Here is a 49,911-nt window from a genome sequence, read left to right as displayed (position 1 = left end):
AGTTGTGGGTTCCCCACCGTTCAGACGGGTCAGGAACCCACAACACGATGGGTGAACCCACCGCGTGGGAGGCCGACACGGCCGACACGGCCGACACGACGTGGGCGTGCGCGTGGGCGTGGGTTCTTGACGCCGCCGGATATCCCGTGGCGTAGGAGTCATGCGGCCGGACTGCGCCGACTTCGCGGCCGGGCTCCGGCGCCTACTTCGCGGCCGGGCTCCGGCGCCTACTTCGCGGCCGGTCGAGGCGCGTGCCCGGGTCCAGTCGGGGCCGCCGTCAGTGCGACAGGGCGGCCTTGAGGCCGACGATTGCCAGGCCGAGGAAGAGGTTGACCATGCCGGTCGCGATCAGGCGGGGCCAGCCGGCGCCGGCCCGCGCGGCGACGTACAGCGCCCAGCCGAGCTGGGTTCCGACCGCCACCGCGAGGGCGAGCCAGGCAGCGCCGGCGTCCGTCAGGCCGCCGAGTGCGCCGAGGCCCGCCGCAGCCGCGGGTGGAACAGCGGCCTGCACGATCGGCCACTCCCGGCGTGCGGCCGCGCGCACGGTCCGCCACGGCGGGAAGGCCCGGGGCCATTGCTGTACGGCGAGGCGCGCGTACACATGCGCCATCCAGAACACCACACCGGTCGCGAGCAGCAGCGCGATCAACTGCACCGGATGCGGCGGCTCCCGGCCCGGACCGGTCCCGGCCACCACGGACGCCGCGAGCAAACAGCCGTAGACCGCGCCGGCCTCGTCGGGTGGCTCCCGCCGGTCCGTACCGGCGGTGGGGACCGTCGCCTCGTCGCCCATCCGGCCTCCTCCGCAGGGCCGTCGCACCGTTGTCCGTGATCCGCGGCAGTCTCTCGCGACGACCTCCGCGGACTCTTCACCCTGCCCGGATGACCGTCGCGCCGGCGGCAGCCGTACTGCGACCCCCGCCTGGATCGCGCGATCGATCATCCGGCGGTGGATCATCCGGCCGGGGTGATGCCGGCCGGCGCGATCGGGGCGATGGTCGGAACCGGGTGGGCCGGCGAGAGGGGGTACGACGATGTCCACAGGCTCCGAGGGGTCCGCCGAGGACCGGATTCCGGAGCCGACCCCTAGCTGGGCGCTTCCGCGTGGCGTCGTCGTCCTGCTTGGGACCGCGGGAGCGGTCCTGACAGTGATCGGGCTGCGCGGTTTCTCGCACATCGTCGGTCCCGTGTTCCTCGCGCTCGTGCTCACGATCGCCGCGAGTCCGCTGCGCCGGCTGCTCGTCCGGCACGGCGTGAAATTGTGGCTGGCGGTGCTGCTCTCGCTCGTCGCGGTGGTCGGGTTCCTGCTCGGGATGGCAGCCGCCCTGGCCTTTTCGCTCGCCCGGTTGGCGACCCTGCTGCCGGCGTACGAGGACAAGTTCACCGAGCTCGTCCAGGATGTCCGCGGCTGGCTCGCGGACCTCGGCGTCGGTGACGAGCAGTTGCGCGCCGCGCTCGACAAGATCGATCTCGGTCAGTTCTTCGACGTCCTGCAGAGCTGGCTGTCCGGGCTGCTCGGGGTTGTGACGAGTCTGGGTCTCGTGGTGGTCGTGCTGTTCTTCATGGCCATCGACTCGGCGCCGTTCGCGGACCGGATGCGGGAGGCCGGGCAGAGCCGTCCGGACGTGATCGGAGCGCTGGCCGGGTTTGCCCGCGACACCACGCGGTACCTCATCGTCTCCACCGTCTTCGGCTTGATCGTCGCGCTGTTCGACGTCGGAGTCCTGTATTTGCTGGACATTCCGTTGCCCTGGCTGTGGGGTCTGCTCGCGTTCGTCACCAACTACATCCCGAACGTCGGGTTCTTCATCGGAGTGTTGCCGCCCGCGCTGCTGGGTCTGCTGGACCAGGGCTGGGCGACGCTCGTCTGGGTGATCGTTGCCTACAGCATCATCAATTTCGTCATCCAGTCGATGATCCAGCCGAAGGTCGTCGGTGACGCCGTCGGGCTGTCCACCACGCTGACCTTCCTGTCCTTGATCTTCTGGGCCTGGATTCTCGGACCGGTCGGCGCGATCCTCGCGATCCCGCTGTCCCTGCTCGTCAAGGCCTTGCTGCTGGATGCCGACCCGTCCACCCGCTGGCTCAGCGGCCTGGTCTCCGGCGGCCGGTCCCCGGAAGAGATCCCGGCCGACGCGCCGGACGACGAACCCGACGAGTCGGCCGAGGTACCCGCGGACGAGGTCGTCGCGCACCAACCTGGATAGGAGCTGAGCATGCCGCCGTCCGTACCGTACGAGTTCCCCGATCAGATCCTGCCGATGTGCCACGGGTTGCCGGGCAGCCTCTCACCGGGATCGCCTGCCGCGGATCCGGCCGACGGCACCGTGGTGATTGGGCCGGCCCACAGTCTGCGCTACCGGCTCGACACACCGCTGGCCGATGTCGTCGGGATCAGCTGCCGGGTGCGGATCCGGCACCTGGTGCCGCCGGTCACCTCGTCGCTGCAGATCCTTCGGCTCGGGGATGCGTTCGGCCTGGGACTGGAGCCGCTGACGGCCTGGCGGGCGCTCGTCCGGGTCCGGTTGCAACGGGTCAGTCACGACCTCGGCCAGGTTCCGAATCTCGGAGCGCGGTTCATGGACCTGCAGTTCGACTGGCACATCAAGGGCAAGACCTACCTGCGCGTCGACGGGCGGCTGGTCGGGTACCACGACACGTTCGCGCGCGGCAGCCGACTCACCATCGAAGACATCACCTTCGGCCCGGACGTCGGGCTACCGGGCGCACTGCCGGCCGGGCTCCCTGGCGCACTCCCAGTGCAGCCCGCCACGCTTCGGCAGGATCCGGCCGGCACGCTCGTAGCGGATCGGGCGCAGAGCTACCAGCTGGACAGGTTCTCGGTCGGCGTCGTCCTCGGCCGGCCGCATCGCCCCCGCCGCCACCTGTCGGTCGTCCATCGTCCGTGACAGACCGCGGCGCCGTGTGCGGCCGCACGCGACGGGTGGGGTGCCCGCGGCGGGTGGGGTGCCCGCGGCGGGTGAGCTGTACGCGACGGGTGAGCTGCAGCCGGCGGGTCCGGGGCGGCATCAGCGGACGGAGGTGTGATGACCGAAGCCACGTTCGCGCTGCTCGCGGTGCTGGTCCTGGGCTGGGTGGTCACCTCGGAACTGCTCGCCCGGGTGAACGTCACCGGACCGCTGCTCTTCACTGTCGCCGGCTTCCTGCTCGGAAGTCATGACTGGAAGAACTTCACAGTGGAGGTGGACGCCCCCTCGGTCCATCTGGTCGCGGAGGTGACACTCACCCTGTTGCTGTTCTCCGACGCCGCCCGGGTGAACCTGTCCCGGCTGCGACGGGACGTCTCCCTACCCGGACGGCTGCTCGGTATCGGTCTGCCGCTGTCCGTCGTCCTCGGGTCGTTCCTGGCGGCGTGGCTGTTCGGCGACCTGACCTGGGCGCTTGCCGCGTTCGTCGGCGCGACCCTGGCGCCGACCGACGCCGCGTTGAGTGCACAGGTCATCAACGACCGGCGAATCCCGATGCGCCTGCGCCGGGCGTTGAACGTGGAGAGCGGCCTCAACGACGGCATCGTCACTCCGGTCGTCACGTTCGCACTGGCCGTTGCCGCCGGCCACCTCGGTACGGGGGAGGAAGAGCGGGCCTTCACACCCGGCGCCGCGCTGTTCGAACTGGCGGCCGGAGTGGCAGTCGGCGTGGTGATGGGACTCGGGAGTGCGCGGCTGCTGGGGGTCGGCCTGCGGCGCCAGTGGACGAGTACCGGAGCTCGCCGGCTGGGCGCGCTGGCGGCCGCGCTCGGCAGCCTCGCGATCGCGTTGACCTTCGGCGGCAACGGGTTCATCGCGGCGTTCGTGGCCGGGCTCGCCTTCCGCGGCGGTCCGGCCGACGAGCCGCTGGACGCCGACGAGGTCGTCGAGTTGCCGGAGTTGATCGGGGAGATCCTGGCGTTCGTCGTGTGGTTCCTGTTCGGGGCGGTTTTGGTGCCGATTGCCTTCGCACACTTCGACGTACGGCTGCTCGGGTACGCCGTACTGAGTCTGACTGTGGTGCGCATCGTGCCGGTCGTTGTCTCGCTGCTCGGCAACGGGCTCGACCGGACGACGGTGTTGTTCGTCGGATGGTTCGGGCCACGGGGGCTGGCATCGGTCGTGTTCGCGCTGCTGGCGATCGAAGAGCTGGGCATGGACGGACCGGTGGAGCTCGCCGTCGCAGCCGTGGCACTCACCGTGCTGCTGAGTGTCCTGCTGCACGGCATCTCGGCGGGCCCGTTCGGTCGCTGGTACGTCCGCCTCGAACAAGCGTCCGACGACACGGCTCCACCACCACGACCTCGCCGTCCCGCTCACCATCACCTACGCCCGAGCGGCGAAGCCGGCCGATGAGGGCGGGCACAGTCAGCTCCGAGTGAGCTCCGAGTCAGGCGCGAGTCAGGCGCGAGTCGGTTCAGTGTCGGTTCAGTGTTGGCGCACGCGGTGGCGGCGTTCGGCGAGGCGGGCGGCCAGGTGGCCGATCAGGGCTCCGATGGTGACGCCGACCAGGACGTCGCTGGGGTAGTGGACGCCGGTGTAGACGCGGGAGAACGCGACGACCGATGCGGCCGCCCGCAACGGCAGCCGCAGGGCGGGGAGCAGCCGGCCGACCGAAACGGCGAAGGCGGCCGCAGAGGCCGAGTGGCCGGACGGGAACGACCTTGACGTCGGCATCTTCACCCAGCGCTCGACGGGCACACCCAAAGCAGCGCGGTCGGGGCGTGAGCGCTCGCTGGTCAGCCGCTTCAACGGCTGGTTCACCAGCAAGGAGGTGGCGCCGATCGCGCTGAGACCGGTGACTGCGGCGCGTCGTTCCCGCGCGCCGCCGAACAGGACGAGCGCGCCGGCGGTCAGAAACCACGGTTTGGAGAAGTCGGCGAAGTCGGACGCCCGGCGCAGCGGTGCGTCCAGGGACGGTACGGACAGCCGCGCGACTGCTTCGAACAGCGCGCGGTCGTGTTCCTTCAGGCGCGGGATCACGGGGTGTGGTCCCGGCCCAAGGCGATCCGGACCAGGGTGGCCAGGCTGTCGCGGAGGCCTTCGGGAGCGGTCGCCGACGGCGACGACCCGGGGTGCTTGCGAGAGATGCGGACGCGGAGGACGCCGGGCCGGATCCGGAACTGCAGCGGTGCGTCGAGGACGAGCGCCTCTCCGTCGATGCCGGCCGGGAGTGGGCGGTCGGCGTCGATCTCGAACGTCGGAGCCGACCATTCGCGCCACGGTCGCTGAGCCCGGTGCTGACCCCCGTCGGGTGCACCGAGCACGGTGATGCCGAGCATTCCGTCGTCGATCCGCGGGCGCGTTCCGGAGCCGACGGCACGGCCGAGTCGGTACTTGTTGTTGGAGACCAGCACGGCCGCTCCGCCGCGGTGCCCATCGCCTCCCGGACCGGTCCAGCGCATGTCGAGCTCGCTGCCCGTGGGGCCGAGCGCGTCCGGCACGGTGTCGAGCAGCGTCCGGATCTTGGCCTCGCGATAACCGCTGCGCTGGACGGCTTCGGCGTACAGGCCGAGCGAGACGTTGTTGACGAACACCCGCCCGTTGACCTCGCCAAGGTCGACCAGCCGCTCGCCGCCGTCGACGAACGCGTCCAGAGCGCCGACGACGTCGTCGCGATCGACGCCGAGATCCAGCGCGAAGTGGTTGCGGGTTCCGGCGGGGATGCAGGCGTACGGCAACGAACGCTCGGCCGCGATCGCGGCGACGATCGCCTGCGAGCCGTCGCCACCGGCCATCGCGAGTGCGTCGGCCCCGCGGTCGACGGCACCGCGAACCAGGATCTCGAGGTCGTCGCCGGCGGTGAGTTCGATCGGCTCGATTCCGCGCCGGCGGGATTCCTCGGCGAGGTTGAACCGCTCCGCCTTGCCGCCGCCGGAGCGCGGATTGAAGAACAGCACCGGTCGGTGGGGCGGAGGGACCCGGGGCAGCTCGACCCGGGCGAAGAAGGCGACCCGCGCCGCCGCCAGCGTGACCAGAAGCCCACCGATGACGAGCAGGTCGGCGAGGAACGTACCGCCCACCACGACGAGGATCACCGCACCGAGCAGCGCCAGCCCGCCGATGTACAGCCCGGCCAGGCGGGCGACGCCGCGGCGCAGTACGCCGTACCCGGCCGCCAGTGCGGCGACCGCCAAACAGGCCGTGATGATGAGGCCACGCGGGAACTCCCGGATCGCGATCACCACGGCGAGGACAGCTGTCGCCGTCCCGACCACCAGCGCGACAATTGCCGCCACCCGTCTCCTCATGAGCTCACGCCACACCACCCGGAACGCCACGGCATCCCGCACCCAGGATGAATCGGGCCCGCTGACCGATGCATGGCTTGGCTTCTGCTCGAGGCGAGGTGGTCGCGGGCCGACGGGATGAGGGACGGGTGGGGTGATGAGGGACGGCGGGCGATCGGGGCGTGCGGCGATGGTGGCGTGGGGTTGTTGAAGCCGCCGTGTGTCATGTTGACAGGACGTCTCCCGGGCCAGGGGCCACCGCTGAGCGTGAATCAGACACCGAACACACCCGCCCTGCACCACACGAACTGTCGAGCGTGCACACCTGCCCACCCACATCACTCACGAGAGCCGATGAATCGCGACCACCACGACTGGCAGGAAGGTCGCGCCGGCCGGGCCCGATCGTCCATCAGGGGTGATGTGGACGGCGCCCGACCTGCTGAATCGTCGGCGCCGTACGCGGACAGCGATGCCGCGCACCCGGCGCGTCCTGCGTGCCGGGCGGTACAACGAGAGGGGCCGCGGGCCATGCGAGTGCATTACGAAACGCAGGAGGAGCGGCAGGCTCACGGGCTCGAGGCGCGCGCCCGGGTCCCGCTGGACAGCCACGCGGGCTGGGCGCCGGCCACGGACCGGCCTGACCCGGTGGCGGTCATCGAGGAGCAGAACGAGCGCCGCGACCCCGACCTGGTCCCGGTCCGGCACGGCCGGATGATGGCCTCGCCGTTCACGTTCTACCGCGGTGCCGCCAAGATCATGGCGCTCGACCTCGTCGACACCCCGGCGGCCGACCTGCGCGTGCAGCTGTGCGGCGACGCCCACCTGTCGAACTTCGGTGTCTACGCCTCGCCCGAGCGGACCTTGGTGTTCGACGTCAACGACTTCGACGAGACGCTGCCGGGCCCGTTCGAGTACGACGTCAAACGGCTGGCCGCGAGCTTCATGGTGGCGGCGCAGAACAACGGCTGCTCGGAAGCGGACGCCCGCACCATCACCAAGGGTTGCGTGGCCGCCTACCGCAAGGCGATGGCCGAGTTCGCCGCGATGAAGACCCTCGACGTCTGGTATGCGCACCTGGACGAGGCCCACATCGTGGAGGCGGTGAACGCCTTCTACGGCGCCGCCCACGGTGGCGCCAAGGCTGACAAGGGCGCCAAGAAGAGCAAGAAGAAGCGTACCGACGACGAGGACGCCGTCGCCTCGATGACGCAGAAGCAGGTCAAGGAGGCGCAGAAGCGGTTCCAGAAGAACGCACTGAAGACACATGCCCGCAACAGCGGTCAGGCGCTGTCCAAGCTCGGCGAGGAGGTCGACGGGCGCTACCGGATCGCCAGCGTGCCGCCGATCGTCGTCCCGGCCCGCGAGCTGCACACGACGTACGGCCGTGATCCCGAGGAGATCGAGAAGGCGGTGATCGCGCAGTTCCGGGGGTACCGCGCGAGTCTGCGACCCGATCTGCGCCGACTGCTGGAGCGCTTCGAGGTCGTCGACTGGGCCCGCAAGGTGGTCGGAGTCGGCAGCGTCGGGACGCGGGCGTTCATCGTGCTGCTGCAGGGCCGGGACCGCGACGACCCGCTGTTCCTCCAAATCAAGGAGGCCACCCGGTCCGTGCTCGAAGGACCGTTGCCGAAGAGTGCGTTCGCGCAGTCGGGCGAGCGCGTCGTGCACGGCCAGCGGCTGATGCAGGCCAGTAGCGACATCTTCCTCGGCTGGTCCGAGGGCGTCGAGGCCGACCGGTACTACTACTGGCGTCAGTTGCGCGACATGAAGGGCTCCGCGCTGGTGGAGATGCTGTCGCCGGCGGAGCTCGCGATGTACGCCCGCATGTGCGGATGGACCCTGGCCCGGGCCCATGCGCGTTCCGGCGATGCGGTCGCGATCGCGACGTACCTGGGCGAGAGCGACACGTTCGATCGGGCGATCGCCGATTTCTCCGAGCGGTACGCCGTCCAGAACGACCAGGATTTCGCGGACTTCGCCAAGGCGATCAGTTCGAACCGGATCGACGCGCTGCCGAACGTCTGACGTCGGCAGCCGCCCGCGTCGACCCGAGGGGAGGAAACCAGCGTGGGTGAGATCGGCATGGCCAAGACGTCGGAGACATCGACGACCGGCAACGGGCACGCGCCCTACGCGAAGGCGCCGTACGCGCTGCCCGCCACGGCGGTGGTCCGGGCGGCCGAATCGCACATCGACGCCGGCCTGACCCCGGGCGAGGCGGAGCGCCGGCTGTCGACGTACGGTCCGAACGAGATCCCGGCCGAGAAACCGCCCTCGATCTGGGTGGTCGCGGCGCAGCAGTTGCGCGACCCGATGAACATCATGCTGATCGGCGTCGTGGTCGTGAGCCTGGTGATCGGCGAACTGTCGACCGCGATCATGGTCGCCGTCCTGATCCTGCTGAACCTCGGCCTCGGCACCCGGCAGGAGCTGACGGCGCGGGCGAGTGTCGACGCCCTCGCCACCTTGCAGGTTCCGCAGGCGCGCGTCGTCCGGGACGGCGAGGTGACGATGGTCCCGGCCACCGAGGTGGTTCCGGGGGACATCGTCCAGGTCGAGGCGGGGGACATCGTGCCCGCCGACGGGCGCATCGTCCGGTCGGCGACGCTGGAGGCGCAGGAGGCCGCGCTGACCGGTGAGAGCGCGCCGATCGCCAAGAACGCGACCGCGCTGGCCCCCACCGACATCGGCCTCGGGGACCAGACCGACATGCTCTTCCAGGGCACGTCGGTGACCCGGGGTACCGGGACGATTGTGGTCACTGCCACCGGGTTGCAGACCCAGATGGGGCGGATCGCGACAATGCTCACATCCGTCAAGCGGACCCGATCGCCGCTGCAGCGTGAGCTGGATTCGCTGACGAAGGTCCTCGGGTTCATCGCCTGGGGAGCGGTCGCGATCATCGTCGTGGCCGGACTGATTCGCGGCCTGCCGGGCAAGGACGTGCTGCTGGTCGGCACCGCGATGGCGATCTCCGCGCTGCCGACCGGGATGCCGGCGTTCGTCTCCGCCCTGCTCTCGCTCGGTGCCCGCCAGTTGGCGGACGCGAAAGCCGTGGTGAAGAACCTGACCGACGTCGAGACGCTTGGTGCGACCAACGCGATCAACACCGACAAGACCGGGACGCTGACGCTGAACCAGATGATGGTCTCGACGCTGTACGCCGGCGGCTCCTGGTTCACGGTCGACGGTCAGGGGTACGACCTGCACGGGAAGATCCGCTCGGTGGCCGGTCAGCCGGTCCCGGACTTCACCCGGCTGGGTCTCGGGCTGGCGCTCGACACCGACGCGGTGGTCGACCAGGACGGCTCGGTGATCGGCGATCCGACCGAGGCGGCGCTCGTCGTGCTGGCCGGCAAGCTCGGCGTCGACGCGGAGGAGACCCGGCACCGGTACCCGCGGCTGGCGGAGGTGCCGTTCGACTCCGAGTACAAGTTCATGGCGACGTTCCACCAGGTCACTGTCGACGGTGTCGAGCACGTCATCGAACTGGTCAAGGGCGCACCGGACGTGGTCGTGGCCCGCTGCATCCAGGCCGGCGGCCCGCTCAGCGGTTCGCAGGTCCCGATCGCGCAGGCGCAGGCCGGCATCGACGAGGCCAACCTGCGGATGGGCCGCCAGGGCCTGCGGGTGCTCGCGTTCGCGGCCCGGCTGGTCGCGAACGACGAGCTCGAGACCATGAACAGGGGGCCGATGTCGCTGACCACGGGACTGTCGTTCGTCGCCTTGGCCGGCATCATCGACCCGCTGCGGGCCGAGGCCAAGGGCGCGGTCCGTACGGCGCTCGCGGCCGGTATCGACGTGCGAATGATCACCGGGGACCACGCGGTCACTGCCCAGGCGATCGGCAAGCAGCTCGGGCTCGGCCCCGGCGCGATCAGCGGCCCCGATCTGCCACCGCTGAACGACGAGCAACTGAAACATCGGCTGCCGCAGCTGCACGTGTTCGGCCGGGTCACTCCCGAGGACAAGCTGCGCCTGGCCCGGGTGATGCAGGAGGAGGGCATGATCGTCGCGATGACCGGCGACGCGGTCAACGACGCGGCCGCGCTCAAGCAGGCCGACATGGGTGTGGCGATGGGCAGCGGCAGCGAGGTGACCAAGCAGGCCGCGCGGATGGTGCTCACCGACGACAACTTCGGCACCCTCGTACACGCGGTGGAGATCGGCCGGCGCGTGTACGACAAGGTGGTTTCGTACATCCGGTACCAGATGACGCAGCTGCTCGCGCTGATCCTGCTGTTCCTCGCCGCGAGCGTGTTCGACATCAACGACGGGGTGGCGATGACGCCGTCGATGATCCTGTTCCTGCTGTTCTTCGCCACCGCGGTCGGGGTCGTGGTGATCGCGGTCGATCCCGGTGATCCGGACGTGATGCACCGTCCGCCGCGCGATCCCGCCGTACCGATCGCGAACCGGACGTCGGTGATCCGGTGGCTCGGCTACGCGGTCGTCCTGTTCCTGGCCGCCGGCGCGCCGCTGGTTGCCGGGCCGGACGATCCGAGTACGACGCAAGCCACGGTGTCGATGACGATGACCTTCGTCGTGATGGGTCTGGGTACCGCGTTCAACGCGATCGTCAACCGGCGCGCACCGACCAGCGGCGTGGAGCCACCGATCGTGAAGGCGCTGGCGATTGCGCTGATCACCGTCGCCGCGCTGGTGCTGGCGACCCAGTTGCCCACGCTGCAGAACGGCCTGCTGACTCTCGTCCTCAGCCCCCGGCAGTGGCTGGTCTGCTTCGGCCTGGCAGCACTGCTGCCGATCGTCGTCGAGCTGGACAAGTTCGTCACCCGGCGCAGGGGGCGGAAGGTGCCGCGGATTCGCGTGGAGGACGCGGTCGCACCGGCGCGCGTCCGGCACGGGGCAGGGGGAGACCAATGACCACTCGCGAGCAGCGGATCGCCGATTTCATCGCACCGTTCCGCGTCGAACCGGGGAAGAACGTCAAGCTGGGCAAGGATTTCGCGCCGGACTTCAAGGGGACGGTTCGATCGAAGAAACGCGGCCGCAAACTGCTTGTCCAGGGCACCGAACTGCTCTCGGAGTACCAGTCCCGGCTGTATGCGCAACACACGCACGGAGTGCTGGTCGTCCTGCAGGCATTGGATGCCGGCGGCAAGGACGGCACGATCCGGCACGTCATGACCGGGGTCAACCCGCAGGGCGTGTCGGTGCACAGCTTCAAGGTCCCGACCAACGAGGAACTCGACCACGACTACCTGTGGCGCTACGGGTTGCGTCTGCCGGCGCGTGGCGAGATCGGCATCTTCAACCGGTCGCACTACGAGGAGGTGCTCGTGGTCCGCGTGCACCCGGAGCTGCTCGACCGGCAGCGGCTTCCTGCCGAGGCGCAGAAAGGCCTGTGGAGCCGTCGCTACCGCGAGATCAACGAGTGGGAGCGGATGCTGTCCGACAACGGCTTCAAGATCGTGAAGCTCTTCCTGAACCTGTCCCGGGAGGAGCAGCGGATCCGGTTCCTGCGCCGGATCGACCTGCGCGACCACAACTGGAAGTTCTCGTCGGCCGACGTCCGGGAGCGCGAGTACTGGGACAGCTACCAGCAGGCGTTCTCGCGGATGCTGGCCAGGACGAGCACCGAGTGGGCGCCGTGGTACGTGATCCCTGCCGACCGCAAGTGGTACGCCCGGATCGCTGCCGCCGCCGTGATCGCGAACGCGCTGATCGACCTCGACCCGCGCTATCCGAAGGTTGACAAGAAGGCCCGCGCGGCGCTGCAGGAGATCAAGGCCACGCTCGAGAAGCAGGCGCCCAAGGGGGCGGCGGCCGATCCGTTCGCGGCGAGTATGCCGAGCGGCTGACGACGATGGCCGAGGGCTCACACCGGTCCACCGCCCGGCCGCCGCTGTGGCACCAGTACGTCCCCGCGGTGGATGTGATCACGTCGTACCGGAAGTCCTGGCTGCCGAAGGACATCGTCGCCGGACTCGTGCTGTCGGCCCTGCTGGTGCCGCAGGGGATGGCGTACGCCGAACTCGCGGGCCTGCCGCCCGTCACCGGTTTGTACACGTCGATCTTGTGCCTGCTCGGGTATGCCGTCTTCGGGCCGTCCAGGGTGCTGGTCCTCGGGCCGGACTCGTCGCTCGGGCCGATGATCGCGGCAACCATCGCGCCGCTGCTCCTGGCCGACGGCGATCCGGCCCGCGCGATCGCGCTCGCCTCCATGCTGGCCGTACTGGTTGGTGTGATCATGACTGTCGCGGGTGTGGCCAAGCTCGGGTTCGTGGCGGACCTGCTGTCCAAGCCGACCCAGATCGGCTACCTGAACGGACTCGCGCTGACGATCATCGTCGGGCAGCTCGACAAGCTCTTCGGCTTCTCGGTCGACGCGGACGGGTTACTGGCGGAGGCACGCGATTTCGTCACCGGGCTGGCCGACGGCGAGGCCAACGCTACTGCCGCGGCGCTCGGGATCGGTTCGCTGGCGGGGATCCTGCTGCTGAACCGGCTGCTCCCCAAGCTGCCGAGTGTGCTGATCGTCGTGGTCCTGGCCGCGATCGCGGTGAACGCCTTCGATCTCGAGAACCGCGACGTCGACACGGTCGGCGTGCTTCCGCAGGGCTTCCCGCCGTTCACGATTCCGGCGATCGGGTGGAGCGATCTGCCGCCGCTGCTGGCCGGCGCCGGCGCGATCGCCGTCGTCGCGCTGGCTGACACGATGTCCACGGCGTCGGCATTCGCCGCGCGCAAGGGCGATCGCGTCCGGGGCAACCAGGAGATGGTCGGCATTGGTGCGGCCAACATCGCGGCCGGCTTCTTCCAGGGATTCCCGGTCAGCACCAGCGGTTCCCGGACCGCGGTCGCCGAGCAGGCCGGCTCGAAGTCGCAGGTGACCGGTGTCGTCGGTGCGGTGGCGATCACCGTGGTCCTGGTTTTCGCCACGGCCCTGATGCAGAACGTTCCACAGCCGACGCTGGGCGCCATCGTCATCGCGGCCGCCTTGTCGCTGGCCGACATCTCCGGGACACGCCGGTTGTGGCACCAACGCCGGATGGAGTTCCTGCTGTCGATCATCGCGTTGCTCGGCGTGGCGCTGCTGGGCGTTCTGCCCGGCATCCTGATCGCCGTCGGGTTGTCGATCCTGAACGTGTTCCGCCGTACCTGGTGGCCGCATCAGGCGGAGCTCGGCCGGGTGGACGGCATCGCCGGCCTGCACGACACCGCGAGCTACCCCGCGGCGCAGCTGCTGCCCGGTCTGTTCGTGCTCCGGTACGACGCACCGCTGATCTTCGCGAACTCCCGGATGTTCGCCGACCGGGTCCGGGAGATCGCCAACGACCACCCGGACCTGCGCTGGATCGTGGTGGCCGCCGAGCCGGTCACGGACGTCGACACCACGGCCGCCGACATGCTGGAGGACCTCGACGAGTGGCTGAACGCCCGGGGTGTGTCGCTGGTGTTCGCAGAGCTGAAGGATCCGGTGCGGGAGAAGATCGAACGGTACGAGCTCACCCGCACCATCGACCCGGCGCACTTCCTGCCGACCGTCGACGACGCGGTCGCCGAGTACATCCGGCAGACCGGCGCCCACTGGCAGGACCCGCGGCCGGGGCAGCCGGAGGCGGACGACGAGAGCTCCCGCCGCTGAGCAGCACCTGCAGCTGCCACGGATGCGGCTCCCACGCGGGTCGTCCGGGCCCGGACATGGTTCGAGCAGGTCCGTGCAGGGACCTGCTCGAGTTGGGCCGGCAAGGAGCGATCGGGACATCCCCTCGCCGGCCGGCCGTGACGCGCCGGCAGTCCGTCAGCCCATCGGCGGCACGCGCTGCTGCTCGGCCGACGACGCCGGCCGGGCCGTGCCTTCATGGCCGTTGCCCTCGTGGCCGTTCCAGCCCACGTCCGGCGCTCCTTCGATCCGGTCCCGCGCCGTACTCCAGCCGGCCGTGAGCGCGTAAAGGACCACGGTGGCCAGCGCGATCATCAGCAGCGACCAGACCGGGTAGGCACCGAGCGCCAGGACCTGCAGTACGGCGTGCAGTCCCACGACGACGATCGCGGCGATCCTGGCCCACGTCTGCGCCGCGAGCAGACCGCACCCGACGGCCAGCAGCAGCACCCCGGAGATCAGCAGGACCCATCCCCACGCGGTGGTGTCGACGACGACGAGGTTGTCCGGCGTGATCACCAGACGCTCGTCGTCGAACAGCGCGATGAATCCTTCGAAGACGTTGACCAGCCCCGTGACCACGAGCAACACGCCCGCGAAGACGACCAGACCGGCCATGGCGGCCGGGGCCTGTTTCGCAGCCATTCGAATCCCCTCTCGTGCGTCGGGAACCGCCGGACCCGGCGATTCCTCAGCTGGATGCTGTCCCGGTCGCCGGACCTTCGCCTCATCCCACGCGGATGAGGCTCCGGCGGCCCGGGGCGCTTCATCCGCGTGGGGTGAGGATCGGACCTGCCGGTGGCAGCGACGATCGTTGTTCAGCCCGATGGGCTAGGGGGTGCAGCATGTCCGATCCGGACCTGACGGTGACCGATCCCAGGCCCGCTGTGGCTACGGCCGAACGGCCGTCCAGGGGGCGATCGGCGGCGGTGGTGATCTGCCTGCTGCTGGCGGCGTTGCTGACCACGCCGGCGATCGTCGCCTACTGGGGGCAACGGACCCTGAACGACACCACGCGCTACGTGAACACGGTCGGTCCCCTGGTGAACTCGCCCGAGGTGCAGGACGCCATCGCGACGAAGGTGACCGACACGATCCAGGAGCAGGTGGACATCGAGGCGCTGCTCAACGATGTCTTCGCGGGGGTCATCGACGATCGGCCGCGGCTGCAACGACTGGTCGGCCCGCTCTCGGCGGCGCTCAACGGCCTGATCGACCGGCAGGTCCGCGACTTCCTCGCCTCGGACGAGTTCGCCGACCTGTGGACCGCCGCCAACACCAGAGCTCAGCAGTCCCTGCAACGGTTGCTGAACGGCGACCAGTCGGGGGCCGTCGCGCTCCAAGGGGATCAAGTCGTCCTGAATCTCTCCGAGGTCATCGACCGGGTCAAGCAACGGCTCGTCGACCGCGGTCTCACGATCGTGCAGAACATCCCGGTGCCCGACATCGACAAGCAGATCGTGCTGATGGAGGCGCCGGAGTTGCGCAAGATCAAGACGGTCTACGCGTTCGCGAACCCGGTGGCCCAATGGCTGCTGGTGGCGGTGGCCGGTCTCTATCTGGTAGCGCTGGTGCTCGCCCGGCGACGGGCCCGAACGACCGTGATCATCGGCGCCGTCCTGGCGGCCAACGCGCTGCTGCTGGCGCTGGCTCTGTCGGTCGGACGTCAGCTGTTCATCGATGCGCTGGCCGGTACGTCGTTCGGTCCGGCGAGCCGGGTCTTCTATGACACCCTGCTCGTCTACCTGGACCGGGCTCGGAAGGTGCTGCTCTGGCTGGGCCTGATCCTCGTCGTCGCCGGCTGGTTCGCCGGGCCCAACCGGTACGGATCCGCGGTCCGTACGACGGTCAACGGCGGCCTGGAAACCCTCGGTGGCTCGCTCCCGGGCGGCCCGGTGAGCGAGGCCGGTCGTTGGGTGGCCGCGAACGCGCGGTGGCTGCGGGTGGTGGCAGGTCTGCTGGGTGCGGTCGTCCTGGTCTGGGGCAACGACCTGTCGGTGTCGCGGCTGTTCTGGTCGCTCGCCCTCGTGGTCGCGCTGCTGTGCATCATCCAGGTGCTGGTCGGTGCGGGCAGGTCCGAGACCCAAGCCCGGTCGCCGCTGCCCGGCGGCGCCGTACCTGGCACCGCCAAGTAGCTACGTGGGAGATCCGGGTCAGCCGGCGCGGCGGCGCGGATCGAGGTACGGCAGCGGGTTGCCCGATGCCCGCGCGCCGGCGGCGAGCCAGGCCGCGAGGCCGTCGGGGGAGCGGCGGTCGAGTTCGTCGAGGTACCGCTGGCGCTGCTCCACGACGACCAGTCGCTCGGCGGGCGTCCGCGCGGCCTCCAGCCGCCGGTAGCTTCGCCGCCAGGCCAGACACAAGGCCTCGTCGTCGAGTGCATCGAGCTCGGTCAACGGCTCGTCCGCAATCGCGAGAGACGCCGGCGGCTTCTGCGGTCCGGACGGCTCCGGCCGGGCGCCAGGATTGTCCTGCGGGTTGCGGATCGTCCTGAGGAACTCGGAGAGACCAGGCGCAGTCACCACCAGCGCCAGCACGACGCCGGCGCCGGCCAGACCGAGAACGGCGATCAGTCCGATCGCGGCCGGGACGGTCAGTCCGACACCGAAGCCGGCCCGGAGGATCCGCGGTACCGCTCGCCGGCCGTCGGCTCCCCACATCGACGCGGCGACGACGCCGCTCGCCGACGCCAGCACGATCACCCCGAGGACGATGCCGCCCACGCCGAAGCTGACGATCGCGCACAAGAGCCCGGTCGCTGTCGCGATCCGGACGCCCCAGGCCCACAGCGTCCGGTTGCCGGAGCGGTCGTGCTGCTGCCCACTTCCGGAGGACCGCATCGGATCGTTCATCGTCCCAGCCCTTCACCCCGTTGGCGATGTCCGCTGCGGCTGCCGGCTCTTGACGTCACCCACCCCTCAGAGAATGACGCCAAGAGCGACGCCGGTGGCCGGCCGCGGATCGATCCCACCAGCCGATCGCGCCGTCCACCTCTACCGACGAAGGTAGGTGCGGACGGTCCGCTCCGCTTCACCCGCGGCGGACGATCTGGCTCCGCGGCCGGTCGGCTGCCGTTCATCGGTTCAGCAGTCCGAGCTCGCGGGCGCGCCGTACGGCGTCCCGGCGGGTGGTCACGTCGAGCTTCTGGAAGATGCGCTTGAGATGCGCCTTCACCGTGTTCACCGAGACGAAGAGCTCGGCGGCGATCTCCGCGTTGGTCATCATCGTCGGCAGGTAGTTCAGGACCGTCAGCTCGCGCTCGGTCAACGGTTCGGCCGCTGGCGTGACCGGTGCACTCGGCCCGGTCTGGCGCGGTCCGCCGAGAAGTTCGCCCAGTACAGCGCTCGCGTCGGGGCCCCAGTTCGCGGCCCGGATCAGCAAGCGGGCCGGCTGATGCATCGGCGCGAACAGCAAGGTGCGCCGGACGCCCGTGCGCCGGGCCGCCTCCACCGCCCGGCCGAGAGCGTCGAGGACCCGGTCGGTGCGCCCCAGTTGGTCGGCCGCCAGCGCCGTCAGCAGCCAGGCTTCCACGGCGGACGTGGGGTCGTCCGCTTCCGCCGGCAGCGACGCCAGAATCTCCTCGGCACGCTGTGCATCCCCGCTCGCGAGGTGGGCCTCCGCGAGACAGGTCTGCTCCCGTTCGAAGGGCGGCTGATGGTGACTGGCCGGTGCACTCAATCTGGCGATGGCCGCGGCCGGGTCGTCGGCCGTGAGGTCGAGCTCGGCCTCGGTGATTGCCTGCCAGCGCCGGAGCAGGATCGGTGGTCGCCACCGCGCGAGCTCTCGATGGACTCGTGCCAACTCCCGGCGCGCCGCCTCCGATCGACCGAGGAATGCGTGCAGACGCGCCTTGCCGAGGCCGGCCGCGCACCTGGCCGCGGGCTCGGGGCGCGCGGCGTCGGCGCTGCGGACCAAGTGGCTCTGCGCCTCGTCGAGGTTGTTCCACCGAAGCTGGACGATCGACAACGCCAAGTGTGCGTTCGCCGCTTGCGGAAGGGGTTCCCAGCCGCGCGCCTCGACCACTTCGACCGCTTCGGCGGCGTACTCGAAGGCGCGCCGCAGCCAGCCGGACACGGCGGCAGCGAGCCCGAGGTGCGCGAGAACGTTGATCCGCGATGCGTCCAGCCGATGAGCGGTGGTGAGTTGGAGTCCTTCCTGCAGGCGCTCGTCGGCCTCGTCGAAGGCGGCGTACCACAGCAGCCCGGTGCCAAGGTTGCTCAGGGCAATCGCCCGGTACGGCTCCGCGGCCGGCAGCAACGCTCCCGGCCCGGACGTCTCGTCCAGCGCCGTCGCGGATTCGGCGATCAACGTGTCGATGTCGCCGTGCGTTCGCGAGACGGCGGCCGAGAACACCCGGATCGCGATCGAGGTCGCGACCCGCTCCTCAGGACCCGCCCGGTCCAGCTGTGCGCGGGCGCGTTCGAGGTGCGGACGCATCTCCCGGAACCGGCCGGAGTGCATGCGCAGCGCGGCCGCGCACACGGCCAGCTCGGGGGTTTCGGTGAGCCGGCCGCTCGGAACGCGGGTCAGCTGCGCGGCCACCGCGGACCGCTGGGCGGACACCATCAGCGGCGCGGCCTGCCGGACGAACAGGCGGCCGAGCAGGTGCCAGTCGGCCGCGTCGGCGCTGTGCCGCAGCGCCTCGATCGGCTGGCCGTTCGTCGCGTACCAGAGCGCCGCCCGCCGCTCCAGGTCGGGCACGATCTCCGGCTCGGCGAGGGCCAACTGGTGCCGCAGCATCTCGCGGAGCATCGGGTGATACCGGTACCACCGGCGGTCGGGATGCAGGCCGATCACGAACGCGTTGGATCGTTCCAGCCGCTCCAGGAAACGTTCTCCGCGGGGATCGCCGGTCAGCGCGTGGGCGAGTCCGCCACTCACTCGGTCGGCGACCGACGTCCGCAGCAGGAACCGCTGCAGTTCGGGAGGCTGACTGGTGAGCACCTCCTCCAGGAGGTAGTCGCTCACCGCCTGGTCGTCGCCCGCGAAGTCGGCCGCCGTGCGGCCCCCGCCCTTGAGGAAGTAGACCGCCAGCCGGAGCCCGGCCGGCCAGCCTTCGGTCCGGGCGAGCAGCAACCGGGCGTCGTCCGAACTGATCGCGAGGCCGTGCGCCGCGAACAGCGCGAGTGCCGCGGGGAGGTCGAAAGCCAGGTCCCGGGAGCGCAGCTCGGTGAGCTCGCCCCGAAGTTCGAGACGCCGCAGCGGCAGAGCGGGATCCACCCTGGTCAGCAGCATCAGGCGCAGCGGCGCGGGCGGGTGCCGCAACAGTTCCGCGATCCGGGCGAGCACCGCCGGTTCGCGGATCCCCTGGAAGTCGTCGAGGACGACGATCACCGGCTCCGGAAGCCGGGACAGCCCTTCGACCATCCGGCGGTGGCTGCCCGCCCCACCGCCGAGGCCCGGGGCGAGACCTGCCAGCGGGTTGTCGCGGGGAATGTCCACGGCGCTCCGGATCGCCGCCACGAAATAGGTCCAGAACGACCGCGGATGGTTGTCACTCTCGTCGAGCGAGAGCCACGCGACCGGGCCCGAAGCGCGCGCAGACGCAGCCCACGCCGCGGTCGCCAGCGTCTTTCCCCAGCCGGCGCCGGCGCTCACCACCGTCAACGCCTGCTGCGACCCCTGCTGAAGCAGTTCGGCGATCCGCGGTCGTTCGACGTACGTCGACGGCACGCGCGGCCGCGCCAGCTTCGTCGTCAGCAGATGGACGTCCAGTGCCTCCGTGGCACCGAGACGGAAGTGTTCGGCTTCAGCAGGTGACATCGCCCCGACCCCGTCGACTGCCCGCGCCAGGTGCCGAAGGCCAGTACGTCTGGACCACGGACAAGTGCGCGGATATCGAGCGCTGGTCCTGAGCAGCCCCGGATCACATCGCCCCCGCGACGAGGCACTCGGCTGTGTCGCCCCCCACGACCAGTCCTGTCCCGTCCGATGATACCCGTGCCCGACCGGCATTACCCGCGTCGGGTGATGCCGTCCTGATCCGGCGGAGTCACGGTAAGCCCCATGGGGGAGATCTACGGAACCGATCGGTCCGCGGAGCTCGAGGGGATGGGGGTCGTCGATCCTTTGTCGGCGGTCAGGTTCGGCATCCCGCGGCGTCCGCGGCGGTACGTCGATCGGTCGCGGCTGAACAAGCGTTTGCTGCGTGGGGTGGAGCAGCCGTTGACACTGGTCAGTGCGCCGGCCGGCAGTGGAAAGACCGCCCTGGTCGCTGCCTGGGCCGCGGCGCGCCGGACGGCGACGGGTGTCGGCGCGGCCTGGCTGACCCTGGAGGAGCGGGACGTTCCGCGGGCGATGTTCTGGACCGAGGTCCTCGAGGCGTTGCGCCGGCAAGGGGTCGTGCTGCCCGGAACCCGCGACGACACCGCGGACGCGCACGCCCAGATGCTCACCGAACTCGCGACGGTGCTGGCCGACCGGCCGCAACCGGTGACGCTGGTGCTGGACGGGTACGAGATCGCCGCCGCCGAGCAGTCCAGCGACCTCGACTTCCTCCTGCGGCACAGCGATCACGGCCTGCGTCTGGTCATCCTGACCCGGGTCGATCCCACGCTGCCACTGCGTCGTTACCGCCAGGCCGGGATCATCACCGAGATCCGGATGCCGGAGCTTGCCTTCACCGAGGACGAGACCGCACACCTGATGCAGCTGTCGGGGATCACCCTGCGCGGCGACTCGGTGTGCGCGCTGACCTCGCGAACCCGCGGCTGGGCGGTCGGCCTGCGCTTCGCGAGCATGTACCTGGAGCGCAGCGACGATCCGGACGAGGCAGTGGCCGACCTCGCCGGCGACAGCGGCAACATCGCGCAGTACCTGACGGCCGAGATGCTCCGGACACAGTCCGACGACGTGCGCTCGCTGCTGCTGCGCACCGGTGTCGTGGACGTCCTCCAGCCCAGCCTGGTCGAGCAGCTCGCCGGCCGCTCGGCGGGCCGGCTGCTCGAGTCACTTGCGGCTGGCAACGTTCTGGTCGAGCCGCTGCCGGATCACCCCGGCTGGTACCGCTATCACCCGTTCCTGCGGGAGCTGCTGCGGGCCGAGCTCGCGTACGAGGCGCCGCGGCTCCGGCGGATGCTGCTGAAGCGGGCGGCCGACTGGTTCGCCCAGGAGGGGCTGATCGAGTCCGCCGTCGGCCTCGCGTCCGAGGCCGGGGCGTGGCGCGACGCGGCGGCGTACGTCATCGACGGTCTTGCCATCGGCGACGTGCTGCTGCGTGACGACAGCAGCGGAGTGCATCTGATGCTCCGCAAACTGCCGCCCGATGTCGTCGATCCGGGTGCCGCGGTGATCAGGGCCGCGTTGGCGCTGGCCGACCGCGACACGGCTCGATGCGTCCACGAGTTGGAGCAGTTGTCGCCCAAGGAATCGCACGGCGCGCTCGGCCTGGCGGCGGACGTCGTACGGGCGATGTGCGCGTCACTGACCGGCGATCCGCGGACCGTGGCGTACGCCGACCGGGCCGCGCAACTGCTGGGCACGCAAGACTGGCGCGTGGTGGCAGCCCATCCGGAATTGGCACTGCTGATCCGGACGGTCAAGGCGCGGGCGCTGCTGCGTGACGGTCAATTGGCCCGCGCGCGCGACGTCCTGATAGCAGCGGTGCGGGCGAAGGCGCCGGGGTACGAGACGCTGACAGCCGACTGTCTCGGCTACCTCGCGCTGCTCGATTCCTTCGAGGGTTCGCTGCGCGGCGCCAGTGAGTGGGCGGAACAGTCGGCGGCCCTCGTGGAGCGCGCCGGACTGCTCGCGAACGATCCGCCGCCGGCTGCGGAGATCGCGCTGGCCGGCGTCAGCATCGAACGGCACGAACTTCGGGCCGGCGACGATCACGTCCGGGCGGCGATGCGGTCGTACGACGCCTGCGACGAGCCGGTGCTGCGGGCCCAGGCCGCGGTTGTCCAGGCACGGCTGCTCGAGGCGCGCGGAGCGCTCGACGAGGCGATGGCCCTCGTCGAGACGGCCGCCGGTTCCGCCGACGCCGGCGGGACCGGCTGGTCGGCGCATCCGCTGCGCGTCGAAGCGGCCAAGCTGAAGGTCGTCCAGGGCCGGCCCGACGAGGCGGAACGGTTGATCGATCCGTTCGACGGTGCCGCCGACGCGGCGCTGGTCCTCGGTCACGCGCACCTGCAGCGCGAGAACTGGAGCGGGGTCGCGGCCGCGGCCTCCCGGATTCTTGCTCAAGGCAACCAGCCGTTGCAGGCGCGGGTCGGCGCACGGTTGCTGGAGGCGGCGTACGAACTGCACCGTGGTGATCCCGAGCGCGCCCGGACCTCGGTCGCCGACGCAGTCCGCCTCGCTCGGCCGGAGGAACTGCGTCGGCCGTTCTGGGAGGCGCCGCCGGCGGTCCGCCACCTACTGGCCGCGGATCCCGAACTGGCCGGCCGGAACTCCTGGCTCAAGTCTGTTCTCGGTCCCCGGACCAGAGTGCTCCGGATTCGCACCTGTCCGGCGCCCGTGCTCGCGGAGGCCGAGCCGCTCGTCGAGCAGCTCACGCCGAAGGAACTCGAGGTCCTCGGCCACCTCTCCGAGCTGCTCACCACCGAGGAGATCGCGCTGACGATGTTCGTGTCGGTGAACACCGTGCGTACCCATATCCGCAACATCCTGCGCAAACTCGCCGTCTCCCGGCGGAACGAGGCCGTCCGACGTGCCCGGGCGCTGAGCCTGATCCCGGTCTGAGGCTGCCGGGCCGCGGGCCGGCGCCTGGGTACCCACTTGCTGTCAATGTCTTCGTGCAGGTTCGGCGGGGTCGGATCGTCCGGCGCGGGGGATGCCGGCCGGGTCGGTACGGCGCAGTGTCCGGGGCATCCAACCGACGAATGGAGGGGCCGACAATGGCTACCGATCGCGAAGGAATGTGGCCGGCCGGGATGGTCCTGTTCGCCGGCGCGATGCTGATGGTGACCGGGCTGGTCAACATCTTCCAAGGCTTCGTGGCACTGTTCGACGACGACAAGCTGGTACTGACCCCCGAGCATCTCCTCGTGGTGAACACCACTGGGTGGGGCTGGGTCCTGATGGGTTCGGGCCTGCTGCTGATGGCCGTCGGCGGCGGCCTGTTCACGACCAGCACCTGGGCGCGGATCGTCGCGATCATCGTGGTCGCGCTGCACGCGCTCTCGCAGTTCGCCTGGTTCGACGCCTACCCGATCTGGGCGATCATGATGTTCGCTCTGGACATCGCGATCCTGTGGGCGCTCACGGTCGGCTGGTCCGCGGCCCGGTCCCGGATCGAGGGCGACGAGCCGCCATGGCGCGCCGCCGAACCCGACGTACCCCGCCCGGACGTGACCCGGCCGGCCAAGTCGCCGGTCTCCGGTGACTCCGTCAGCCGGTAACGGGGCGGTCAGTCGATGCGGCGGCGGTTGTCGGCGACGTACGGAAGCGGGTCGCCGGAGGCGCGGGCGCCGGCAGCCAGCCAGGCGGCCACTCCGTGCGGCGAACGGCGCTGTAGTTCGTCGAGGTACCGCTGCCGCTGCTCGACCACTCGGAGGCGTTCGGCCGGCGTCGCGGCGGCCTCGAGCTGGAAGTAGCTTCGGCGCCAGGCGAGACACAGCGCCTGGTCGTCGAGCTGCTCGAGGCCGGTACGCCGCTGTCCTGCAGGCTCATCGTCGGAGTGCCTGCCCGACGCCTGCGCGACGTCCCCGGTCGACTGCTCGGTCGACTGCTCGGTCGACTGCTCGGTCGGCTGCGCGGGTGGCTGCTCGTCGTCGGTGGCGAACCAGTGTGTCCGCGCGAACCTGACGACTCCGGGTGAGGTGGCGGCCAGGGACAGGATGATCAGCAGCGCGGTGGTGCCGAAGACCGAGAACAGGCCGGCGGCTGCTGGGCCGAGGAGGGCACCGCAGAGCGTGGTGATGACGATCTTGCGGCCCGCGCGTTGCACGTACTCGCCCGACCAAATGTTGGCCGCGACGACGGCGGCCAGGAGCGCGCCGAACGCGACGAAGACGATCAGCGCCGCAACGCCCCAGCGATCGAGCATCGCGAGGGTGCCGAGTACGGCCGCCGCGACGAGGCACCACCACCACACCAGCCGGCCGATGCCCACTGGTGTGCCGCCCGATCGGCGGAATCGCCGTACCGTCCTGCTCACCCTCAGAAAGGCTGTCAGCTCGGCCCGGGACCTGCCTCATCCTCGCCGGATGAGGCAGCCGGAGGCCGCGGCGAGACAGTGTGGGAGCCGAGGATTCCACCGAAGGGGGAGACCGGCCATGTCGCAATCCACGTCGCAGCCCACGCCCCAGCAGACAGCCCAACAGACGGCACAGCAGACAGCACAGCAGACAGCACAGCAGGCACCGCCGCCGCGGACGACAACGCCGGAGCGCCCGGGGAGTGTTCAGGCCACCACGATGTCGGCCTGGGTGGGTTGGATCGCGTTCGCCGGCGTGATCATGGTGCTGCTCGGGGTCTTCCACGTGCTCGAGGGAATCGTCGCGCTGTTCAAGGACGACTACTTCCTGGTCGAGCGGGCCCGGCTCACGGTGTCGGTCGACTACACCGTGTGGGGCTGGGTGCACATCGCGGTCGGCGCGATCGTCGCCCTGGCCGGCTTCTTCGTGTTTGCCGGCAAGCTGTGGGCGCGCATCGTCGGTGTCCTGGTGGCGATGGTCAGCGCGATCGTGAACATCGGTTTCCTGGCCGCGCATCCGGTCTGGGCGGCCATCATGATCACGATGAACCTGTTGATCATCTGGGCCCTGACCGTCCACGGACGCGAGATCGCGGAGTAGCTTCCGGAACTGATCCGGGAACAGCTCCCCGTTGCCCGCGCCCGCGGACCGACCGTCACGACGTGGGGCGGTACGTCATGACCTCGGGCGGCCGCGGTGCAGGCCGGCGAGTTCCTTCAGGTAGTGCGCACTGGCCTTCGGGGTGCGCTGCTGGGTGTCGTAGTCGACGCGGACGATGCCGAACCGCTTGACGTACCCGTAGGCCCACTCGAAGTTGTCCATCAGCGACCACGCCAAGTAGCCGCGGATGTCGGCGCCTTGTGCGATGGCGTCGGCGACCGCTTCCAGGTGGGTGGTGAAGTACGCCGTCCGGTCGGTGTCCTCGACGTACCCGGTCTCGTCGGGTACGTCGTCGAACGCGGACCCGTTCTCGGTGATGACCATCGGCAGTCCGGGGTAGTCGCGGGCGATGCTGAGCAGCAGGTCGGTGAAGCCTTCGGGGACGATCTCCCAGTCCATCGCGGTCCGCGGCCGGCCGAGCGGCAGGGCACGGCTCACCGGGACGCCGTCGGCGTCAGCGGTACTGCCGTCCTCGGCGTACCCGGTGAACTTCTGGCTGAAGTAGTAGTTCACGCCGAGCACGTCGATCGGCGACGAGATGATCTCCAGGTCGCCGTCCTGGATCGGCAGCTCGGCGCCCTCGCGGGCGAGGTCCGCGACCACGTCGGCCGGGTACTGCCCGTGGACGAGCGGGTCGAGGTAGATCCGCCGGCCCATCCCGTCCGCGCGGCGGGCCGCGTCGACGTCCGGCTCCGCGTCCGAGGCCGGGTACGCCGTCGCGACGTTCAGCGTGATGCCGATGTCGATCGGGCGGGTCGCGGCCGCGCGCAGCTGCTGCGTGGCCAGGCCGTGCCCGAGCAGCAGGTGGTGGACCGCGTTGATCGCGGCCGGGTACTCGCGTCGCCCGGGCGCGTGCAGCCCGTACGCGTACCCGAGCATCGCCGAGCACCACGGCTCGTTCAGTGTGGTCCAGGTGCTGACCCGATCCTGCAGTGCGTCGAACACGAGCATCGCGTACTCGGCGAACCGGTACGCCGTGTCGCGCGCCGGCCAGCCGCCCGCGTCCTCGAGCTCCTGCGGCAGGTCCCAGTGGTACAGCGTCACCCACGGATCGATGCCCTGGGCAAGCAGCTCGTCGACCAGCCGGTCGTAGAAGCCGATCCCGGCCGCGTTGACCGGGCCCTTGCCGCGTGGCTGGATCCGTGGCCAGGCCACGGAGAACCGGTAGGTGTCCAGCCCGAGGTCCTTGATCAGCGCGACGTCGGCCGGCATCCGGTGGTAGTGGTCGCAGGCGATGTCCCCGGTGTCGCCGTTGTCGATCGCACCGGGGACCCGGCAGAAGGTGTCCCAGATCGACGGGGTTCGGCCGTCGACGCTGACCGCACCTTCGATCTGGTACGCCGAGGTCGCGACGCCCCAGCGGAAGCCGGCGGGCAGCCCCGCGACCAGATCGGCAGTACTCATGCTCATGTTCGCCTTTCTCGAGCTGTAGCTGGAGCCGTCACGACGCGGTCCGGCCGGGCAGCCAGCACGCGACGGATCGGGTGGGGTCGTTGCGCGCGGACGGGATCTCCAGGACCGGTACGTCGGTCGAGCAACGGTCGAACGCCTGCGGGCAGCGCGGGTGGAACGAACAGCCGGACGGCATCCCGCGCAGGTCGGGAGGCGAACCGGGGATCCCGGCCAGCTCACGCCGTTCGCCGCGGAGCGCCGGGAAGGATTTCAGCAGGCCCTCGCTGTAAGGGTGCAGCGAGTCCTTGTACAGATCGGCCGAGCGCGCCTCCTCGACGATCCGGCCGCCGTACATGATCGCGATCCGGTCCGAGAACTCGACCAGCAGCGACAGGTCGTGGGTGATGAACAGCACCGAGAACCCGAGCCGCTCGCGCAGCTCGACCAGCTGGGCGAGGATCTGCCGCTGCATCACCACGTCCAGCGCGGTGGTCGGCTCGTCCATGATCACCACCTGCGGCTCGAGCACGAGCGCCATCCCGATCATCACCCGCTGCCGCATCCCGCCGGACAGCTGGTGCGGGTACGCGTCCAGCCGGTCCGCGGAAATGCCGACGAGTTTGAGCATTTCCTGAGCGCGCCCGATCCGGGCCTGTGGGGACAGTTGCGGCTCGTGCGCCCGGATCACGTCGAGCATCTGGGTGGAGACCTTGTGCACCGGGTTGAGCGAGTTCATCGCACCCTGGAACACGATCGACGTCTCCGCCCACCGGAAAGCGCGCAGTTCCGCGTCGGTCAGCGCCAGCACGTCGTAGGGGTCGCCCGACGGCGGGTGGTAGGTGACCGAGCCGCCGCTGATCACACCGGGCGGCGGCAGCAGCCGCGTCACGCCGTACGCCAGCGTCGACTTGCCGCTGCCGCTCTCGCCGGCCAGGCCGAGGACCTCGCCGCGGTGCAGTGTCAGCGTGACGTCGCGGACCGCCTGGACGGCTTCGTCGCCGAGGCCGTAGTCGACGTGGAAGTTCTTGATCTCGAGGACCGGCTCCCTCATGCGACTTCCTCCTCCCGGGGACGGCGGAGCACCGGCGTGATCGGCTCGGCGGCCGCGCCGAGGACCGGGGTGAACCCGACCCGCATCCGCACCGAACGACCGTCCTTCGTACGTACCTTGGTGTGGCCGCTGCTGCGCAGCCGCGGGCTGACGAACTCGTCGATACCGAAGTTGATCAGCGACAGCGCGGTGCCGAGGATCGCGATCGCCAGCCCGGCCGGGACGAACCACCACCAGGCGCCCTGGGCCAGCGCCTGCTGGCTCTGCGCCCAGAACAGGATCGTGCCCCAGTTCCACTCCGAGATCGTCGAGATCCCGATGAAGGCCAGCGTGATCTCGGACATCACCGCGAAGATCACCGTGCCGACGAAGCCGGAGGCGATGATCGCGGTCAGGTTCGGCATGATCTCGAACGCGATCAGCCGCCAGGTGCTCTCACCGGCCGCCCGCGCGGCCTCGACGTAGTCCCGGCGTCGCAAGGACAACGTTTGCGCACGGAGCACCCGCGCACCCCAGGCCCAGGACGTCAACCCGATCACCAGGGCAACCATCAGGTCGCCGGCCGAGGGGATCGTGGACGCCACGATGATGATCAGCGGCAGCGCCGGAATCACCAGGAAAACGTTGGACAACACGGACAGGCTGTCGTCCGCGGCGCCGCCGAGGAAGCCCGCGCTGACACCGATCAGGATCGACAGCGCGGTCGCGACGATGCCGGCCAGCAGGCCGACGAACATCACGCCGCGGGTCCCGACGAGCACCTGGCTGAAGATGTCCTGACCGAGATGTGTCGTCCCGAACCAGTGCTTGCCGGACGGCGGCTGGATCAGGTCGCTGCTGCGCGCGGACGGGTCGTACGGCGCGATCCACGGGCCGATGATCGCGATCAGGCAGAAGAACCCGAGCACGACCAGCCCGGTGGCGGCCTTCGGGTTCGCGACGAAGCGCAGCCGGCGGCGTTTCGCCGGTGCGGCCTCGACCTCCGGCCCTTCCGGCGTGACCGCGGTGATCGTGGTGGCTGGTCCTAGTGAGGTTGTCATCGATCAGCCCTCCTTGCGGGTACGCGGGTCGAGGAGCAGGTACGCGACGTCGGCGAGCAGGTTGGCCACCAGGACCGACAGCGTGATCACCAGGAACACGCCCTGCATCAACGGGTAGTCCTTGGCGCCGACGGCCTGGAACAGGTTGTAGCCGATGCCCGGGTAGGAGAAGACGATCTCCACCAGCAGCGTGCCGCCGACGATGAAGCCGAGCGAGAGCGCGAATCCGGACACGTTCGGCAGCAGCGCGTTCCGGGCCGCGTAGCTGACCATCACCCGGCGCTCGGGCAGGCCCTTCGCGTGCGCGACGGTGATGTAGTCCTCCGACGCGACCGTCACCATCATGTTCCGCATGGTGAGGATCCAGCCGCTCACCGACGAGATCAGGATCGTGATCGCCGGCAGCAGGCTGTGCTCGATCGCGCTGCCGATGAAAGGACCGGTCCAGCTCGGGACCAGCCCCGGCTCGTAGCCGCCCGACGACGGGAAGAGTCCACCCGGCCCGGCGAACAGCGTGATCGCCAGCAGACCGAGCCAGAAGTACGGGATCGACGACAGGAACGTTGTCACCGGCAACAGTCCGTCCATGATCGAGCCGCGCCGCCAGCCCGCCAGCACGCCCAGGGACGTACCGATCATGAAGCTGGCGAACGTGGTGATGCCGACCAGCGCGATCGTCCACGGCAGGCTCTGCGCGAGGATCTCCGAGACCGGCGTCGGGAAGAACGTGAACGACAGCCCGAGGTCGCCGCGGAACACCTGCCCCCAGTAGTCGACGTACTGACTCCACAGCGACGCGTTCTTGTCCAGGCCGAACAGCACGTACAGCGAATTGATCGCGTCGGTGCTCAACTGGCCCTGGAACTTGTTGATCAGCGACGTCACCGGGTCGCCCGGGATCATCCGCGGGATGAAGAAGTTGATGGTCAGCGCCGCCCACGCCGTGAAGAGGTAGAAGGCCAGCCGTTGCAGGAGGAACTTCACTTCGCCGCCCCCTCCTCGTACAGCCAGCAGGCGGCCCAGTGGCCCTGGGTGGGCAGTTCGAACCGCGGCGGCAGGTCGGTGGAGCACTTCGGCATCGCGTGCACGCAGCGCGGGTTGAACCGGCAGCCCGTCGGCGGTGCGATCAGACTGGGCGGCTCGCCGCCGGCCTGGTCCTCGGGCGTACTCAGCTGACCGAGCCGATCGGGGTCCGGCGCGCTCTCGATCAGCAGCCGGGTGTACGGATGCGCGGGATTCTGGGTAACGGTCTCGGAGTCGCCGCCCTCGACCATGCGGCCGGCGTACATCACCAAGGTCTCGTCGGCGAAGTACCGGGCGGACGCGATGTCGTGGGTGATGTAGAGGATGGCGAGATTGAGGCGTTCCTTGAGATCCCGGAGCAGGTTCAGGACGCCGAGCCGGATCGAGACGTCGAGCATCGAGACCGGCTCGTCGGCGAGCAGCGCCTCGGGGTCGGCGCCGAGCGCGCGGGCGATCGAGACACGCTGCCGCTGACCGCCGGACAGTTCGTGCGGGAACTTGTCCAGGTAGCGCTCCGGGGGAGTGAGCTGCACCTGGTTCAGCAGGTCGCGCAGGTTCTGCTCGAGATCGCCTGCACGGCCATGGATCTTCAGCGCCCGGGTCAGGTGGTACCGCACGGTGTGCGTCGGGTTCAGCGAGGCGAACGGGTCCTGGAAGATCATCTGCACCCGGCGCGCGTACGCCCGGAACTTCCGGCCGCCGTGGACGGTGACCGGTTCGCCGTGCAACCGGATCTCGCCGCTGGTGCGCCCGTACAGCTGCGCGAGCAGGCGCGCCACGGTCGACTTGCCGGATCCGGACTCGCCGACCAGCGCGGTCACCCGGCCCCGGCGCAGCGTCAGCCGGACGTCGTCGACCGCGTGTACGGCCTTGTGCTCGCGGGACAGCAGGTCACGGATGCCCCGCCGTACCGGGAAGTGTTTGGTGAGGCCTTCCGCCTCGAGGACAACCTCGGTCTCGGTGACCGTCATAAGACTCCAATCACGGCTCGCCGCGCTCACCGCGCGGAGGGCAGGCCGGAGCCGCGGCGCCGGAACCCGGCGCCGCGGCCCGGTGTCACTGGCTGCCGGCCGGCTTCAGGTTGAGGACGATCTGCAGAGCGTTCTGCTGCGTCGGCTGGGCCGGCGCGTACTGGTTCTGCTCGTCGGGCCAACCGACCCAGTTCTTCGTGCTGTAGAGCCCGCCGACGTTGGACGCCGAGGTGGGAACGACCGGCATCTGCTCGACCATGATCTTCTGCAGCGTGTTCAGGGCCTTGGTGCGGGTCGCGTCGTCCGAGGCGTTCGCGTACTCGTCCAGCGCCTTGGTCGCCTCCGGGCTGTTGAACCGCCCGTAGTTGCCGCTCACGCCGCCCTTGCCGACCGGCTTGAGGATCTTGCCGTCCATGATGTTCTGGTAGATGTCGTACGGCGTCGCGCCGCCGTTCGTCCAGTGCATGCCGGCGTCGAAGTTGCCCTCGTCGAAGGCCTTGAACCAGGCGTCCTGGTTGGCCTTGTCGACGGTCGCCTTGATGCCGATCGTGGACAGGTTGTCCTTGATGATCTCCAGATCGGTGATGTAGTCGGACCAGCCGGCCGGGTCGGTCAGCGTGATCGTCACCGGCTTGCCGGTCGGGTCCTTCAGCGTGTCGCCCTCGAGCTTGAAGCCCGCGTCGCTGAGCTCCTTCTTGGCGGCCTCGACGTCGACCTTGTGCAGCGCGTCCTTGTACTCCGGGGCGATGAACGACTCACCGGCCGGCGTCGGGATCCCGGTCATCGACTCGACCTTCGGGTAGAAGTACCCGGCCTCGCCCTGGTGGAAGATGTCGTCGCGGTTGATCACGTGGTTCATCGCGCGCCGCAGCGCCGGGTTGTCGAACGGCTTGCGGGTGGTGTTGATCCACAGACCGTGGATGCCCAGGTTCGCCGGGAACCACAGCTTGTGGTGCTCCGGGTCCTTGTCCTGGTAGACGGCCTTCACGTTCGGGACGAAGACGAAGCTCCACTCCGACTGGCCGTTGGACAGTGCGGTGGTCTGCGCGTTGTTGTCGTTGTACGACGTGTACCGCAGCTCCTTGACCTTCGGGAGCTCCTGCCAGTACGAGTCGCGCAGCGTCAGCGTGGTGGTCTGCGGGGTGAACGACTTGACCGTGTACGGGCCGGTGCCGATCGGGTTCTTCAGGGTGTCCTGGGTCGGGTCGGCGAGGGTCGACCACTGGTGCTTCGGCACCACGAACGCGGTCAGGATCTTGTTCTGGTTGACGAACTGCGACCGCGTGAAGGTCAGGTCGACCTTGTTGCCGGTGGCGGTGATGGTGCCGTACGGGATCGCCTCGGGGTTGAGCGCTTCCTTGTCCTTGCGGAGCTGGAACGAGTACGCCACGTCCTCGGCGGTCATCGGCTTGCCGTCGGACCACTTCACCCCGTCGCGAACGGTGAGCGACAGCTTGGTGTAGTTGGCGTCCCACTTCCACTCGGTCGCCAGCCACGGCTTGCCCGGCTCGGTCGGTTTGATCCCGTTGATCATCACCAGCGGCTCGAAGATCATCCAGCGGTAGCCCAGCGAGGCGCCCGAGGAGGAGCCGAGGAACGGGTTGTGGTTCTCGGTCTGCGGTCCGTTCGGCATGCCGACGTTCAGAACGGTCGCCCCGCTGGTCGAGCCGCTGCCGGCCGTGCTCCCGTCCCCGCTGCTACAGGCAGCCAAAGCAGCTGCCGCGAGCAGGCCCGAAAGGGCCAGCGCGACTGTGCGTCGTGCTCGCATCGGTTCCTCCTGTGTTTCTGTTGGCGGATGGCCCACCCTGAGCCGGTGGGCCAGTGCATGGTGGCGTGAAAGCGCTCTCATGGGAAGAGCTCACGCCCGATCGTTGCGGTGTCGTGGGGTGGCGTGGGGTGTTGAGGGGTACGCCGGGGGCGGGACAGGGGCAGCTGCCCCGCCGCCGGAGCTTCAGTGGGACCGGTTCTTCGGGGCGGGTTTGAGGGTCCTCGGGGTGGCTTTCGGGGCGGTTGAGCTGCGGACGACGAGCGTCGTCGGCAGCACCTGCGGGGCGTCCGGCAGCGGCGTGCCGCCGAAGTACCCCATCAGCATCCGGGCTGCGGCCTGACCCATCTGGCGCATCGGCTGATGCACCGTGGTCAGCGGCGGCTCGGTGTGCTCGGCGTACGGGATGTCGTCGAAGCCGATGACCGACACGTCGTTCGGCACGTTCCGCCCGGTCTCCCGGACGGCCTGGATGGCGCCGCCCGCGGACAGGTCGTTGTGCGCGAACACCGCGTCGAACTCCAGCCGCTCGCCGAGCGCGTACTGGACGCCGCGGCGTCCGCTCTCGTGGGTGAAGTCGCCTTCGAACACGAGTCTCGGGTCGAGCTCGAGGCCGGCCTCCGCATAGGTGTCGCGGAAACCGTCCAGGCGTTCGTGGGTGCAACCGAAGCGCTCGACGCCGGTGATCACCAGTGGCCGGCGACGACCGAGCTCCAGCAGGTGCCGGGCGGCGGACTGCCCGCCGGCGTAGTTGGTGGTGCAGACGGACGGGAACTGCGGCCGGTTGTCCCGGTCGTCGATCAGCACGACCGGGAGGCCGCGCGCGTGCAACTGCTCGATGTAGGTGAGCGTGCCCTCCGGCTCGATCACCAGCAGGCCGTCGAACGACTGCGCCGAGACCTGGGACGCGAACTGGTGCATCGACTCCGCGCCCCGGTTGAAGGTGAACAGCAGCAGGCCGTAGCCCTCACTCTCGACGACGTCGACCGCGCCTTGCAGCACCTCGCCCATCCAGGGCCAGGTGAGCGACGGGACCAGCATTCCGACGATCCGGGTCCGGCCGCGGGCCAGTCCGACCGCGCGGGCGCTCGGCACGTAGCCGAGCTCGGCGATCACCTGCCGCACGCGCTCGGCGGTCCGCAGGTCCAGCTCGCCCTTGCCGTTGAGGACGCGTGACACGGTCGTCTTGCTGACGCCGGCACGGGCCGCGACATCGGCGATGGTGACGGACACGCTCACTCCCTTCGGGCGGTAGGGACCGGACGGAACCGGTTTCGGAAGCGGTTCCGTAGATCAAAGCCGAGTCGCCACGAGGCGTCAATCACGGACCGGTAACGAAACGGACCTTGATTCACGACCTGGAAGAAGCCCACCTCTTCCGTCCGGTGGGCGGCCGTGATGGACTCGGGGCAGGCGACGGGGCGTCCCGTCAGCTGTCCGGTCCGCGGTCTTGGTGAGGTGGGGATGGAAGTACGCCGGACGACGGTGCGGGACATGCGCCGGTCCAACCGCTCGGTGATCCTCACCAGCATCTATCGCGAAGGTCCGCTGAGCCGCCAGGAACTGACCGTCCGGACCTCGCTCAGCGCGGCCAGCGTGAGCAACCTGGTCGGCGAGCTGATCGCCGAAGGGGTGGTCGAGGAGGCCGGTTCGGTCGAGTCCGAGGGCGGCCGGCCGCGGGTGTTGTTGCGGGTGGCACCGACCTTCCGGTACGTCGCCGGCGCCGAGGTCGGTGAGACCCGGGTCCGGGTGGAGCTGTTCGACCTGGCGATGAACGTGCTCGCGCGGGCCGATCAGCCGATCAGCTCGCCGACGCCCGACGAGGTCGTCAAGCACGTCCTGGAGGGGCTTTCGGCCGTCGTCACCTCGTCCGGAGTCCGCCCGGAGCAGGTGCTCGGTCTGGGCGTCGCGGTGTCCGGTGTGGTCGAGGACAACGCGGTCGTGGACGCGCAGACGCTCGGGTGGAACGCCGTACCGCTCGCGAAGATGCTTGCTGAAGGCACCGATATCCCGATCCAGCTGGACAACGGCGCGAACATGCTCGGGCAGGCCGAGATGTGGTTCGGTGCCGGGCGCGGCGCGAGCGACGTGGTGGTCGCGCTGGTCGGCTCGGGTGTCGGCTCGGCCCTGGTGGCCGGTGGATCCAGCTATCGCGGTGCGCGCAGCAGCGCGGGCGAGTGGGGCCACATGACCATCGTGTACGGCGGCCGCAGGTGCCGATGCGGCGCGCTCGGATGCCTCGAGGCGTACGTCGGGGCAGAAGGCGTGCTGGACCGCTACCGCCAGGCCGGCGGGACCGTCGGTGCCGACGAAGAGACTGCGTTCGTCGAGCTGCTCGACACGGATTCGGAGCTCGCGGCAACGATCGTCGACGACACCATCGGCTACCTGGCCGCGGGTTTCGCGAACCTGGTGAATCTCGTCAACCCCGAGCGGATCGTGCTCGGCGGCTGGGCCGGACTGCTGCTCGGTGAACGGCACCTGGACACGTTGCGCGTCGAGGTCGGCAAGCACGCGCTGCGCCGGCCGTACGAGCAGGTCTCGATCGTCTTGTGCGAACTGGGTCGCGACGCCGTAGCACTCGGCGCCGCGACCCTCCCCGTAGTACGCCTGCTCCGCGACGGCGGAGCAGTTCGCTAGTTCGTTACACGGTCCACTTCTGGTTGGCGGCGCCGTTGCAGGTCCAGGTTTGCACTGGTGTGGCGTTGGCTGTGCTGCCGCCGGTGACGTCGAGGCACTTGTTGGCCTGTGGGTTCACCAGGTCTTGTCCGCCGGTGTAGTTCCATTGCTGGGCGCCGGTGCCGTTGCACGTCCAGAGCTGGACTTTCGCACCGTTGGCAACGGATCCGGCGTTCACGTCGAGACATTTGCCCAGGGCCCGGATGGTGCCGTCGCCCGGGCGTGTCCACTGCTGTGCGTTCGTACCGTTGCAGTCGTACAGCTGGACCGGCGTACCGTCGGCGGTGTTCGCGCCGGCCACGTCCAGGCACTTACCGCCCAGGCCGGTGATCTGTGATCCGGTGCCGCCGGAGCCGCCGAGCGTGGACACCCGGACGTAGTCGACGGTCATCGTCTGCGGGAACACCGTCGTGCTGTCGGGGTAGCCCGGCCAGTAGCCGCCGACCGCGACGTTCATGATCATGAAGAACGGGTGGTTGTACACCCAGGTGCGGCCACCGAGGTCGGCCGGCGTACGGCGCTGGTACTGCACACCGTCGACGTACCAGGTGATCGAGTCCGGCGCCCAGTCGACGGTGAAGGTGTGGAAGTCGTCGGCGAACGACCAGCCGTTCGGATGGTTGTACGCGGCACCGATCCCGTCGGCGCCGGAGTACCCCGGACCGTGGATCGTGCCGTGCACGGTGGCCGGCTCGCGGCCGATGTTCTCCATGATGTCGATCTCGCCGTCGTTCGGCCAGTTCAGGCCGCCGAGCATCCAGAACGCGGGCCAGATCCCCTGTCCGCGGGGGATCTTGATCCGGGCCTCGAAACGCCCGTACGTCTGGGTGAACGTCTGCGCGGTGAGCAACCGGGCCGAGGTGTACTGGCAGGGCCCGTAGTGGCACTGGTAGCCGCCCTCCTTCCGGGCGGTGATCACCAGGTTGCCGTTGCCGTCCAGGGCGGAGTTGCGGGTGCTGTCGGTGTAGTACTGCATCTCGTTGTTGCCCCAGCCGTTGCCACCGATGTCGTAGCGCCACTTGTTGGGGTCGGGGGCCTGGCCGGCCGGGCCGTCGAAGTTGTCCTCCCAGATCGTCGCGGTGGTCGCGGCGGAGGCCTGTTGGTGCCCGCCGGCCGCGGGCTGGAGGATGGCGGTGCCGACGAGTGCGGCGCCGATCGCGACGAGCGCGAACATGCGGGAACGCTTCATGAGTACCTCATTTCTCGGGGCGTCTGAATGAGGACGGGATTGGGCGGAAGCGTGCCGTGAGAACGCTCTCAGGTCAACCCCGGGACTAAATCCACAAGCTGAAAAAAGTCTCGCCTGAGCCGTTGACACGGCTGTGTACGGATGGTTGTCTCATGGTGACCAGCTGTTGCGGCGCGGGCAGACGCCGTCAACGTGTACCGCCCCGAACTCCCCGTATCTCCAGGGATTCCCCCGTTCCGCCGGGGATCCGCAACGCTAGGGAGAACCGCCCCATGCCCGCGATACCGCCTGCCCTACTGCCCGCCAAACGTCTCCTGCCGGTCGCGGTCGCCGCGCTCTGCGTGGCCGCCGCCGGGCTCGGCCTCGGCACGGCTCCACCCGCCTCCGCCGCAGCGTCCGGTACTGCTGCCGGTGAGCAGGTCAACATCTGGCTGACCACCACCAACGACTCCGGCGGCCGCAACGTGACCCGGGGCCTGCAGCAGCAGACCCCGGTGAACTTCGGCCCGGCCGGCGGGACGGCCGACCAGACCGTCACGGTCAACGAGAACACGACGTACCAGTCCTTCGAAGGCGGCGGCGCCTCGTTCGCCGACAGCTCCGCGTGGTTGCTGAACAGCAGCGGCGTGATCTCGGCCGCGACCCGCGACCAGGTGATGCGCGACCTGTTCGACCCGGTGAACGGGATCGGCCTCGCGTTCGTCCGCAACCCGATGGGCGCCTCCGACCTCGCCCGCTTCAACTACTCCTACGACGACACCTGCTGCGATCTGAACGATTTCAGCATCCAGCACGACCTCACCGACGTCATACCGCTCACCAAACAGGCGCGGCAGCTCAACCCGGCGCTGAAGGTGATGGGCTCCCCGTGGAGCGCACCGGCGTGGATGAAGGACAACAACGACTTCGTCCACCGCGGCTGGCTGAAGTGGGAGTATGCGCCGACGTACGCGCAGTACTTCGTCAAGTACCTGCAGCAGAACGAGGCCCAGGGCAACCACATCGACTACATCTCGGTGCAGAACGAGCCGACCTGCTGCGGTACCGACGCCACGGGGTACGCATCGATGAACTGGAACGGCTCCGGGCTGCTCGAGTTCACCAAGAACAACCTGATGCCCGCGCTGCAGGCGGCCGGGCTGACCACCAAGGTGCTGATCCTCGACTACAACTGGGGCAACTACAACGACCTCGGTTCGGTGCCGATCGCGGACGCCGCGCTGCGCAACCACCCGAACTTCGGCGGCATCGCCTGGCACGGGTACGGCGGCGACGTGAACCTGCAGACCCAGGTGCACAACCAGTACCCGGACGTCAACGCGTACATGACCGAGCACTCCGGCGGAACGTGGATCGCGAACCAGCAGGCCGAGGACATGAACAACCTGATCGACTACACCCGCAACTGGGACAAGTCGTGGGTCAAGTGGGGCATCGCGCTGGACGAGAGCCACCTGCCGTACGTCGGTGCCGGCTGCAACGTGTGTACCGGGCTGGTGACGGTGCACCGCAACGACAGCCAGCGTGGGCAGGTGACCAAGACCGTCGAGTACTACACGATGGGCCACCTGACGAAGTTCGTGAAGCCGGGCGCGCTGCGGATCGACTCGACCGCGAACAGCGCGGTGAAGAACGTCGCCTGGAAGAACCCGGACGGTTCGAAGGCGCTGATTGCCTACAACACCACGGGGAGCTCGCAGTCCGTGCGCGTGAACTGGGGATCGCAGTCGTTCGTCTACACACTGCCGACCAAGACGTCCGCGACCTTCACCTGGTCCGGCACGCAGAGCGGCGGTGGTGGTGGCGATGGTCAGATCACCGGGCTGGGCGGCAAGTGCGTGGACGTCGCCGGCGCGAACTCCGCTGACGGTACCGCGGTCCAGCTGTACGACTGCAACGGTACGGCGGCCCAGCAGTGGTCGCGTCCCGGTGACGGGACCGTGCGCGCACTGGGCAAGTGCTTGGACGTCTCGGGTGGATCCGTGGCGAACGGCGCGCGCGTGCAGCTGTGGACGTGCAACGGCAGCGGCGCCCAGCAATGGAACTACACGTCCGGCCGCGACCTGGTGAACCCACAGGCGAACAAGTGCCTGGACGTCAAGGACAACACCTCCGCCAACGGCACTCCCTTGCAGTTGTGGAGCTGTACCGGCGCGGCCAACCAGAAGTGGAGCATCTCATGAAACGGCTACTCGTAGCGGGGGCGACTCTTGCGCTCGGGCTGACGTTGGCGGCGCCGGCCCTGCCGGCGCAGGCAGCCACGGGTGCGGTCACCGGGCTGGCGGGCAAGTGCATGGATGTCGCCGGAGCGAATGCCGCGGACGGTACGACGGTGCAGCTGTACGACTGCAACGGTACGAACGCGCAGCAGTGGACGCGGTCCGGCGATGGGACTGTGCGTGCCCTGGGCAAGTGTTTGGACGTGTCGGGCGGATCCGTGTCCAATGGTGCGCGGGTGCAGCTGTGGACCTGTAACGGCAGCGGCGCCCAGCAATGGACCTACACGTCCGGCCGCGATCTGGTGAACCCGCAGGCGGACAAGTGCCTCGATGTCACGGGCAACAATTCCGCGAACAGTACGCCGTTGCAGTTGTGGAGCTGCACCGGTGCGGCCAATCAGAAGTGGAACGTGCCCGCGGCCGACGACGGCCCGCCGCCCACGGGCGGTGCGCCGATGGCGGCGGCGCCGTACCTCTATCAGGGCTGGGGGAGCCCCCTGAACCCGGTGACCGTGATGAACGCGACCGGCGTCAAGTGGTTCACGATGGCGTTCATCCTGTCCAACGGCTACTGCAACCCGATGTGGGACGGGCAGCGGCCGCTGACCGGCGGCGTCGACCAGCAGGCCCTCAACGCGATCCGGTCCAACGGCGGCGACGTCGTGGTCTCGGTCGGCGGGTGGTCCGGCAACAAGCTCGGGGAGAGCTGCGGTTCCGCGGGTGAGCTGGCGGCGGCGTACCAGAAGGTGATCAACGCGCTGTCGCTGAAGGCGTTCGACGTGGACATCGAGGCGACCGAGTTCAGCAACGCCACCGTCCGGCAGCGGGTGATCGACGCACTCAAGATCGTCGAGCAGAACAACCCCGGCATCGCGACGTACCTGACCTTCGGAACCACCACGTCCGGGCCGGACGCGAACGGCCAGGACCTGATCCGGCGCGGCGCGGCCTCCGGGCTGAACCTGGACGGCTGGGTGATCATGCCGTTCGACTTCGGCGGCGGCTCGAACAACATGGGCGCGCTGACCCGGCAGGCGGCCGACGGCCTGAAGAACCAGGTGAAATCGGCGTACGGGCTGAGCGACGACGCGGCGTACCGGAAAATCGGCATCTCATCGATGAACGGGCTGACCGACGTCGCCGGTGAGCGCGTCAACCTGTCCGACTTCGAGTCGATGCTGTCCTACGCCTCGGAGCACCACCTGGCGCGGTTCACGTTCTGGTCGGTCAACCGCGACCGCCCCTGCACGGGCGGGCCGGCCGACAGCTGCTCCGGTATCCCGCAGAACGCTTGGGACTTCACCAAGGTGATCGGGCGGTACCGCGGGTAGGCGGATCTGCAGGCCATCACAACCGGCCGGCGGCGGTGCATCCCCACGGGCGCCCGCCGTCGGCTGTGCGTTGTGATGGCCTGCGGATCCGGGCTGGTTTGACCCTCCGGTTACCGGAGGGTGGAAGCTTGGGGCATGACGGCCACGGTGACTGTGGGGGAGTTCTCCCGACTGACTCATCTCAGCGTGAAGACGCTGCACCACTACCACGACATCGGCCTGCTCGCGCCGGTCTCGATCGACGCCTCGTCCGGCTACCGCCGGTACGGGACCGACCAGGTCGACGTGGCCCTGCTGATCAGACGGCTGCGGGAGTTGCGGATGCCGTTGGCCGACGTACGGGCGGTGGTCGAGGCCGCCGACGGTCCGGCGCGCGAGGAGACGCTGCGAGCGCACCTCGAGCGGATGGAGCAAGAGCTCGCGCACACCCGTGAGGTGGTTGCCTCGCTGCGTGAGCTGCTGACTCCGGGGCGTCCGGTGCTCGACGTGCAGTACCGGTTCATCCCACCGTTCCGCGCGTACGGCGTCTCGGGGCATGTCGTTCGCGACGAGATCGGGCCGTGGTGCGACTACGCCTTCGGCAAGCTGAACGCGATCGGCGGCGACCTCCAGGTGACCGCCGGCGCGACGTACAGCGACGAGTTCTTCACCGATGACGCCGGTGCGGTGGTCGCGTTTGTGCCGGTCGCCCCGGATCAGCAGCCGGTCGCCGGCGTCGACCTCGTCGACATCCCCGGCGGCTACTTCGCGATCGCCGTCCACGCCGGCCCGATGACCGACTTCGACCGCACGTACGGCGGCCTCGGCAGCCACGTCGCGGAGTACTGCGAGGTCGCGCCCGGGCCGATCCGTGAGCTGTATCCGATCGGCCCGGGGGACGTCCCCGATCCGGCCGACTACCGCACCGAGATCTGCTGGCCGATCCGGCGGATCCCTGTACCGAAAGGCTGAACCATGTCTGTAGCGCTCGAGAGCATCGCCTTCGACTGTGCCGATGCGGCGAGTTTGGCGACCTTCTGGGCCGGCGTGCTGTCGTCCGAGGTCGATGCTGACAGCAACGAATTCTTCGCGACCGTGAACCGTGCGGCGGACGGTCCGACACTGATGTTCCTGCAGGTCCCCGAGCCGCGCACCGGCAAGAACCGCCTGCATGTCGACCTGGTCGCCGCCGACTGGGCCGCCGAGGTCGACCGCCTCGTGGGGCTGGGCGCCGAACGCGTAGCGGAGCACGACGAGTACGGCGTGCACTGGATCACGCTGGCCGACCCCGAAGGCAACGTCTTCGACCTCGCCGAGCACAAGGAATGAGCCCGTTCGGACAGACCGAGCCGTCGGCCGGGGCATTGCCACGCGCCGGTGCGGAGAGGAGGGTGAGAGGTACCGGCAGCGCCGCCGGGGCGCTGCCCTGAGCGTAAAGGGGGGTGGATCGTGTACGCGCGTTCCACCACGGTCACTGCCGCGCCGGCGTCGGTCGATGCCGGCATCATGCAGGTGCGCGACGAGGTGATGCCGAGACTGCTGGAGATGGACGGCTGTATCGGCCTGTCCATGATCGTCGACCGGGAGTCCGGCCGGTGCATCGCGACCAGCGCCTGGCAGTCGGAAGAGTCGATGCGGGCCACCGACTCCGAGCTCCGTCCGGTCCGGTCGCGGGTTGCGGAGCTGATGGGCGGCGGTGAACCGCAGGTCGAGGAGTGGGAGATCGCGGTCCTGCACCGTGACCACAAGTCAGGACCCGGCGCGTGTGTCCGGGCGACCTGGGTGCAGATCGATCCGGCGGTGATGGACCGCTCGATCGACGTGTACCGGATGGCGTCACTGCCCCGGATCGAAGACCTGTCCGGCTTCTGCAGCGCCAGCCTGCTCGTCGACCGCAGCAGCGGCCGCACGGTGTCGTCGATCACCTACGACAGCCGCGAGGCCATGGACAGCACGCGCGAGGCGGCCGCCTCGATGCGTGCCGCCATCGCCAAGGACGTCGGCGCCGAGGTTCTCGACGTCGGCGAGTTCGAACTGGCCATCGCGCACCTGCGCGTCCCCGAACTCACCTGACCTCGATCAGGGGGCGTGACCGAACGCAGCCGTGAACGCGTCGCGGAACAGCTCGGTCAGTGCGGGCTCGCCGTCACCGGCCGCCCAACGCAGCAGGGCAGTGTGCGTGACTCCGAGTACGGCGCTCGCCGCCGCGCGGGCGTCGTACTCGAGGCCGGGATCGACCGCACGAACAAACGCCTCCTGCAACCGGAACTGACTGTCCAGGTGCCGGGCCTGTAATGCGGGGGTGTCGATCATCAGCCGGAGGCGGGCGAGGAGCAGGTCGTGTTCGGTCGCGACAGCCCGGTCCAGGATGGCCAACACGACGCGCCCAATCCGATCCGCGAGCAAGCCCCCACCCCCGAGCGACCCACCACCCGCGCCAGAGCCGCCACCCGCGCGCGAGCCGCCACCCGCGTGAGAGTCGCCGTCCGCGTGCGAGTCGCGGTCCGCGAGTTCCTCCGGAGGCCTACAGCTCGGCGTCGCCTGATTCTGCGTCGCTGGAGTCTGTGCCGCCTGCTGTGCCGCCTGCTGTGTCGCCTGATTCTGGGTCAGCGGATTCGGAGTCCAGGAAGAGTTGGACGTTGGGGTGGGTGCGTAGCGCAGTACCCGGATAGTTCGGGTCGATGGGCCGGGTCAGGGTGTCGTGCACGGCCTGGCGTTTGACGGTGCCGGGGACCGAGCCGATGACCGCGTGGGCGTTCAGCAGGCGGGGGATGGTGACGGTGACGGCGTGCGTGGGCACGTCGTCCAGGTCGGCGAAGTTGCCCTCGTCCACCTGTTGGCGGCGGCTGATCTCGTCCAGCGCAACGACCTTCGCGGCGCGCGGATCGGCGAAGTCGGCCGGTGGGTCGTTGAAGGCGAGGTGGCCGTTCACCCCCAGGCCGAGCAGCACCAGGTCGAACGGTTCACTGCCCATCAGTACTTCGTAGTCGCGCGCCGCCGCCTCCGCGTCACTGCCGGGATCGAGCGGACGAAACGTTGCCTGCGGCACCTTGTCGGTGAAGTTCCGGCGTAACCAGTTCCGGAAGCCCTGCGGCGCGTCCGCCGCGAGCCCGACGTACTCGTCCATGTGGAAGCACTCCACCTTGCTCCAGTCGACGTCGGGCTCGACCGCCAGTGCGGCCAGCGTCGCCGCCTGACTGGGCGCTGCCGCCAGCATCAGACGAGCCCGCCCGGTGGACGCGATCGCCTCCCGGACACGTTCGGCCGCCGCGGCCGCCGCAGCGCGACCAAGGTCGACACGGGTCGGGTAGGTGCTGACGTGCGGCATGCGGTCGATCCCGACTGTCATGCAGGACTCCTCCGGAAGCATGGCAAAGGTTTGCGCATCAATCCTGACTCAAGCGACGCGCGGACGCCAGAACTCGTTGACTACAACGAACCGCGAGCCTACTGTATGTCGACAAGTTGGCAAAGGTTTGCACAAATCCCTCTTCCCGGCACCGCGACTCGGCTGACCGTAGGCTCCGAGCGCAGGCTGGGCGTGGTGACTCGAGACCGGTAGGTGCCCTGACCCGCGAACCGGGAGGGACGATGACGAGACGGACGCGCGCGACCACGCTCAAGGACGTCGCCGAGGCGGCCGGGGTATCGATCTCGACGGTCTCCCGGGTCTTCTCGACGCCGGGGCGGATCTCGCCGGAAACCGCGGACCGGGTCAAGGAAGTCGCCCGTCGACTACGGTTCTCGCCGAACGTGATGGCTCGGTCGCTGATCACCGGCACCGCGCCCAACGTCGGCCTGGTGGTCCCGGACATCTCGAACCCGTACATGACCACCCTGCTCAAGGCTGCGCAGAAGGTGTCGCGATCGCATCGGATCGGGGTGTTCGTCGCAGACACGGACGACGACGCGGACATCGAGCGACATGTGTGTGAACAGTTCGCGCAGCAGACCCGGGGCGTCATCCTCTGCGCGCCGCGGATGACCGCGTCGCACATCCGCGAGATCGCGCAGCTGGTCCCGCTGGTGCTGGTCAACCGCGTGGTCGACGGGCTGCTGAGCGTCTACACCGACTCGCGCGCGGCGCTGCGAGAACTGATGGACGAACTGGTCGGCCTCGGCCACGAGCGCATCGCGTACCTTCCCGGGCCGGCCGGTTCCTGGTCGAACAAGCAACGCGCGCGAACCGTCACCGAGCGAGCCAAGACCCTCGGCGTCGAGCTGATCCGACTGGAACCGACCGCTGGCCTGCACGCCGACGGCGTCGACGCAGCCAGGACGGTGCTCGACTTCGGCGTCACAGCGGTGATGGCCTTCGACGACGTACTCGCGGCCGGCCTCGTGGAGGGACTCCGCCGACTCGGCAGATCGGTACCCGACGACGTCAGCGTCACCGGCCACGACGACATCCTCTCCGAACTCGTCCACCCGGGCCTCACCACCGTCACCGGCCAAAGCTCCCGCGTCGGCCAGCTGGCCGTGGCGCGCCTGTTGGAAACCCCCGGCCCCGCCGAAACAACACCGACCGAATCCATCGGCGTCAAAGCCACGGTCGTCCGCCGACGCTCAGTCGCCGCCCCGGATTCCCGCTCCACCTGAGTTCCCGCTCCACCTGAGTTCCCGCTCCACCTGAGGTCCCATCCGCCCGGAAGGATCACCATGCGCAAACTCGCAGCATCACTCGTCCCCCTCCTCACCTTCCTCCCCACCCCCGTCAAGACCACCCCCGTCAAGACCACCCCCGTCAAGACCACCCCCGTCAACACGACCCCCGCAGGCATCATCTCCGGCAACACCGCGGTTGCCGGCGGCACGTTCGCGGGTCCGCCGTTCGCGTACGGCGTTTACGACTCCGCCGTACTGCAGGACAAGCCCGCCGCCTACTGGCGACTCGATCGGTCGTCGTCCGGAGCCGAAACCTCGCTGCGCGGTGGTCTCCGCGGCACGTACTCCGGGACCCGATCCGCCACGACCTTGCCGGACGGCTCCGGCGCGACCGCCTTCGACGGTGCGACCGGGTACTTCGAGGTCCCGGACAATGCCGTACTCAGCCCGGCGACAACCGGCGAGTTCACCCTCGAAGCGTGGATGCGCCCAGACACGCTGAGCTTCCCGAACCAGCAGAGCAGCGGTTACGTGCACTGGATGGGCAAGGGCGAGCCGGATCACCACGAGTACGTGGCGCGGATGTACTCGTTCGAGAACAACGAAAACCGTCCCAATCGCATCTCCGGCTACCTGTTCAACGCCAGCGGCGGGCTCGGCGCCGGCTCGTACTTCCAGGACGCGGTGTCGACCGGCCAGTGGATCCACTACGTCCTGGTCATCAACGCCAACGCCAAGAGCGAGGCCTACCCGAACGGCTACACCAAGATCTACCGCGACGGCGTACTGCGCGACCAGGACGACCTGAGCATTCGCGGCCAGATCATCATCCCGTCCGACGGCTCAGCGCCCTTCCGCGTCGGCACCCGCGACTTCGGCTCCTGGTTCCAAGGCGCGGTGGGCAAGGTCGCCGTCTACAACGGAGAACTCGCCCCGACCCGCATCGCCGCCCACCACCAAGCCATGACCACCCCGCCCGGCCGACGACCCTGACCCGCCAGGCAACGAACAACCGCGGCACCAGACGACTGGTTCGTGTGGCGGTGGACCACCGCGTCGCCAGGCGACTGGTTCGTGTGACGGTGGACCACCGCGGCGCCAGGCTGACTCGTTGAGTTGAGGCAGCCAACCGTCGCGTCGCTATAAGGCTGGTTCGGGAAGCAGCGAACCCGGCGGCGCCAGACGACTGGTTCGTGTGACGGTGGACCACCGCGTCGCCAGGCTGACTCGTTGTGCGGTGTCAGGTTGTCAGGTAGGTGACGACGGCTCGGATGCGGCGGTTGTAGCCGGGGGAGTGGGAGAGGTCGAGTTTGTCGAAGATCGAGTTGACGTGTTTCTCCACGGCGCTCGGGCTGATGTAGAGCCGGTCGGCGATGCTCTGGTTGTTGTGGCCTTCGGCCATGGCGGCGAGGACTTCGCGTTCGCGGGTGGTGAGCCTCTCGAGAGGGTCGGTGTGCGTGGTGCGGGACAACAGTTGCCGGACAACCTCGGGATCCAGCGCCACCCCGCCTGAACCGACCCGCTCGAGCGCATCGAGGAACTCCTCCACCCGCATCACGCGGTCCTTCAGCAGATACCCGATCCGCTCCCGCCCGGAGGTGATCAGCTCACCGGCATACGACTTCTCGACGTACTGCGACAGGACGAGCACACCGACGCTCGGCCAGGACTCGCGGATCGCGAGCGCCGCTCGTAGCCCCTCGTCGGTATGCGTCGGCGGCATCCGAACGTCGACGCACACGACGTCAGGCGGCGCGCCAGCCGCAGCCGCCGTACGGACCGCGCGGACGAGCGCGTCACCGTCGCCCACCGCGTCGAGGACTTCATGACCTTCCTCGACGAGCAGGCGGATCAGCCCCTCGCGGAGCAGCGTCGAATCTTCGGCCAGGATCACGCGCATAGGAACTCCGCGCGGATCGTTGTGGGCCCGCCGCGCGGACTGGACACGGTGAGTCTGCCGTCGCTGGCGACAACCCGCCCGGCCAGTCCGCTCAACCCTCGACCGCTGACGTCGGCGCCGCCCACACCGTCGTCGGTGACGGTGACCAGCACACCGGGACGCTCGTCGTCGGCCGGGGTGGGAGTGACCGTGATGGCGATCTTGTTGGCCTGCGAGTGTTTGGCAGCGTTGGTCAGCGCCTCGGAGATCACGAAGTACGCCGCGGTCTCGACGCCGGCGGGCGGCCGCTCGGACAGGGTGTACTCCAGGCGGACGGGGATGCTGGAACGCTCGGTGAGCACGGCCAGCACCTCCCGCAGACCGAGCTTGTCGAGCGCGGTCGGGTACACGCGCCAGGCGACGTCGCGGAGGTCGACCAGCGCCAACTCGGCCTCCGCGTGGGCCTGGCGGACCAGGTCGTCCGCGAGGCTCGACTCCCGCGCCCGGCGAGCGCGGCTGAGCAGCAACCCGAGCGCGACCAGGCGCTGCTGCAGGCCGTCGTGCAGATCACGCTCGATCCGCCGGCGTTCCTCGTTGACCACCTCGACGACCTCGGCCCGGCTCACGGTTAGCTCGGAGATCCGTCGGGTCAGTGCCTCCTCCACTGACGGCGTGAGGTGGCGGCGCGCCAGCTTCACGTCGAGGTCGACGACACCGGCCAGGCCCATGACGTTGATGTACAGCAGTAGCGCGCCGGGGACTGTCGCGAGCATGAGCGTTTCGGTGGAGACGCGGTCGGCGCTCTCGATGTAGCCCCACGAGCCGTCGAACGCCCACGCGCTGACCATCGTCGCGGCGATGGCAAGGCCGTAGAGGAGCAGCAACACGACCAGGGCGCCGAGCGCGCCGATCGGCCAGCGTCTGAGCAGATACGCGAAGGCGGCGGAGTCGTCGTACGGCCCCAGGTCGTGGACCTGGTGGAACCGGCCGAGCCGCCGGACCTCCATCGCCGCCATCGACCGTGCACAGCGTTGGACGACCCGCTCGACGCGGCTGCGGGCGCGCGGGACGGCCACGACCGTGACCAGCGCGAGGACGGACAGGCCCACCAGCACGAGCTCGACCGGCGCCAGGGCCGAACCGGCCAGGAGGCCGGACAGACCTCTGGCGCTTCGTCGCACTAGCCCGGGACCTTGCCGCATGGCACGCAAGACTAGCGGGCACCTGAGCTGGAGAAACTGCGGTTTTCCTCAGTTCTGCACTGTGGAAAGCCTCTGGAAAAACGGCGGTCGGCCCCAGTGTTCCGACGGGTTCACAGACCTACCGTCGTTGGCATGTCGACGACGAATCGGGTGATGATGACCGCGCTACAGGCGACGCAGGAACCGACCGGCGGGGTGGCCGGCTGGGTGATCGAGCTCATGGAGCGCATGGGCCCGGTCGGCGCCGGCCTCGCGGTTGCTCTGGAGAACTTGTTTCCTCCGTTGCCGAGCGAGGTTGTCCTGCCACTGGCCGGGTTCGCCGCCTCGCGCGGCGACTTCGGGCTGGTCGCTGCGATCATCTGCACCACCCTCGGCTCCGTCATCGGCGCGCTCGCGCTCTACGGCGTGGGCGCCGCGCTCGGCCGTAATCGCACGCGTGCGATCGCCGAGAAGCTGCCACTGGTGAAGGTGGAGGACATCGACAAGGCAGAGCAGTGGTTCCTCCGGCACGGTCCGAAGGCGGTGCTGATCGGGCGGCTGGTCCCAGTGGTGCGCAGCATGATCTCGGTGCCGGCCGGCGTCGAGCGGATGGCGATTCTGCCGTTCCTGGCGCTGACCGCGACGGGCAGCCTGGTGTGGAACTCGTTGCTCATCCTCGCCGGCTATCAGCTCGGTGAGCGGTGGCACGTGGTGGAGTCATCGGTGGGGGTGTTCCAGAAGGTCGTGATCGCGGTCGCGGTGCTCGCGGTCGGATGGTTCGTCGTGGTCAAGCTTCGGGCGCGGCGTTCGAATGGTGAGAAAGTGCAGTAGGCGGCTCGACTTTGACTACGCTCGAGGCAGTTGCCACCGAGCTGTTCAGGAGATGGGTCAGATGCCGTCAGTCGCGTTCGAGTCGCAGGTCGTGCCGGAGCCACCGGTGTGGCCGCAGTCGGTGGTCACGCTGGTGGGGAATCCGCGCGCCGGTTCGAGGACAGCTGCCGCAGCAGCCTCTGTCGCGGAACTTCTCGCCTCCGAGCTCGGTACGCCGTACCGGATCGACGAGCTGATCGACCTGGTCACGATCGCGCCGGCGATCTTCCAGGGCGACCAGGCGGACGCCAACACCCAGGCGGCCCTGGCGAGCGCGATCGACCTGGTGTCGTCGGCCTCGCTGATCGTGGTCGCGACCCCCGTTTACAAAGGCAGCTACACCGGTCTCCTAAAGAGCTTCCTCGACGTCCTCCGCCCGTCCGCACTGGCCGGATCGGTCGTCGTTCCAGTGACGGTCTCTGCCGCGCCCAGCCACAAGCTCCTCGCCGACCAGCACCTCCGCCCCGTCCTAGCGGAGCTGGGCGCCACCGTCCCCGTCCCCGGCGTCATCCTCGAAGAGCGCGACCTCGAAGACCTCCAGGTAGTCCTCTCCACCTGGATCCGCGACAACGCCGGCGTCATCCAAGCAACCACCATCGCCCTCCGGCCCGTCCCCGAACCGACCCCAGCCCGCTGACCCCACCGAGTCATTCCGGCGGCTTCGACAGTGGGGCGGGTCGGGCGCGTTTGCGGGCGACGAGCAGCGGTAAACCTGCCGGGTTCGCGGGGGTGTGAACAGGAACCGGGGGGTGGTGACCGGTTATTTCCTGTGCAGCGGCCCCAGGCGGTGTTCACCGGCCCGGGAGGTGGCGGCTCGCGGGGTGGGCGGGGCGGATGAGGAGAGTGCGCGGCCTGCGGCGGTGGATCACGTGGGGGTGAGGCCGAGGATGGTGAAGCGGGTGGACAGGTCGGCTACCCAGGCGGAGGGCGTGCGGTGGTCCGGGAGCGGTACGCCGGACTCGCAGCGCCAGAGGGCGTCGGCGAGGGTGGTGCGTAGGTGCCAGGCCATGATGCGTTCGGCGGACAGCGGGCGGCCGGTGAGGGCTCGGTAGTGGGTTGAGGTGTACTGGAGGAGTTCGACTCCCGGTCCGGTGCCGGGGAAGGCGCGGAGGTCGTACTCGGGTTCGGCGGTGCCGGCGGTTTCGAAGTCAACGATGACTTGTAGTTCGTCGGCGTTCCAGACCTGGTTTCCGCCGTGAAGGTCGCCGTGGACCAGGACCTGTGGTGCGGGCGTGGCGAGTACTTCGTCGGTCCAGTCGCACCATCGCATCACTGCGGCAACCTGGTCCGGGCGGATCCAGCGGACGAACCCCTCGCGGATTGTCTCCGTGGTTGCGGGTTGCATCAGAGCAGGGGCCAGTTCGCCGGTGCTGTGCTCCACGCGGTCGAGTGTCGTTGGGTCGTGCAGCGCAGCGAGGAAGGTTGCCAGCTGTCGTCCGGCGTGGTTCCGGTCGATGGTGTCGACGATGTCGAACAGCGCCGTACCGTGGATGCGGCGAGTGACCAACAGCAGCGGATCAGTGCTGCTGGCAACGATCTCGGGTACGTACGGGACGCTCGGGAGGTCCGTCAACGCCTCAAGTACGTCGATCTCATGCGCTACCCGGAGCGCGGCCGGCCGTGACCAGGCGAACTTCGCGACGCACCGGTCTCCGACCATGGCGCTCGCTGCCCACCACTCCGGATCCTCTTCGCCGAACTTTTCCCGGACGCTGATCTCGTCGTCGGCCAGTTCGGGTGCGATCACCCGGAGTGCGTCGGTGACGGCCTGCGCAGAGCATTTGTCCAACCACCTCATACCAGCCATCCCACCACGCCCGCCCTGGCACCACCCACGCCCGGCGCGGCGCACCCCCGGCTAGATCGGCCTGTTGACGGGGGTGTCGACAGGTACTGGGGGCCTGGGACACGTTATTTCCTGTGCTCTGGGACCAGTTGGTGTTCATGCGCCCACCTGATGGCGTCGTGGGCGCGATGCGTGCAGGGGAAGGGCGAGCTGGTCGGGGGTGGGGACAGGATCTCGGGGCTGCGGACAGGATCTCGGGGGTGGGGACGGGATCTCGGGGGTGGGGACGGGATCTCGGGGGTGGGGAC

Annotated in this window: 41 protein-coding genes; 21 read left to right on the top strand and 20 right to left on the bottom strand. The window is 69.3% G+C overall.

Annotated features, from left to right (window positions below):
* Nucleotides 1-277: 277 nt before the first annotated feature.
* Entirely contained in the window at nucleotides 278-793 is a 516-nt protein-coding gene (locus AB0B82_RS23925) for a hypothetical protein (protein WP_360172489.1), read from the bottom strand.
* Between the two features lie 241 nt (nucleotides 794-1,034).
* Between AB0B82_RS23925 and AB0B82_RS23920 the strand changes: the two genes are divergently transcribed.
* The 3 genes from AB0B82_RS23920 to AB0B82_RS23910 all read left to right on the top strand — a co-directional run bounded on the left by AB0B82_RS23920 (nucleotide 1,035) and on the right by AB0B82_RS23910 (nucleotide 4,343).
* On the top strand, nucleotides 1,035-2,207 hold the full coding sequence (locus AB0B82_RS23920) for an AI-2E family transporter (RefSeq protein ID WP_360172486.1): 1,173 nt from the start codon (nucleotides 1,035-1,037) through the stop codon (nucleotides 2,205-2,207).
* 9 nt (nucleotides 2,208-2,216) lie between these two features.
* Nucleotides 2,217-2,909, top strand: a complete 693-nt coding sequence (locus AB0B82_RS23915; protein ID WP_360172483.1) for a hypothetical protein — start codon at nucleotides 2,217-2,219, stop codon at nucleotides 2,907-2,909.
* 138 nt (nucleotides 2,910-3,047) lie between these two features.
* Nucleotides 3,048-4,343, top strand: coding sequence for a cation:proton antiporter (locus AB0B82_RS23910; RefSeq protein WP_360172480.1), 1,296 nt, complete (start codon nucleotides 3,048-3,050; stop codon nucleotides 4,341-4,343).
* Between the two features lie 72 nt (nucleotides 4,344-4,415).
* Here AB0B82_RS23910 and AB0B82_RS23905 read toward each other — a convergent pair whose 3' ends face one another.
* Together AB0B82_RS23905 and AB0B82_RS23900 are read right to left on the bottom strand one after the other, a co-directional pair.
* Nucleotides 4,416-4,970, bottom strand: coding sequence for a phosphatase PAP2 family protein (locus AB0B82_RS23905; RefSeq protein WP_360172477.1), 555 nt, complete (start codon nucleotides 4,968-4,970; stop codon nucleotides 4,416-4,418).
* A complete protein-coding gene (locus AB0B82_RS23900) occupies nucleotides 4,967-6,226 on the bottom strand; it encodes a diacylglycerol kinase family protein (RefSeq protein ID WP_360172474.1) in 1,260 nt (419 codons plus the stop codon). Before AB0B82_RS23900 ends, AB0B82_RS23905 begins: the two co-directional genes overlap by 4 nt.
* Nucleotides 6,227-6,748: 522 nt before the next feature.
* Between AB0B82_RS23900 and AB0B82_RS23895 the strand changes: the two genes are divergently transcribed.
* The 4 genes from AB0B82_RS23895 to sulP are packed head-to-tail and all read left to right on the top strand — an operon-like array spanning nucleotide 6,749 to nucleotide 13,829.
* Nucleotides 6,749-8,245: a DUF2252 domain-containing protein gene (locus tag AB0B82_RS23895; RefSeq protein ID WP_360172471.1), complete on the top strand. Its 1,497-nt coding sequence runs from the start codon at nucleotides 6,749-6,751 to the stop codon at nucleotides 8,243-8,245.
* A gap of 42 nt (nucleotides 8,246-8,287) precedes the next feature.
* Nucleotides 8,288-11,104, top strand: coding sequence for a cation-transporting P-type ATPase (locus tag AB0B82_RS23890; RefSeq protein ID WP_360172468.1), 2,817 nt, complete (start codon nucleotides 8,288-8,290; stop codon nucleotides 11,102-11,104).
* Nucleotides 11,101-12,042 (top strand): PPK2 family polyphosphate kinase, encoded by a 942-nt coding sequence (locus tag AB0B82_RS23885; RefSeq protein ID WP_360172465.1) that lies wholly within the window; start codon nucleotides 11,101-11,103, stop codon nucleotides 12,040-12,042. Before AB0B82_RS23890 ends, AB0B82_RS23885 begins: the two co-directional genes overlap by 4 nt.
* A gap of 5 nt (nucleotides 12,043-12,047) precedes the next feature.
* On the top strand, nucleotides 12,048-13,829 hold the full coding sequence (gene sulP / locus AB0B82_RS23880; RefSeq protein ID WP_360172462.1) for a sulfate permease: 1,782 nt from the start codon (nucleotides 12,048-12,050) through the stop codon (nucleotides 13,827-13,829).
* Between the two features lie 156 nt (nucleotides 13,830-13,985).
* Here sulP and AB0B82_RS23875 read toward each other — a convergent pair whose 3' ends face one another.
* On the bottom strand, nucleotides 13,986-14,492 hold the full coding sequence (locus AB0B82_RS23875) for a hypothetical protein (RefSeq protein WP_360172459.1): 507 nt from the start codon (nucleotides 14,490-14,492) through the stop codon (nucleotides 13,986-13,988).
* A 200-nt stretch (nucleotides 14,493-14,692) separates the two neighbouring features.
* Between AB0B82_RS23875 and AB0B82_RS23870 the strand changes: the two genes are divergently transcribed.
* A complete protein-coding gene (locus AB0B82_RS23870) occupies nucleotides 14,693-15,982 on the top strand; it encodes a hypothetical protein (RefSeq protein WP_360172456.1) in 1,290 nt (429 codons plus the stop codon).
* An 18-nt stretch (nucleotides 15,983-16,000) separates the two neighbouring features.
* Here AB0B82_RS23870 and AB0B82_RS23865 read toward each other — a convergent pair whose 3' ends face one another.
* Entirely contained in the window at nucleotides 16,001-16,696 is a 696-nt protein-coding gene (locus AB0B82_RS23865) for a hypothetical protein (RefSeq protein WP_360172453.1), read from the bottom strand.
* A gap of 223 nt (nucleotides 16,697-16,919) precedes the next feature.
* The gene (locus tag AB0B82_RS23860; protein WP_360172450.1) at nucleotides 16,920-19,607 is read right to left on the bottom strand and encodes a LuxR C-terminal-related transcriptional regulator; all 2,688 of its coding nucleotides are present in this window, start codon (nucleotides 19,605-19,607) and stop codon (nucleotides 16,920-16,922) included.
* Nucleotides 19,608-19,850: 243 nt separating this feature from the next.
* On the opposite strand from AB0B82_RS23860, the gene AB0B82_RS23855 reads away from it, so the two are divergent.
* Both AB0B82_RS23855 and AB0B82_RS23850 read left to right on the top strand, forming a co-directional pair.
* Nucleotides 19,851-22,526: a LuxR C-terminal-related transcriptional regulator gene (locus AB0B82_RS23855; protein ID WP_360172448.1), complete on the top strand. Its 2,676-nt coding sequence runs from the start codon at nucleotides 19,851-19,853 to the stop codon at nucleotides 22,524-22,526.
* 155 nt (nucleotides 22,527-22,681) lie between these two features.
* Nucleotides 22,682-23,185: a hypothetical protein gene (locus tag AB0B82_RS23850; protein ID WP_360172445.1), complete on the top strand. Its 504-nt coding sequence runs from the start codon at nucleotides 22,682-22,684 to the stop codon at nucleotides 23,183-23,185.
* 8 nt (nucleotides 23,186-23,193) lie between these two features.
* Here AB0B82_RS23850 and AB0B82_RS23845 read toward each other — a convergent pair whose 3' ends face one another.
* The gene (locus AB0B82_RS23845) at nucleotides 23,194-23,943 is read right to left on the bottom strand and encodes a hypothetical protein (RefSeq protein ID WP_360172442.1); all 750 of its coding nucleotides are present in this window, start codon (nucleotides 23,941-23,943) and stop codon (nucleotides 23,194-23,196) included.
* 118 nt (nucleotides 23,944-24,061) lie between these two features.
* Here AB0B82_RS23845 and AB0B82_RS23840 point away from each other — a divergent pair, with 118 nt between their 5' ends.
* Nucleotides 24,062-24,583: a hypothetical protein gene (locus AB0B82_RS23840; RefSeq protein WP_360172439.1), complete on the top strand. Its 522-nt coding sequence runs from the start codon at nucleotides 24,062-24,064 to the stop codon at nucleotides 24,581-24,583.
* Nucleotides 24,584-24,658: 75 nt separating this feature from the next.
* On the opposite strand, the gene AB0B82_RS23835 is transcribed toward AB0B82_RS23840, so the two are convergent.
* The 7 genes from AB0B82_RS23835 to AB0B82_RS23805 all read right to left on the bottom strand — a co-directional run bounded on the left by AB0B82_RS23835 (nucleotide 24,659) and on the right by AB0B82_RS23805 (nucleotide 33,118).
* On the bottom strand, nucleotides 24,659-26,047 hold the full coding sequence (locus tag AB0B82_RS23835) for a GH1 family beta-glucosidase (protein WP_360172436.1): 1,389 nt from the start codon (nucleotides 26,045-26,047) through the stop codon (nucleotides 24,659-24,661).
* 37 nt (nucleotides 26,048-26,084) lie between these two features.
* Nucleotides 26,085-27,086, bottom strand: coding sequence for an ABC transporter ATP-binding protein (locus tag AB0B82_RS23830; protein ID WP_360172433.1), 1,002 nt, complete (start codon nucleotides 27,084-27,086; stop codon nucleotides 26,085-26,087).
* The gene (locus tag AB0B82_RS23825; protein WP_360172430.1) at nucleotides 27,083-28,126 is read right to left on the bottom strand and encodes an ABC transporter permease; all 1,044 of its coding nucleotides are present in this window, start codon (nucleotides 28,124-28,126) and stop codon (nucleotides 27,083-27,085) included. The genes AB0B82_RS23830 and AB0B82_RS23825 overlap by 4 nt, the downstream gene beginning before the upstream one ends.
* A gap of 3 nt (nucleotides 28,127-28,129) precedes the next feature.
* A complete protein-coding gene (locus tag AB0B82_RS23820) occupies nucleotides 28,130-29,110 on the bottom strand; it encodes an ABC transporter permease (RefSeq protein ID WP_360172427.1) in 981 nt (326 codons plus the stop codon).
* Nucleotides 29,107-30,120 (bottom strand): ABC transporter ATP-binding protein, encoded by a 1,014-nt coding sequence (locus tag AB0B82_RS23815; RefSeq protein WP_360172424.1) that lies wholly within the window; start codon nucleotides 30,118-30,120, stop codon nucleotides 29,107-29,109. Before AB0B82_RS23815 ends, AB0B82_RS23820 begins: the two co-directional genes overlap by 4 nt.
* Nucleotides 30,121-30,205: 85 nt before the next feature.
* Complete coding sequence (locus tag AB0B82_RS23810; RefSeq protein ID WP_360172421.1) at nucleotides 30,206-31,888, bottom strand: ABC transporter substrate-binding protein; 1,683 nt, start codon at nucleotides 31,886-31,888, stop codon at nucleotides 30,206-30,208.
* Nucleotides 31,889-32,071: 183 nt separating this feature from the next.
* Nucleotides 32,072-33,118 (bottom strand): LacI family DNA-binding transcriptional regulator, encoded by a 1,047-nt coding sequence (locus tag AB0B82_RS23805; protein WP_360172418.1) that lies wholly within the window; start codon nucleotides 33,116-33,118, stop codon nucleotides 32,072-32,074.
* 231 nt (nucleotides 33,119-33,349) lie between these two features.
* On the opposite strand from AB0B82_RS23805, the gene AB0B82_RS23800 reads away from it, so the two are divergent.
* Nucleotides 33,350-34,525, top strand: coding sequence for an ROK family transcriptional regulator (locus AB0B82_RS23800; protein ID WP_360172415.1), 1,176 nt, complete (start codon nucleotides 33,350-33,352; stop codon nucleotides 34,523-34,525).
* A gap of 4 nt (nucleotides 34,526-34,529) precedes the next feature.
* Here AB0B82_RS23800 and AB0B82_RS23795 read toward each other — a convergent pair whose 3' ends face one another.
* Nucleotides 34,530-35,753, bottom strand: coding sequence for a lectin (locus tag AB0B82_RS23795; RefSeq protein WP_360172412.1), 1,224 nt, complete (start codon nucleotides 35,751-35,753; stop codon nucleotides 34,530-34,532).
* 272 nt (nucleotides 35,754-36,025) lie between these two features.
* Here AB0B82_RS23795 and AB0B82_RS23790 point away from each other — a divergent pair, with 272 nt between their 5' ends.
* The 5 genes from AB0B82_RS23790 to AB0B82_RS23770 all read left to right on the top strand — a co-directional run bounded on the left by AB0B82_RS23790 (nucleotide 36,026) and on the right by AB0B82_RS23770 (nucleotide 41,355).
* On the top strand, nucleotides 36,026-37,936 hold the full coding sequence (locus AB0B82_RS23790) for a ricin-type beta-trefoil lectin domain protein (protein ID WP_360172409.1): 1,911 nt from the start codon (nucleotides 36,026-36,028) through the stop codon (nucleotides 37,934-37,936).
* Complete coding sequence (locus tag AB0B82_RS23785) at nucleotides 37,933-39,303, top strand: ricin-type beta-trefoil lectin domain protein (protein WP_360172406.1); 1,371 nt, start codon at nucleotides 37,933-37,935, stop codon at nucleotides 39,301-39,303. Before AB0B82_RS23790 ends, AB0B82_RS23785 begins: the two co-directional genes overlap by 4 nt.
* A gap of 135 nt (nucleotides 39,304-39,438) precedes the next feature.
* Complete coding sequence (locus AB0B82_RS23780) at nucleotides 39,439-40,254, top strand: MerR family transcriptional regulator (protein ID WP_360172403.1); 816 nt, start codon at nucleotides 39,439-39,441, stop codon at nucleotides 40,252-40,254.
* Nucleotides 40,255-40,257: 3 nt separating this feature from the next.
* Nucleotides 40,258-40,611 carry a VOC family protein gene (locus AB0B82_RS23775; RefSeq protein WP_360172400.1) on the top strand — a complete coding sequence of 118 codons (354 nt, stop codon included), beginning with the start codon at nucleotides 40,258-40,260 and terminating at the stop codon, nucleotides 40,609-40,611.
* A 120-nt stretch (nucleotides 40,612-40,731) separates the two neighbouring features.
* On the top strand, nucleotides 40,732-41,355 hold the full coding sequence (locus tag AB0B82_RS23770; RefSeq protein WP_360172398.1) for a hypothetical protein: 624 nt from the start codon (nucleotides 40,732-40,734) through the stop codon (nucleotides 41,353-41,355).
* Between the two features lie 6 nt (nucleotides 41,356-41,361).
* Here AB0B82_RS23770 and AB0B82_RS23765 read toward each other — a convergent pair whose 3' ends face one another.
* Nucleotides 41,362-41,661 carry a hypothetical protein gene (locus AB0B82_RS23765; RefSeq protein ID WP_360172395.1) on the bottom strand — a complete coding sequence of 100 codons (300 nt, stop codon included), beginning with the start codon at nucleotides 41,659-41,661 and terminating at the stop codon, nucleotides 41,362-41,364.
* Between the two features lie 145 nt (nucleotides 41,662-41,806).
* Nucleotides 41,807-42,631: a 6-phosphogluconolactonase gene (locus tag AB0B82_RS23760; RefSeq protein WP_360172392.1), complete on the bottom strand. Its 825-nt coding sequence runs from the start codon at nucleotides 42,629-42,631 to the stop codon at nucleotides 41,807-41,809.
* Between the two features lie 242 nt (nucleotides 42,632-42,873).
* Here AB0B82_RS23760 and AB0B82_RS23755 point away from each other — a divergent pair, with 242 nt between their 5' ends.
* Both AB0B82_RS23755 and AB0B82_RS23750 read left to right on the top strand, forming a co-directional pair.
* Nucleotides 42,874-43,881 (top strand): LacI family DNA-binding transcriptional regulator, encoded by a 1,008-nt coding sequence (locus AB0B82_RS23755; protein WP_360172389.1) that lies wholly within the window; start codon nucleotides 42,874-42,876, stop codon nucleotides 43,879-43,881.
* A 60-nt stretch (nucleotides 43,882-43,941) separates the two neighbouring features.
* A complete protein-coding gene (locus tag AB0B82_RS23750; RefSeq protein WP_360172386.1) occupies nucleotides 43,942-44,880 on the top strand; it encodes a LamG domain-containing protein in 939 nt (312 codons plus the stop codon).
* A gap of 247 nt (nucleotides 44,881-45,127) precedes the next feature.
* Here the strand turns inward: AB0B82_RS23750 and AB0B82_RS23745 are convergent, their stop codons facing one another.
* Both AB0B82_RS23745 and AB0B82_RS23740 read right to left on the bottom strand, forming a co-directional pair.
* The gene (locus AB0B82_RS23745; protein WP_360172383.1) at nucleotides 45,128-45,787 is read right to left on the bottom strand and encodes a response regulator transcription factor; all 660 of its coding nucleotides are present in this window, start codon (nucleotides 45,785-45,787) and stop codon (nucleotides 45,128-45,130) included.
* Nucleotides 45,778-46,947 carry a histidine kinase gene (locus AB0B82_RS23740; RefSeq protein ID WP_360172380.1) on the bottom strand — a complete coding sequence of 390 codons (1,170 nt, stop codon included), beginning with the start codon at nucleotides 46,945-46,947 and terminating at the stop codon, nucleotides 45,778-45,780. The genes AB0B82_RS23745 and AB0B82_RS23740 overlap by 10 nt, the downstream gene beginning before the upstream one ends.
* 153 nt (nucleotides 46,948-47,100) lie before the next feature.
* Between AB0B82_RS23740 and AB0B82_RS23735 the strand changes: the two genes are divergently transcribed.
* Nucleotides 47,101-47,778 (top strand): DedA family protein, encoded by a 678-nt coding sequence (locus AB0B82_RS23735; RefSeq protein WP_360172377.1) that lies wholly within the window; start codon nucleotides 47,101-47,103, stop codon nucleotides 47,776-47,778.
* A 61-nt stretch (nucleotides 47,779-47,839) separates the two neighbouring features.
* On the top strand, nucleotides 47,840-48,454 hold the full coding sequence (locus AB0B82_RS23730) for an NAD(P)H-dependent oxidoreductase (RefSeq protein ID WP_360172374.1): 615 nt from the start codon (nucleotides 47,840-47,842) through the stop codon (nucleotides 48,452-48,454).
* A 228-nt stretch (nucleotides 48,455-48,682) separates the two neighbouring features.
* On the opposite strand, the gene AB0B82_RS23725 is transcribed toward AB0B82_RS23730, so the two are convergent.
* Nucleotides 48,683-49,615 (bottom strand): aminoglycoside phosphotransferase family protein, encoded by a 933-nt coding sequence (locus tag AB0B82_RS23725; protein WP_360172371.1) that lies wholly within the window; start codon nucleotides 49,613-49,615, stop codon nucleotides 48,683-48,685.
* Between the last annotated feature and the right edge of the window lie 296 nt (nucleotides 49,616-49,911).

This window comes from Kribbella sp. NPDC048915, from assembly GCF_040649595.1.
GTDB lineage: Bacteria > Actinomycetota > Actinomycetes > Propionibacteriales > Kribbellaceae > Kribbella.
This window is presented reverse-complemented; position numbering and strand designations above follow the sequence as displayed.

Excerpts from the sequence above, each read along its gene's own strand:
- AB0B82_RS23925 (WP_360172489.1), bottom strand. The coding sequence starts at position 793 with ATGGGCGACGAGGCGACGGTCCCCACCGCCGGTACGGACCGGCGGGAG.
- AB0B82_RS23920 (WP_360172486.1), top strand. The coding sequence starts at position 1,035 with ATGTCCACAGGCTCCGAGGGGTCCGCCGAGGACCGGATTCCGGAGCCG.
- AB0B82_RS23915 (WP_360172483.1), top strand. The coding sequence starts at position 2,217 with ATGCCGCCGTCCGTACCGTACGAGTTCCCCGATCAGATCCTGCCGATG.
- AB0B82_RS23910 (WP_360172480.1), top strand. The coding sequence starts at position 3,048 with ATGACCGAAGCCACGTTCGCGCTGCTCGCGGTGCTGGTCCTGGGCTGG.
- AB0B82_RS23895 (WP_360172471.1), top strand. The coding sequence starts at position 6,749 with ATGCGAGTGCATTACGAAACGCAGGAGGAGCGGCAGGCTCACGGGCTC.
- AB0B82_RS23885 (WP_360172465.1), top strand. The coding sequence starts at position 11,101 with ATGACCACTCGCGAGCAGCGGATCGCCGATTTCATCGCACCGTTCCGC.
- sulP (WP_360172462.1), top strand. The coding sequence starts at position 12,048 with ATGGCCGAGGGCTCACACCGGTCCACCGCCCGGCCGCCGCTGTGGCAC.
- AB0B82_RS23875 (WP_360172459.1), bottom strand. The coding sequence starts at position 14,492 with ATGGCTGCGAAACAGGCCCCGGCCGCCATGGCCGGTCTGGTCGTCTTC.
- AB0B82_RS23870 (WP_360172456.1), top strand. The coding sequence starts at position 14,693 with ATGTCCGATCCGGACCTGACGGTGACCGATCCCAGGCCCGCTGTGGCT.
- AB0B82_RS23865 (WP_360172453.1), bottom strand. The coding sequence starts at position 16,696 with ATGAACGATCCGATGCGGTCCTCCGGAAGTGGGCAGCAGCACGACCGC.
- AB0B82_RS23860 (WP_360172450.1), bottom strand. The coding sequence starts at position 19,607 with ATGTCACCTGCTGAAGCCGAACACTTCCGTCTCGGTGCCACGGAGGCA.
- AB0B82_RS23855 (WP_360172448.1), top strand. The coding sequence starts at position 19,851 with ATGGGGGAGATCTACGGAACCGATCGGTCCGCGGAGCTCGAGGGGATG.
- AB0B82_RS23850 (WP_360172445.1), top strand. The coding sequence starts at position 22,682 with ATGGCTACCGATCGCGAAGGAATGTGGCCGGCCGGGATGGTCCTGTTC.
- AB0B82_RS23840 (WP_360172439.1), top strand. The coding sequence starts at position 24,062 with ATGTCGCAATCCACGTCGCAGCCCACGCCCCAGCAGACAGCCCAACAG.
- AB0B82_RS23835 (WP_360172436.1), bottom strand. The coding sequence starts at position 26,047 with ATGAGTACTGCCGATCTGGTCGCGGGGCTGCCCGCCGGCTTCCGCTGG.
- AB0B82_RS23830 (WP_360172433.1), bottom strand. The coding sequence starts at position 27,086 with ATGAGGGAGCCGGTCCTCGAGATCAAGAACTTCCACGTCGACTACGGC.
- AB0B82_RS23825 (WP_360172430.1), bottom strand. The coding sequence starts at position 28,126 with ATGACAACCTCACTAGGACCAGCCACCACGATCACCGCGGTCACGCCG.
- AB0B82_RS23815 (WP_360172424.1), bottom strand. The coding sequence starts at position 30,120 with ATGACGGTCACCGAGACCGAGGTTGTCCTCGAGGCGGAAGGCCTCACC.
- AB0B82_RS23810 (WP_360172421.1), bottom strand. The coding sequence starts at position 31,888 with ATGCGAGCACGACGCACAGTCGCGCTGGCCCTTTCGGGCCTGCTCGCG.
- AB0B82_RS23800 (WP_360172415.1), top strand. The coding sequence starts at position 33,350 with ATGGAAGTACGCCGGACGACGGTGCGGGACATGCGCCGGTCCAACCGC.
- AB0B82_RS23795 (WP_360172412.1), bottom strand. The coding sequence starts at position 35,753 with ATGAAGCGTTCCCGCATGTTCGCGCTCGTCGCGATCGGCGCCGCACTC.
- AB0B82_RS23790 (WP_360172409.1), top strand. The coding sequence starts at position 36,026 with ATGCCCGCGATACCGCCTGCCCTACTGCCCGCCAAACGTCTCCTGCCG.
- AB0B82_RS23785 (WP_360172406.1), top strand. The coding sequence starts at position 37,933 with ATGAAACGGCTACTCGTAGCGGGGGCGACTCTTGCGCTCGGGCTGACG.
- AB0B82_RS23780 (WP_360172403.1), top strand. The coding sequence starts at position 39,439 with ATGACGGCCACGGTGACTGTGGGGGAGTTCTCCCGACTGACTCATCTC.
- AB0B82_RS23775 (WP_360172400.1), top strand. The coding sequence starts at position 40,258 with ATGTCTGTAGCGCTCGAGAGCATCGCCTTCGACTGTGCCGATGCGGCG.
- AB0B82_RS23760 (WP_360172392.1), bottom strand. The coding sequence starts at position 42,631 with ATGACAGTCGGGATCGACCGCATGCCGCACGTCAGCACCTACCCGACC.
- AB0B82_RS23755 (WP_360172389.1), top strand. The coding sequence starts at position 42,874 with ATGACGAGACGGACGCGCGCGACCACGCTCAAGGACGTCGCCGAGGCG.
- AB0B82_RS23750 (WP_360172386.1), top strand. The coding sequence starts at position 43,942 with ATGCGCAAACTCGCAGCATCACTCGTCCCCCTCCTCACCTTCCTCCCC.
- AB0B82_RS23745 (WP_360172383.1), bottom strand. The coding sequence starts at position 45,787 with ATGCGCGTGATCCTGGCCGAAGATTCGACGCTGCTCCGCGAGGGGCTG.
- AB0B82_RS23735 (WP_360172377.1), top strand. The coding sequence starts at position 47,101 with ATGTCGACGACGAATCGGGTGATGATGACCGCGCTACAGGCGACGCAG.
- AB0B82_RS23730 (WP_360172374.1), top strand. The coding sequence starts at position 47,840 with ATGCCGTCAGTCGCGTTCGAGTCGCAGGTCGTGCCGGAGCCACCGGTG.
- AB0B82_RS23725 (WP_360172371.1), bottom strand. The coding sequence starts at position 49,615 with ATGAGGTGGTTGGACAAATGCTCTGCGCAGGCCGTCACCGACGCACTC.